We start from the raw sequence: 57,671 nt of genomic DNA, 5'->3' as shown, positions 1-57,671 counted from the left end.
CGCAGATTCCGTTCGATGAGGCCTTCGACGGAACGATCATCGGCGGGCTGTCGGCGCTGACCTATGACGCCGGCCGCCAGCTCTACTACGTCATCAGCGACGACCGCTCGAAGAAGAACCCCGCCCGGTTCTACACCGTGCAGTTGTCCCTGTCGGACAGGGGAATTGACACGGTCGCCTTCACCGGCACCCACCCCCTGCTGGACCGTTCCGGTCAGCCGTTCCGGCCGCTCACATTGGATGCCACGCCACCGGTCGTCCCGCCCGATCCCGAGGGCATCGCGTTCGACCCAGCGCGACAGCGGCTGTACTGGTCCTCCGAGGGCGAGCGGCTCACGGACGGGCCGGTGTTGCTCGACCCCTGGATCCGGACCGCCGCGCTCGACGGTGCCTACCTCGGCGAGTTCACCTTGCCGGCCAACCTGGCGATGTCCGCACAGAACAAGGGCCCGCGCCGGGACAAGGCGCTGGAGGGCCTGGCGCTGACGCCCGACGGCCGCACGCTGTTCGCCGCGATGGAGGACCCGGGTTACGACGACGGCCCGACCGGGGGCGACGGTCACCGCGTGCTCACCCGGATCACCAAGTTCGACGTCGCCACCGGCACGCCCACCGCCCAGTACGCCTACCCGATGGAGCCGCCCGTCCCGCCCGCCGAACTCAACGGCGTCTCCGATCTGGTCGCGCTGTCGGACACCACATTTCTGGTGATCGAACGCGCCGCGGCCACCCCGCCGACCGTGCGGATCTACCGGGCCGAGATCGGCGCCGCCACCGACGTTTCGGCAATCCCGTCGATGCAGGACGCCGCCGTCACCCCGATGAGTAAGACGCTCGCGCTGGACTTGTCGGCCACACCGGGACTTTCGCCGCTGGACAATGTCGAGGGCATCACGCTGGGACCGAAGCTGCCCGACGGTCGCCAGTCGGTGGTGCTGGTCAGCGACAACAATTTTTCACCGAGCCAGATCACTCAGTTTCTGTTGCTCGCGATGTGATGATCCCGGGGCCGCAGCCGGTAGAGCGCAAAGCCGGCGGCCCCGACGCCGAACAGGACGAGCATCGTCATGTCGAACACCCACCACCCGCTGTAGTGGGTCCACACCTCGGAGTTGGCGGCCAGCGGGTCGACCCTGCGCAGGTTGACCGTGGAAGCCGACGCGGCGAAGCCCCATTGGGCGGGAACGAAGCAGGAAATTTGTTGAAAGCCCCACTTACTCGCCAGCTGAACCAGGCTGCCGTTGAGCAGCGCGGAGACCAGGATCACCGGCAGCACCAGCGGCAGGACTTCGCGCAGCGACTTGCCCAGTGTCGACAGCGCGAGCCCGATCACCGCGTACACGATGGCCGTCACCGCGACGCTGACGTAGAGCTCGGCCGTTGCGTTGCGCAGCAACGCGGCGCCGCCCCCGGGGGTGCCCTTCTCGGCGACGACGAGGGCGAACAGGATGGCCGTCAGGATGGCCGCGGCCAGGCCGCCGACCAGGATCTTGGCGGCCAGGTACGCCGCGGTCGACGTGCCGAGGGCCTGCTCGCGCCGGAAGATGCGATGCTCGCGCACGACGGCGCGGATGGTCAGCGCGGTGCCGATGATCACCGCGGCGACGTTGAGAGCGGCCAAAATCTCGAGGGCTTCGTGCGGGTGGCCGCCGCCGGCTTTGGGCCGGGCCAGGCCGGCATCGCCGGGGATCAGCAGGGTCAGGCCAGCCAGCGCGAACGGCAGAATCGCCAAGAAGACGAAATACAGGCGGTCGGCGAAGAGCAGCCGGGCGTCGCGGCGGGCCAGCAGCCGGATTTGCCGGGTCGTGGGGGGCTTGGCCGGGGCGGGCGACGGCGCGGCGACCTCGGGCGGGGCCGCCGGCGCCGGCTCCGGTGGCCGGGCGCGAAAGGCGCGATGCGTCCCGTCGGGGTCGGCGCTCACCCGCGCGAGCACCGCCGACCAGTCGGCGGTGCCGAACGCGGATTCGACTTGGGCGGGCGGCCCGAGGAATGCCGTCGCACCGGCCGAGGTGAGCACCAGCACCTGGTCGCACAGGTCTAGATCCGCCAAGGACGTCGGCGGCGACACGGCTGCCACGACCACGCAACCGATGTCGGCCTGGCGCCGCAACATCGCCATCACGTGACGCTGTTGCTCCGCATCGAGGCCGGCGCCCGGCTGGTCGACCACGAGCAGCGTCGGCCGGGTGACGAGCTCGACCGCCAGCGCGGCGCACCGGCGCAGCTCGGGCGAGAGCTTGGCAATCCGGGTGGTCCGGTGCGGCGTCAGCTCGAGTTCCTCGAGGACTTGGCCGACCACGCGGTCGCGTTGCTCGGACGAGACATCCTGGGGCAGGCGCATTTCGGCGGCGTACCGCAAGGCCCGTTCGACCGTGAGCTGCCGGTGCACGCGGTCGTCGGGCGACACGATGCCGATGCGGGCGCGCATGGACTCCGGCTCGGCATGGACATCGTGGCCGTCGACGGTGACGAGCCCAGAGCTGGGCTGCCTGGTGCCGGCGAGCAGCCCGAGCAGCGCAGAATTGCGCGCGGCCGACGGCCCGACCACCGCGGTGAAAATGCCCGGGCGCGCCGCGAACGAGATGTCCGACAGCGTCTCGCGACCGTCGACGGCGAGCCCGAGCTGGTACGCGGTCACCCCGACGGTGCGGGCCTCGGCGTCCAGCGGCAGGCGGTAGGTGGCGTTCGGTTCCGCGGTGCGCGCAGACGGTCCCGGGACGCGCAGCTTGGAGGTGACCATCCGCTCGATCAAGCTCGGACCCTTCGCCGGCGCCTCCGCCTCGGCGGGCGGCGGAATGGGCGGCGCCGGGTCCGGGAGCGCCGGGCGCTCGGGCGCCGGCGGTTGCTGCGGGAGCGCGGGCATGCGCTGGGTGTCGCGCTGGGTCGGAGCCGGCGGGCCCGGATCGTGCGGCGCGACCGGACGGGGCGGCGGGGGATAAGCGGCGGCGGGACGGGGCGTCGGGCGCGGCGCTTGGCCGGGCGGGCCGGCGGGTTGACCGAGTTGGAACGTCAGCCGGGGACCGCGCTGCGGATCACCGATGCCGATCGCCTGGCCGTCGCGAATGGTCACCGTGGACGCCCGCGTTCCGTCGACGAAGATGCCGTTGTGGCTCAGGTCGATGGCCACCCAGTGGGCGCCGGCGAATCGCAGCACCACCTCCGGGCGGGGCGCGGGCGGTGGCGAGGCGACCGGGCCGAGGCGCTCGAGCGCGATGTCGCATCCCGGTCCGTAGCCGACGATCACGTCGCGGCCGGGCGCGAAATCGAACCTCATCGACCCGACCCATACGGTCAACGGGGAGGCTCTGAAAGCGGAACCCTCGGTCCGCATTGGCCGCCCCCTTTCGTCACGCCGGTCAGCTCGGCTTAGTGTCTACCCGCCGGCCGCCGTCCTTGCACCGGGGGCGTGCTTGTCAGGGCGCGTTGCGCCGGCCCGCCGGCGACGCATTCTCGAGCAGCCGCCGCAGCACCTCCACCGCGTCGGTGAGCACTTGGCGGTCCCCTGGCTCGAGCAACGCCAGTTGCGGTTCGATCGCGGCCGCGCGGTCGGCGCGAACCGCGTTGAGCATGCGCTTGCCCTGGGGGGTGATCCGGATCCGGACCGCGCGGGCGTCCCCGGGGTCGACGGTCCGGGTGACCAGCCCGGCGTCCTCGAGCCGGCGCACCTGCGTGGTCATGGTCGGCTGCGAGCAGTGATCAACGGATGCGAGGTCCCCGATTCGGGCTTCTCCGTGGGCTTCGATCGTGGCGAGCAGCCTGGCCTGCGCCGCGGGCAACGGCATCTGGATTCGCTGGGTGGCCAGCCGGTTGAGCCGCGCCACCACGCCGAGCAGATCCGCCCCCAGCTGTTGAGCCTCGACGTTTGCGGTCTCGACAACTCTGTCCATGCCACCCATCGTTCCATAGCTTTGCTATGTGAGACGAGCGGCGGCGGGCCGGGCGGGTCGGAAGTCGCGGAGCGGACGACCCGACTTTGCGCTGCCGCCTGGCACAATCGGTGAAGTGAATGCCCGCCGCCCCGTTCGGTCGCGCCATCGGGGTGGACCTCTACAGCCGGCCGAATTGGCGCAGGCCTCGGTCATGGGGGCGCTCTGCGCGGCCATCGCCATCATCGCGGGGGTGGTCCCGTTCGCGCAGGGATTGGCGCTGCTGGGCACGGTTCCGATGGGGCTGCTGACCTACCGCTACCGGCTTCGGGTGCTGCTCGCCGCGACGTTTGCTGCCGGCATGATCGCGTTCCTCATCTCCGGGCTGGGCAGTTTCATCGCCGTCGCCAACTGCGCGTACATCGGTGGGTTGACCGGATGGGTCAAGCGCAGAGGGCGGGGCACCCCGACGGTGATCGCCTTGTCCGTGATCGCCGGCCTCGCCGTCGCCGCCGCGACCGTCGGCGCGTTGATGGTGCTGAACCGGCTGCGGCACCTGATTTTTCAGGTGATGGCGGCCAACGTCGACGGTGTCGTCGCCTTCCTGAACCGGGTGGACCTGCAGTGGCTTGGTGCCGACGTGAAGCGGGGCTTCGAATTCGGGCTGCAGCACTGGCACTGGCTGATGCTCGCGTACGTCACCTACGGGGTGGTGTTCTCGTCGTTGATCGGTTGGTGGGCACTTTCCCGCTTGCTGAATCGGATGGGCAACGTTCCGGACGTGCACAAGCTCGACGCCCCGGACGAGGCCCCCGACGCCGCGATCGGTCCCGTGCCGGTGCGGTTGGACCACGTGCGCTTCCGTTACCCCCACGCCAAGCAAGACGCGCTGCGTGAGGTCAGCCTGGAACTTCAGGTCGGCGAACACGTTGCCGTCATCGGCGCCAACGGATCCGGGAAGACGACGCTGACGCTGATCCTGGCGGGCCAGGAACCGACGTCGGGTTCGGTGCAGCGCCCGGGCGCGGTGGGGTTGGGCAGGCTGGGTGGCACGGCGCTCGTTCTGCAGCACCCGCAGAGCCAGGTGTTGGGCACTAGGGTGGCCGACGACGTGGTCTGGGGGCTGCCGCCGGGCACCGAGGTCGATACCGACCGCTTGCTGCGCGAAGTGGGCCTGGAGGGTTTCGCCGAGCGCGATACCGGCGGCCTGTCCGGCGGCGAACTGCAGCGCCTCGCACTGGCCGCGGCGCTGGCCCGGGAACCCGCGCTGCTGATCGCTGACGAGTTCACCAGCATGATCGACCAAGAGGGCCGCGACGTTCTGTTGAAAGTTTTGTCGGGCCTTCCCGATCGGCATCGCACTGCTCTGGTGCACATCACGCACTTCGACAACGAGGCCGCGTCGGCCGACCGGACGATCAACCTCAGCGATTCCCCCGACAACACCGGCCTGGTCGAATCGGCTCCGCCCCCATTGCCGGGTATCAAGGCCGGGCGTCGCCCCACCAAGCCGGTGCTCGAAATCGTCGGCGTGGCACACGAATACAACACCGGGACACCGTGGGCCAAGACCGCGCTGCGCGATATCAGCTTCGTCGTCGAACAGGGCGACGGGATTTTGATTCACGGAGGCAACGGCTCCGGCAAGTCGACGCTGGCGTGGGTGATGGCCGGGCTGACGGTCCCGACCGTCGGTGCCTGCCTGATCGACGGCGAGCCCATCCGCGATCACGTCGGCGCGGTGGCGTTGTCGTTTCAGACGGCCAGACTGCAGCTGATGCGCAGCCACGTGGGGCTGGAAGTTGCCTCGGTGGCCGGCTTTTCGCATCACGACCAACGCCGTGTGGCCGCCGCCCTGGCTGCGGTCGGCTTGGAACCCGCGATGGCCAAGCGGCGCATCGACCAGCTCAGCGGCGGCCAGATGCGACGGGTGGTGCTGGCCGGGCTGCTGGCGTGTTCGCCACGCGTGTTGATCCTCGACGAGCCGCTGGCGGGGCTGGATGTCGACAGCCAGCGGGGTCTGCTGCGCCTGCTGGCCGATCTGCGCCGCTACCGGGATCTGACCGTGGTCGTGATCTCGCACGATTTCGTGGGCTTGGAAGCCGTGTGCACCCGGACCTTGCACCTGCAGAACGGGGCGCTGCAAGCGGTGTCGGCCCCCGCCGCGGCCGGGGGTGTGGCGTGACCGCGACCTCCGCCTCCGCGCCGGCGCAGAAGCGGCGCACTTCTCGCCCGGTGGTGCTGTTGGTTCCCGTGCCCGGCGGGTCGCCCATTCATGACCTGTGGGCCGGCACCAAACTGCTGGTGGTATTTGGGGTTTCGGTGCTGCTGACCCTGTATCCGGGTTGGGTGACGATCGGGTCGGTGGCGGCGCTGGTGGCGGCGGCGGTCTGGATCGGTCACATCCCCCGCGGTGCGCTGCCGTCGATTCCGCGGTGGCTGTGGATCCTCATGGCGCTGGGTTTTGTGACGGCCGCGCTCGCCGGTGGCAGCCCAATGGTGTCGATCGGCGGGGTTCATGTGTGGCTGGGTGGGGCGCTGAACTTCTTGCGGATCACCGCGCTGTCCATCGTGTTGCTCGGGCTGGGCGCGATGGTCTCCTGGACCACCAATGTCGCCGAAATCGCCCCGGCCTTGGCGGTTTTGGGCCGCCCCTTCAAGTGGTTGCGGATTCCCGTTGACGAGTGGGCGGTGGCCCTGGCTCTGGCGCTGCGCGCCTTCCCGCTGCTGATCGACGAGTTCCAGGTGCTCTACGCCGCTCGGCGGTTGCGGCCCAATCACATGCCGCCGACGCGCAAGGCGCGGGTGCGGCAGACGGCGGGCAACTCGATCGATTTGGTGGCCGCCGCCATCGTGGTGACGCTGCGCCGCGCCGATGAGATGGGCGACGCGATCACCGCTCGCGGCGGCATCGGTCAACTCTCGGCCGCTCCGGCCCGGCCGAAACTGGGGGACTGGGCCACGCTCGCGGTGACCATTGCGGTCAGCGCCGCGGCCGTGGCGATCGAGACCATATTCCACCTGACTCGCTAGCCCGTCGCGTAGCGTGAGCGGGTGGCCGACATTCACCGGACCCGCACCATCGCGGCGCGCATCGGCGACATCTGGGAAACGCTCGCGGACTTCGGGTCCATCAGTTCCTGGGCCGGCAACGTCGACCACTCGTGCATCCTGTATTCCGGACCGGACGGGAACCCGGTCGGCACCACCCGGCGGGTGCAGGTCAAGCGCGACGCCCTCGTCGAGCGCATCACCGAGTTCGACCCGCCCCGTGCCCTCGGCTATGACATCGAGGGCTTGCCCAGCCGCCTGTGCCGGGTAGCCAACCGCTGGACGCTGGAACCGGCCGCCGCGGACACCCTGGTGACGCTGACCAGCACCGTCGAAATCGGGCCGCGCCCAACGCAAAGGGTGGCCGAGCGGCTCCTGTGCCGCTTCCTGGCACGGCAGTCCGCGGTGATGCTCGCCGGGCTCGCGAATCGATTGGAGCATGCCCGTGTCTGATCGCCCCGACGTCATCGTCGTCATGACCGACGAGGAACGCGCGGTGCCGCCGTACGAGGCGCCCGACGTGCTCGCCTGGCGCGACCGGACGCTGACCGGCCGCAAGTGGTTCGACGACCACGGCGTCAGTTTCGCCCGGCACTACACCGGCTCGCTGGCCTGCGTGCCAAGCCGCCCAACGATTTTCACGGGGCACTACCCCGACCTGCACGGCGTCACCCAAACCGACGGCATCGGCAAGACGGCTGACGATTCGCGCATGCGCTGGCTTCGCCAGGGCGAGGTCCCCACGCTCGGCAACTGGTTCCGCGCGGCCGGATACGACACCCACTACGACGGCAAGTGGCACATCTCGCACGCCGACCTCATCGACCCGAAGACTTCTCGGCCGCTGGCCACCAATGACGAGAACGGTGTCGTCGACGCCGCCGCGGTGCGGAGCTACCTGGGCGCAGACCCGCTGGGGCCATACGGGTTCTCCGGCTGGGTCGGCCCGGAGCCGCACGGGGCGGCGCTCGCCGACGCCGGCATCCGCCGCGACCCGCTGATCGCCGACCGGGTGGTCGCGTGGCTCGGCGACCGCTACGCCCGCCGCCGCGCCGGCGACCCCGCCGCGTCGCGCCCGTTCCTGCTGGTCGCCAGCTTCGTCAACCCTCACGACATCGTGTTGTTCCCGACGTGGTCGCGGCGGGGTCCGGTGAAACCGTCGCCGCTTGATCCACCCGCGGTGCCCGCCGCGCCCACCGCGGACGAGGACCTGTCGGGGAAACCGGCGGCGCAGATCGCCTTCCGCGAGGCCTACTACTCCGGCTATGGCCCCGCGGCGGCGATCGAGCGAACCTACCGGCGCGATGCGCAGCGTTACCGCGACCTGTACTACCGGCTGCATGCCGAGGTGGACGGACCGATCGATCGGGTCAGGCGGGCCGTCACCGAGAGTGGTTCGGGCGACGCGGTATTGGTGCGCACGGCCGACCACGGCGATCTGCTGGGCGCGCATGGGGGGCTGCACCAGAAATGGTTCAACCTGTACGACGAGGCCACCCGCGTGCCCTTCGTCATCGCGCGCGTCGGCGCGCGCTCGACCCGGCCACGGCTCGTCACGGCGCCGACCTCACACGTCGACGTGGTCCCCACCCTGTTGGCCGCCGCGGGCGTCGACGTCGCGGCGGCGGCCGCCGCGCTGGCCGAGTCGTTCTCGGAAGTGCATCGACTCCCCGGGCGTAACCTCATGCCGGTCGTCGACGGTGCCCCGGCCGACGAGGCCCGCGCCGTCTACCTGATGACCCGGGACAACATGCTCGAAGGGGACAGCGGCGCTTCGGGATTGGCCCGCCGGCTGAAGCGGACGGTCAATCCGCCCGCGCCGCTGCGCATCCGGGTCCCGGCCCACACCGCCACCAACTTCGAGGGCCTGGTGATCCGCGTCGACGAGCCGACGGCTTCCGGCGGCGCCGGCCATCTGTGGAAGCTGGTCCGCACCTTCGACGATCCGAGTACCTGGACGGAACCGGGCGTGCGGCAACTGGCGGCCAACGGGCTTGGCGGAGAGGCGTATCGGACGTCCCCCCTTGACGACCAGTGGGAGCTGTACGACCTGACGGACGATCCGATCGAAGCGATCAACCGGTGGACCGATCCGGACCTGCATGCCCTGCGTCAGCACCTGCGGACGCGGCTCAAGCATGCCCGGGCCGAGTCGGTCCCCGAGCGGAACCGGCCCTGGCCGTACGCATCTCGCCGGCCGTCCACATCACGGGCGTCGAGGCTGAAACGCCTCGTCACGGCCGTGCTCGGTCGCTGAAATCCTGCCGGCAGGTCTGCTCCGGCCTGGCCGGCAGGATGCGGCCGTCGAACGGTATCGGTATGCCTGCTGGCAGGTAGCGAGTTCTCCCGCTAGTGGGCCCGGTCGATGGGGGTTAGCCGCGGCGACATCGCTGTCGCAGAGGGCGAGTCTGAAAGGCATCGAGCAGGATGCGCAAGGCTCTTGCACCTGACAAAAGGGGACGTCATGACAGCGATGTACGGCCTGTTCGCGATCGTTCCGATTGTTTGGGGCTGCGCCGGTTACGTGCTGGTGTCTCATCCGGGCACCATGGAGATCGGTGAGTCTAAGAGCCTGCGAAAGTAAGTGAGGTCGCCTTCGGCCGTGCTAAACGCTGCGCTCGCGCCGACCTACACATGCCGCGGTGAGGGACCGGCAGCATCATGCGCGTTGCGGCGTGCTGCCGGTCGACTCACCTATCGGCGAGCATCTCGCGTCAGCTCGTTCGTCAGAACCGCGGGTCCGGGCGCGAATTGACCCGCGCCACTTTCGATCCCCACGAGATCAGCTCGGGACTGGCGTCGTCGTTGGGGATCTCGCACTCGATCAGCACCGGACCGCCCTTGTGGGCGCGTGCTTTCTCGATCGCCTCGGCCAATTCCGCTGCGGTGGTTGCCTTCAGCCCCAGGCCGCCGCCGTCCTCGGCGTTGAACACGTCGACCAGCCCGGCGTAATCCCAATTCTTGTAGTAGTTGTAGGGACCGTCGTGGATTGCCGACTCGATCACGTACCCGCGGTTGTTGACCAGAAAGATCACGATCTCCTGCCGGTGGCGGATCATGTTCGAGACCTCTTGGGCCGTCAGTTGAAATGATCCGTCGCCGATGACCGAGACCAGCCGACGGTCGTCCTCGAGCCCCATCGCGTAGCCGAAGCTGGCGGGCACGGACCAGCCGATCGAGCCCCACTGCATCTCGATCTCGAACCGGGCGCCACCGGGCAGTCGCGTGTACATGCCGTTGAGCCAGGAGTCACCGGTCTCCACCAACAGGGTGGTGTTGGAGTCCAGCTCTTCCTCGATCTGGCGCCACATCTCGACCCGGCTCAGCGGCGCCGACGGGTCGTCGGCCGCCGGCCGGGGCGCCACCGCTGCCGTCCCCCTGAGGCGCTTGTACTGCGTCAGGGTCGCGTCGTTGGCTTGCACCTTCTTTGCGAGGTCGGACAGGAAGTCGGCCAGCGCCACTCCGGTGAACTCCGCGTCGGGGAACCGCACGACCCGGGGTTCGGCGTTGATCATGCGCTTCCGCGGCGGCAACGCGCTGTAGCCAACCGTGGTGTAGTCGTTGAACACCGGACCGGCGGCCACGATCAGGTCGGACCAGTCGACGATGGCCTGGCACTGCGGGCTGCTCACCTCACCCCAGTAGATCCCGGCGTATTGCGGGTGATCCTCGGGGAAGAATCCTTTCGCGTTCGGCATCACCGCCACCGCGCAGCCCAGCGCCTCGGCCAGCTCGCGGAAGGCGTCGATGGCGCCGTAGGAGCGCAGGTGCACCCCGGCCAGCAGGATCGGCTTCTTCGCCTGGGCGATTAGGTCGGTGGCCCGCGCGACGGCGTCGGCGAGCGTGCGCGCGTTGCTTGGCTGCCAGTCGGGCAACTCCGCGAACGGAGCCGGAGCGGCACATGGCGCGGCCGACAGGTTGCACGGAATCTCGATGTAGGCGGGCTTGCGCTCGCGCAGCGCGGTGCTGATCGCGTAGTCGATCATGGCGGGCGCGTTGTCGGGGTGCTGGATGCGCACCGCCGCGCACGTGACCTGACGGAACACCTCATATTGCGCGGTGAAGTCGTGCGTGCCAACCGTGTGGTGCAGGATGTGATTTTCACCCGCGTCGTTGGTGTTGGGGCTCGACGACACCATGATCACCGGCAGGCGTTCGGCGTGGGCGCCGGCCACCCCGTTCAGCGCGGAGTACGCCCCGACGTTGAACGTGGTGAGCACGGCGCCGACCCCGTTCACCCGGGCGTAGCCCTCGGCGGCGTAGGCGGCGTTGAGTTCGTTGCAACAACCGATCTGCTCGACGTTCTCGTTCTCCAGCAGCTCGTCGAGCAGGACGAGGTTGTAGTCGCCGGGGACCATGAAGTAGTGCTTCAGCCCGATCTGCTCGAACCGTTTCGCGAGGTACTTCCCCACGGTGAAGTCAGCCATGATTGCCTTCCTTTTGCGTTGAGCCACTCGGGAATTGGTCTACTCGGGCGCGTCGATCGGCACGACGTTGATCAACTTCTTGTTGACGAACTCCGCGATGCCGATGCCGGAGAGTTCGTGCCCATAGCCGGACAGCTTGACTCCGCCGAAAGGCAGATCCGGCTTGGTCCAGGTGGGGTGGTTGACGAACACCATGCCGGTCTCGATCCGCTTGGCCACCTCAACCCCACGCTCGGGGTCCTGGGTGAACACCGAACCGCCGAGCCCGAAGCGCGAGTCGTTTGCCAGCCGCACGGCGTCGTCCTCGCTGGTGGCGCGGAAGAACAGTGCGACCGGCCCGAAGAACTCCTGGTAGTACGCGGGGTTGTCGGGCGTCAGGCCAGTCAGGATGGTCGGCTGCACGAACGCACCCGTGGTCGGCACCGGCTCACCGAGCGGGATGGCCGTCGCGCCGGCCTCGACCGCCGCCTTGATCTTGTCGTTGAGCTCGTCGGCCGCGCCCTGGCTTGACATCGGCGGCAGGGTCGTCGTCTCGTCGAAGGGGTCACCGGCCTTGAGCTCGGCGAGTGCGGCCTTGAACCTCTCCATGAACTCATCGGCGATCTCGTCGGCCACGATGATCCGCTTGGCGGCGACGCAGCACTGACCGCCGTTGTTCATCCGACCCCACACCGCCCACGGGACGGTCTTGTCCAGGTCGGCGTCGTCCAGCACGATCAGCGCGTCCGAGCCGCCCAGCTCCATGGTGGACTTCTTGAGGTTCTTTCCGGCCCGGGCCGCGACCACGCTGCCGGCGCCCTCGCTGCCGGTTAGCGACACACCGCGCACACGCGGGTCGTCGATCAGCAGGTTGATCTGCTCCTTGGTTGCGAACAGGTTCGTGTAGGCGCCCTCGGGGAAACCCGCCTCGAGCAGCAACCGCTCGAAGGCGGCGGCGGCCTGGGGGACATTGGAGGCGTGCTTGACCATGACCACGTTGCCGGCCATCAGGTTCGGGGCCGCCACGCGCGCCAGCTGGTAGAAGGGGAAGTTCCACGGCTGCACGCCCAGGATCACCCCGAGCGGCTGGCTGACGAGCATCGCGTTGTCGTTGACGCTGAGCGTGTCGATGCGCTCGGGCGCGAGGAACTTCTCCGCGTTGTCCGCGTAGTAGGCGAAGATGTGTGCGCTCAACGCCACCTCGCCGAGGGCCTCCTTGTACAGCTTGCCCATCTCCAGCGTCAGCAGGCGGGCGAACTCGTCGGGCCGCTCGGTGAGGACGGCGGCGGCACGCTGGCACAACTCGGCGCGCTCGGCGTACGACGTCTGGCTCCACGACTCAAAGGTCTTCTGCGCCTGGTCGAGAAGGTTCATCGCCTCCGCGTCGGTAAGGTCGTTGAACGTCGCGACGACCTCGTTGTTGTACGGGTTGACGGTCCGGTATGCCATGGTGTCCTCCATCGTTCTACCCCAGCAGGGAATTCACTCTTGATGCTGTGTCTCATCGGTGAAAAACAGCTATTTCGAAGCGATTACGCGGCAGGCCCTGCTGTCGCGGTTCTGTTAACAGCATGCGGACACGGCGAAGGCATGTCGTTACGGCCACCACCAAACGGCCATTACCGCCAGCAAGTAATGCGGCCCCGAGCCGCCGAGCTCGACGATCGTCAGCCCGCGTTGTATTGCGACGTGTCGGCGGTCGCGCTTGGCGCACGATGGCCGGGGCCAGTGCCCGGCCTTCAGCGAAACATATTGGGGTGCAAAGGTATTAGCAACAAGGGAGCCGCCGTGCGATGATGCCGACCGGATGTGTCGCGGCGGGCACGGTGCCAGGCGTGTGGAAGGGGTTTACTCCGCGCCCAGAAGATAGATACTGACAAGGTGTCGCTCCGGCATCATCCGGGCGCGGGAGACTTCCCGAGGCGATTATTCGCGGGCGCCAACCCCATGGGTGGCCCGCGACGGACCGCTGCGCGGCTGCGGCGGCTGTTGACGCCCGCCCGGGCTGAGATGCAGGCGAGCCGCAACAGTCTGCGTGAACTCGCTCGGCAGCAGACGGCCCTGCGCCGGGTGGCCGAACTTGTCGCCCGCGAGGCGGACCCCGCGGTCGTGTTCAACGCGGTGGCCGAAGAGATGGCCGATTGCCTGGGAGCACACAACGCTACCGTGGCTCGCTACGACGGCGACGACATCGTCATCGCCGCGATTGGCCGACCGGAACCGCAGTTGCCAAATCCGCCGGTGGTCGGTGATCGGTTCCCGCTGGACGGTGATCATGTCGCGGCGATCATTCGGCGCACCGGCCGGCCCGCCAGGGTGGACAGCCACGACCAGGTGGCCGGTGCGGCGGCAGCCCGCATTCGCGGCATCGGCATCAAGGCCATGGTGGGCGTGCCCATCGTGGTGGGCGGGCGGCTGTGGGGCGTTGCCGCGGTGGCGTCGCCAACCGCGCCACTGCCGGCCGATACCGAAGCTCGCATGGCCGATTTCGCCGAACTGGTGGCGACCGCGCTGTCCAACATGGCGGCGCGAGAACAGCTCGATGCCAGCCGCGACAGCTTGCGGAAGCTGGCCCGGCAGCAGACGGCATTGCGCCGGGTGGCCGAACTTGTCGCCCGCGAGGCAGACCCCGCGGTGGTTTTCAACGCCGTGGCCGAAGAGATGGCCGACTGCCTGGACGCCTACAACGCAACGGTGGCTCGATTCGACGGCGAAGAGATCGTCGTCGAGGCCCTCGGGCGCGCCGAGCGTGAATTGCCCAACCCGCCGGCCGTCGGTGAGCGGTTCACGATGGACGGGGATCACGTCGCCCCCATGGTGCGGCGCACCGGCCGCCCCGCCCGGCTGGACAGCCACGACCAAGCGGCCGGTGCGACAGGGGCGTTCATCCGCGAACTCGGCATTCAATCGATGGTCGCCGTTCCGATCGTGGTGGCGGGAACTTTGTGGGGCGTGGCGGGGGTGGCGTCGCGCTCCGGACCGCTGCCGCGCGACACGGAGGCCCGACTAGCCGATTTCGCGGAATTGGTGGCGACCGCGATTGCCAACGCCGCCACCAGGGCCCAACTGCGGGCCAGCCGCGACAGCCTGCGCGAGCTCGCCGACAACCTCAGCGTGTTGGCCAGACAGCAGGCCGCCCTGCGCCGCGTGGCGACGCTGGTCGCGCGGGGAGTGAGTCAGTCCGAGGTGTTCTCGGCGGTCGCCGAGGAGATGGCCGGTTGCCTGAATGTGGCGAACGCCGAGGTGCTCCGGTTCGAGGACAACGGGGCGGCGATCGTCGTCGTCGCTTCATTCGGCGCCCCGGGAGTGCCACACCTGCCAGTCGGTGAGCGGCTCACCACCGAGGGCGACAACGTTTCGTCGAGGGTGTTGAGTACGCGACGCGCGGCGCGCATCGACAGCTGGGACGGCGCCCAGGGACCCATCGCCGACCGCATTCGGCAGTTGGGTATCCGATCGCGTACGGGGGCCCCGATCGTCGTCGACGAGCGGGTGTGGGGGATAGCCATGGTGGCGACGAACGATCCCGACCCGCTGCCGCCGGATACCGAGGAGCGCATCGCCGAGTTCGCCGAATTGGTGGCGACGGCGGCCGCCGTCGCCACCACGCGCGAGGAGCTGATCGCCTCCCGGGCGAGGATCGTGGCCGCCGCCGATCACGCCCGCCGCCGGCTGGAGCGCGACATTCACGATGGTGCCCAGCAGCGGCTGATCTCACTCGGGCTCAAGCTGCGGTTGGCGGAGGAATCCATGCCGCCCGAGCAAGATGATGTGAAAAGCGTTCTAGCGGAAGCGGTATCCGGGCTGAACGGTGTATTCCAGGAGCTGCAGGAGATATCACGGGGCATCCATCCGGCGATTCTGTCGACAGGCGGGTTGGCCGCGGCGCTGAAGACGCTGGCCCGCCGCTCAACGGTGCCAGTCGATCTCGAGGTCGGGATCGAGCAACGACTGCCCGACTCCGTCGAGGTCGCCGCCTACTACGTGGTTGCGGAGGCGCTGGCCAACGCGGCCAAGCACGCGCAGGCCACCCACGTGGCGGTGCGCGCGCATGCCACCGGTGATGGCCTCGCGCTGTTCATCTCCGACGACGGGGTCGGTGGCGCCGACTCCCGGAAGGGCTCGGGGTTGACCGGGCTCAAAGACCGCATCGAGGCGCTGAGCGGCCAGATGCGCGTGGTCAGCCCGGTGGGTGCCGGCACGGCGATCGAGATGACGATTCCCGTCCGGGCGAGCGGCCTGTAACCGCCGATACCTGCTAGCAGGGGATGACGATTGCCGCCAGCGGCAACGACAGACCTCGACGCGGGCGGCAAGCTTGCTGACGAATGCGGTACACGACACCGTGTCCGTCGAAATCCAAGGCAGCAAAACCTCATTGGGGAAGGAGCATCATGCACACGTTCTCGGGAGACGCGCAATGACCGAGCAATTGAGCGGCTCGCACAACGGCCTGCACAGCGAGCAGGGTGCCCTGCCCGGGGAACACCCGGGACGTTCGGCCAACCCGGTGATCAAGGTTCACGACGTCGTCTGGCTCGAGTTCGAGAAGCCGGACCTGCAGAACGCTGAAGCCTTCGCGCTCGCATTCGGTTTCAGCGTCGTGCTGCGCACCGATAACGAGTTGCATTTGCGGGGCAGCGATCCCGGTGCGCCGTGCGTGTTGATCCGCCGTGGCTCCCGCTCCCGCTTCGTCGGGCCGGCCTTCGCCGCCGCCGAGCAATCCGACCTGTTGCGGTTGGCCGACGCGACCGGGGCGACGGTGCGGGCCCTGCCCGAGACGCTGGGCGGGGTGACCGTCAACTTGGTCGACCCCAGTGGCATCCCGCTGCGAGTGGTCGCGGGCGTGTATGAGCTTCCGGAGCTGCCGTCCCAACAGCCGCACATATTCAATTTCGGCGCCAGCCATGACACGGTGCGGGCGAACGCGACCCAGCGTCCGCCACGGGTGCCCGCGCGCGTGCAGCGGCTCGGACACATCGTGCTGCAGACACCGAAGTACATCGAGGCCCTGAACTGGTACCTGGACCACCTGGGACTCATCGTCAGCGACTTCTGCTACTACCCTGGCCAGCGCGCGCGCGGACCGGTGATGAGCTTCATCCGCTGCGACCGCGGTTCGGTCCCCGCCGACCACCACACGCTCGCAATGGCATTGGGCCCGACCCACCGCTACGTGCACTCCGCATATCAGGTCGCCGACCTCGATGCGCTCGCCGCGGGCGGCGAATACCTGCGCGAGCGAGGGTATTTCCGGTCTTGGGGCATCGGCCGGCACATCCAGGGCAGCCAGATCTTCGATTACTGGCGTGACCCTGAAGGCGGCTTCCTGGTTGAGCATTTCGCCGACGGCGACATGTTCGACAACACGCTGGAGCCGGGCTGGGCGCCCTTGTCGGCGTCGGGCCTGTATCAGTGGGGTCCCCCGCCGAGCAAGGACTTTCTCGGTGTCGGTTCACCCGGTGAAGCGGCCCGTGAACTCGGCCTCATGCTCGGGGCGCTGCGCCACGACAACGAGTTTGACCGCTCCGCCCTACGCGGGTTGTTCAACGTAGCCAAGTCCTGAAAATCCCTCACCCAACCCAAACGGAAGGATCCGCAAATGTCCATCTCCATCCTGCACACCGCCGACGCATGGTGGGTGCAGACTCCGGGCGGCGCTGCCCGCATCCGCACCGACGCGATCACCACCGCGCAGCTGCTCGCCGACCGCCGTGCCATCGACGGCGCCTTGGCCTCCACCGACACCGTGCCGGTGGCGAACCTCGCGCTGCTCTCGCCGGTCACCACGCCATGCCGGGTGGTGGCACAGGCCACCAACTACGCCTCACACGTCCGGGACGTCGGTCGTGACCCGGCCAAGACCCCACTGACCTTCTTCCGCAAGGCCTCCGGTTCGGTCACCGGCCCGTTCGGCGACATCGTCAAGCCCTCCCACGTGCGGCTGCTGGACTACGAGCTGGAGATCGCTCTGCTCATCGGCGCCGATGTTCCGGTGGGCACCGAAGTGACGGAGGGCAACCTGGCCGAGTTCGTCCACGGGCTGGTGGTGACGAACGACGTGTCGGCGCGCGACGTGCAGCTCACCAAAGCCCAGTTCTACGAGTCGAAGTCGTACCCGACCTTCACCCCCGTCGGACCGGCGTTGGTGCTGATAGACGCCGACGAGCTGAAGCGCTTCGGCGACCTGCGGCTGCAGCTGCGGGTCAACGGTGAGATCCGCCAGGACATGGTGGTCGATGGCGACATGCTCTACTCGCCCGTCCAAGCGCTGCAGGCGCTGGCGAGGTTCCAGAAGCTGGAGGTCGGCGACATTGTCCTCACCGGCACCCCCGTGGGCACCGCGCTCACCGCGCGCGGGATCGAGAACCCGCACCAGATGGACCTGACGACATTCCTTGCCGGACAAGCGAAGAACCCCAACTACCTACATCACGGCGACGTCGTGGAGGCCACGGTGGCCACTGACGACGGCGTCCTCGACCTCGGCACCCAACGCAACAAGGTGGTCTACGCATGAACGCACAACATCACGGCGCCCCGGCGGCACTGCCGGACTTCGTGCCGGTAATCATCATCGGTGCCGGGCCCACCGGAATCACCGCCGCGACGCTGCTTGGTCAATACGGCATTCCGGCCCTGGTGCTCGACCGCCATGAGTCGGTCTACCCGTTGCCCCGGGCGGTGCACGCCGACGATGAGATCTATCGCATTCTGGCCCGGCTGGGCATCGGCGACGAATTCGCCGCACACCGGCGTCCCGCTCTGGGACTTCGCTTGCTGGACAAGGATTTGCGAGTGCTGGCGGAGTTGAAGCGCAGTCCGCAGCCCAGCGCCAACGGCTATCCGCAGATGAACATGTTCGACCAACCGGAGTTGGAAGCGATGATGCGCGCCAACCTCAAGCAGTACCCGCACGTGGTGTTGAAGGGTGACGTTGAGGTCACCGCAGTCACCCAGAACAGATCCGGCCGTGTCCGGGTCAGCTTCCTCGACCGCGTGCGCGGCGGTGAGCAGTCCGTCGAGGCCGGCTACGTGTTCGGCTGCGACGGTGCCAACAGCATGGTGCGTGCGTCCATCGGTTCACACATGTACGGGCCGTCGTTTCAGCAGGACTGGTTGGTCATCGACGTCGATACGGAGGCAGAACTAGGTCAGTGGGAGGGCTGCCACCAGCTGTGCAGCCTCGAGCGTGCCGGCACCTACATGCGTGTCGGGCAGACCCGTCACCGTTGGGAATTCCGGCTGCTCGACGGGGAGACCGCCGCCGACTATCAAACCATCGAGCGCATCGAGCCGTTGATCAGGCCGTGGCTGCGCGACTTGGAAGCCGAGGAGTTGAAACTCGTCCGGGTGACGGAGTACACGTTCCGAGCGAAGGTTGCCAGTCGCTGGCGGGACCGAAACGTGTTCATTCTCGGTGACGCCGCGCACCTCACTCCGCCGTTCGTGGGCCAGGGCATGGCTGCAGGCCTTCGTGACGCGTTGAACCTGAGCTGGAAAGTGGCTGGGGTGCTCGCCAATTCGCTGCCGGAAAGCGCGCTCGACACATACGAGCGGGAGCGCAAAGCGCACGCCGCGGCGATGATCATGATGGCGGTATCCGTAGGGGCGGCGATGACTGGGGGCGGCGCGGTCGGTGATCTCGTCCGGCATGTCGCGTTTCCGCGCCTGCAAAGCACGCGCCTGCCTGGCACCCGGACCAGCGCCGCCGACGGCGTCGCCCCGGGTCTGCGCAGTTCGTCGCTCGTGGTCAAGTCCCGGATGCCAGGACAGTTGGGCGGAACACTATGCCCGAACCCAACTCTGGACGACGGCCGGCACCTCGACCAGGTTATCGGCAACCGGTTCGCGGTCGTGAGCTCGTCGCCGCTGACCACCCCGCTGCAAGAGGCGCTCCGCCGCCGCGGAGCAGTCGGCATCGCGGTGACGGGTGACAGCCAACTGGGTCGCTGGTTGCGGGGCGGGAGGGTGACCGCGGCAATCGTCCGGCCCGATGGCGCGGTGATGCGGGCAGGCAGGGATCTTCAGGAGCTCTGCGACGCCGTGCCCACCTTTTCGGTGGACCACGTCGATGTAGCCGAGAGCGAACGCCGATGACCGAGCTACTGGTGCTCAATGACGGCAAACAGGAATTGCAGGCGGTGTCCTTGGATGGCGCCCGCGTGCGAACCCTGATCACCGGCCTCGACGAGCGGCCCGACGGCATCGTCGTCGACGAGTCACGCGGCCACGTGTATTGGACGAACATGGGCGCCCCCGATCCAGGGGGTGACCCACGTTCGGAAGTCGCCTACGCCCGCAACGGATCACTGGAACGTGCCGACCTTGACGGCGGCAATCGGGTCACCATCGTGCCCCGCGGCGCGTTTACCACCGGTAAGCAGCTCACCGCCGACTTCGAGGCCGGCGTGCTGTTCTGGTGCGACCGGGAAGGCATGCAGGTGTTGTCCTGCAACCTCGACGGCAGCGACCTGCACCCCCTGGTGGTGGCCGCGGTCGGGGACGAGGCGGCACGCACGATTGCCCACCATTGTGTTGGTATCGCCGTCGACCTGGATCGTCGCCTGCTGTACTGGACGCAAAAGGGTGCACCAAAAGCCGGCGAGGGCAGGATATTTCGCGCCCCCCTGGACCTGCCGCCCGGCGTCAGTCCCCAGCATCGTGACGACGTCGAGCTGCTCTACCAGGACCTGCCCGAGCCTATCGATCTGCACCTTCTCGGAGGAACGACATTGGTGTGGACCGACCGCGGCGCCGAGCCAGACGGAAACACGCTCAACCGGTCGACAGTGCAGCCGGTGCTTGGTCCGGCCCAGATTCTGTCTCGCGGATATCACGAGGCGATCGGGGTAGTGGCCCTTTCTGACTCGGAGTTCTATGTCGGAGATCTTGGCGGGGGCATCCGCTATGTCAACGTCGACACCGGCGTCGACACCGAGCTGGTGCACCTGGGATTCGGCCTCACCGGCCTAGCCCTTGCCCACCGGTGACAGATTGTGCCACAGGCGAATAGGCGGTGAAGATGACCGGGATGGTGGATCTTTGGCACAACGTGACTCCCGGCCAGGGCACACTGCTAGGCGGCGCTTTCGTCGTGTTGGCGGGTGTCATCGCTTTCGCCACGGGCTCCCTCGACCGGAGGTCACGGCAGAAGCGATTCCACTATGAGGAGATGAAAGCGCTGTATGCCGACGCGTTGCGGATCGGGCGAGACCTCGAGATCCTCAAGGCGTTGCCACCGCAGGAGCGCAGAGAGCTGCTGACCGAGAAGGCGGAGGCCATCGACCGGGTGATCAGCGAGCTCGCGCTCACCGGCAACTACCAAACCGCGGATCTGGCCATCGCCTACGCCTATCAGCAGTCGGTTCAGCTCGGTGTGTGGCTGAGGGAAGTGGAGGCCGACGACGGGTTGATGGACCGACTGGACAGGTGGTTGCACAACATGCCCGAAGGCCAACGAGCGGCGTTGAAGACCTACGAGAACGTCAGCGTCAACCGTCGAGATGTGGTGCAGGCAGCGCGTAAAGAACTCGGCTTGTACGTACCGATGTGGTCACGGCACCGGCGCGTGCTCCGGGAGAGAATCGCGACTGCGCAGTTTCCGCTCAACTGATTCGCTGGTTTCACGAAACGCATGGTTCGACAGTATGTGTCGACGACTGGTCAACTGCCACCTCGGTGTGGCCGCGCCCCGTTAAGCGATTCAGCGCGATCACCTCGACCGGTGGAGTCACCCATTACACGTCGGTAGCTACCCGACGTACTGCTGGCGCGGCAGCACCTCGGGGCGCATCAACGACCGCAAGGTCGTGCCTTCGCCCGCATTGGGCTGACCCGGCGCCGCTCCTTTGGTGGACGAGCGAATTGGCGTGCTTGCCAAGCCGATCGGGGGCGCCGACTGGCCGAGATCGGTCTCACTGACAAGATTTGCTGGTAATGCTCTGGTGGCCAGGGTGTTCGGCGAGGAGGCGCCCCAGGCGGGTGGCACCGACAGGGCACCCACGGTGGCCGCGCGGGCGAGTCCCACGGACACCGCACCGCCGGCCTGAGGCCAGCCGGCCGAGCCAAGCGTGGTCGCCACCTGGCTGAGTCCGGCGCTCACCTTGGTGAGTGCGGCTGCCGTGGAGTCGGCCGCCGCCGCGCCCGACCCGGACAGAGTCGAGCATGCCGACAAGACGATGGAGGGGACTGTTGCGAAAGCGCTGATCCCGGAATTCACGGTGTCAGGCGCCAACGCATTGTTCAGGTCGCTGAGAATCTGTTGAACGATGGTGTCGACGGGAGGCCCGGCCGCCCCGGCGGTAGCGGCCCCTTGGGATTGCAGCCCGGTGGCATTGGTGTTCCGTTGCGGCGCAGGGAAGGGCGTCAACTTCGCCACGGCGGCCGAAGAGCCGGCGTAGCCGTACATGGCGGCCGCGTCTTGGGCCCACATCTCGGCGTATTGAGCCTCCGTTGCCATGATCGCAGGCAAGTTGATGCCCAAGATGTCAGTCGCGATGAGCATTGCCAGCTGCGCTCGGTTCGCCGCGATCACCGGCGGGGGGACCGTGGCCGCGAACGCCGCCTCAAACGCCGACGCTGCGGACCGGGCCCGGTTGGCCGATTGTTCGGCCTGCGATGCGGCGGCGCGCATCCACGTCACGTATGCCGCCGCGGAGGCGGCCATCGACAGCGACGATGGTCCGCGCCAACCCTTTCCGGTGAGCCCGGATATGACCGCGGAGTAGGAGACCGCCGCGGAAGACAGCTCCGCGGCCGCCATCTCCCACGCGGCCGCGGCGCCCAGCAGCGGAACCGACCCCGGTCCCGCGTACATGCGGCCGCTGTTGATTTCGGGCGGAAGCGCTTGAAAGTCCATCCGGAATGCCGTGTTCAGCGAGTCGTGGCCGCATTAGCGACCTCGGTGAGGGCGTACGAACCGGCGGACGCCTGCAAGGTAGCGACGAACATCTGGTGGATCACGTCTGACTGTGCCCCGATCTCCTGGAAGAGCGCCCCGTGGGCCGCGAACGCGGCAGCGACCAGCGCGGAAACCTCGTCAGCCGCCGCGGGTGCCAGCCACGTCGTGGGATGTGCCACAACCGAATTCATGGCGGCCATCGCCGTGCCGATTGCGGTCAGATGTCCCGCCGCCGCGGTCAGATCTTCGGGTTGTGTGGTGACAAACGACATCTGAACTCCCACTGCATGATTCGGCCGGCTCGTGAAATCACCGATTGGCGACCTCAACACCTAGCATCGCCGTGGTACGGGCTGATGTCGTCGGTGCTGGCGGCCCCATGGGATTCCGGCTAGCGGTAATTCTCGAGGTGGTTCAACAACCGCCGCATCGGACAGTCGCGCCGGTCGAGTCCGCCGTTACTCGCCCAGCCCGAGGGCGCCTCGGATCGCGTCGCCTGAAAGGGCCGCCTTGGGAATGAAGGCCAGAGCCGGGCTAATAGAGACGAGCTCCGCGAAATCCTCTTCGGCATGCGTGGAAATCAAGATCGTTGGCACCTGCGCGCCCGACCCATCGCGGTGCAGCAGTTCGACGATCTCGAAACCGCTTGCCCCGCCGAGATCGATGTCGACGAGAGTGACGTCGGGCCTCAACTCCTGTACGCGCCGCAAACCCTCTGCGAAAGATGTCGCCACCGCCACCACGCTTATCCCCTGGCGCTCAAGCAATTGCGCCGCCGCGTCGAGAAAGTCCTGATTGTCATCGACAATCACGCAACTCGTCCGCCGATCAGTTTGCACAAGTTCAGTCTGGGTCAGCCACGGACCCGTCGCATGGAAGCTAGCAGGAAATCCGCTGTGCGCCGACTCGCGCTTTCCGGCCACCTGGCACGCGTGTCTGGGTGATAACCGGAAGCCGCGACGGCTGCCAGCGGTGCAGACGGGAGCCGGTCCAGCGGCAAACGTAGACATGGCGCCGGACAGGCGCGGGCCGCAGCAGGAAGGTGCATGATGACTTTGCCAGAACAGTTGACCGCCGGCGCCCTATCGGCCGCCGAATTCGAACAACGGGTGACGCCGCACACGGCCGAGCTGTACCGCCGGGCCATGCGGCTGACCAGTCAGCATGCCGATGCTGAAGACCTCGTCCAGGACACCTTGGTCAAGGCCTTCGCCGCGTTCGGTTCGTTTCGGTCGGGAACAGACATCGGGGCTTGGCTGTATCGGATCCTGATCAACGCCCACATCAGCAACTATCGACGACTTCAGCGGCGTCCGACATTGCAGTCGACGGATCACCTCACGGATGCGCAATTGATCACGAGCGCCGACCATTCGCCCACGGGCCTGCCGTCAGCGGAGGACCAAGTGCTGAGGCGCCTTGGCCACCCGGGCGTGGTCACCGCAATGCGCGCCCTTCCCGAGCAATCTCGGACGGCGGTCTATTACGCGGATGTCGCGGGACTGAGCTGCCGGGAAATCGCTGCGTTGATGGGGACTCCGCTCGGAACAGTGGTGTCGCGTCTCCATCGCGGACGGCGCCGACTGCGGTGGCTACTCACCCAGGCTGACGAGAGCGCCGGTTACGTCGGCGCGAGGCGCCAGCCGGAGATCGCGTGAGACTTTGAGCGCCTGCTCATTCGGGTCGAGTCCGCTTCAGCGGGAGTCCAGGAACGTGATGACCGCCCGCACCCGCCGGTGATCGTCATCGGTCTCCGGTAGGCCCAGTTTGGTGAGGATACTGCGCACGTGTTTCTCAACCGTGCCCTCGGTGACCCACAACCGTCGTGCGATTCCGGCGTTCGAACGGCCCTCCGCCATAAGCTCGAGCACCTCCAGCTCACGCGGCGACAGCGCCGCCAACGGATCATTCCGGCGCCGCCCGGACACCAGTTCCTGGACGACCGCGGGATCAACCACCGACGCGCCCTTGGCGATCCGCTGCAGGGTGTCGACGAAATCGGCGACGTCCGTAACGCGGCTCTTGAGCAGATATCCGATGCCACGCCCGCTGGCCAATAGCTCCATCGCATGCTCGACGTCCACATAGGCGGACAACACCAGAATCCCCGTGGCGGGCAACTCCTCACGGATCGCGCGGGCGGCCTCCAGGCCCTCGGTGGTGTGGGTGGGCGGCATCCGGATGTCTACGACGACCACGTCGGGATTGGCTTTTCGTACCAACGCGAGCAGCTCGACAGCATTGCCGACCTGCCCCACCACGCTGAACCCGGATCGGTCCAGGAGGCTGGCCAGGCCCTCACGAAGCAAGGTTTCGTCGTCGGCTATCACCGCGCGCAACTGCGCCGGCGCCGTCCCAGCCTCGGCGGTGCTTGATTCCGTTGTCATCGCCTGACCTCCCGGGTTACCACCTGAGAAATCATCTTGCACCGGGCGCTAGGCGTTTTCTAGCTATCCCTCACATCCATTGATCGGCCGACGGACGAATCACCTGCCTGCAAAACCGGCCCCGGTGCGGCACGTCACCGCACCAATCGCGCAGGGCGATATTGCGTTTGCAGATCGCGTCATTGGTGCGGAGCGCCCTGCTTCAGGTTCGCGTCCGGTCGATCAGGTTCGACAGCACCACGATGCTTTCGCTGCGCTCGATGTCGGCGCTGGACCGGATGCGCTCGAGCGCCGTTTCCAGGTGACTCATGTCGCGGGCCAGCACGTGCAGGATCGCATCCGACGTTCCAGTCACCGTCGCGGCGCTGACCACCTCAGGCATGTCCACCCAGGCCGCCCGCAGCCGATCCGGCGCGATCGTCCCGTGGCAGAACACCTGCACGTAAGCCTCTGTGTTCCAGCCGAGCGCGTTGCGGTCGACGACCGTGGTGAAACCCTTGATGACGCCGGCGTCCAGCATCCGGTCGACGCGGCGCTTGACCGCCGGCGCGGACAGATTCACCCGCTCGCCGATTTCGGCGAAGGTGGCGCGCGCGTGCTCGGTCAGTTCGGCGAGGATGCGGGCGTCGGTCTCGTCCAGCCGCTCCATGAGACCTCTCCGGTATGGGCGCAACAAATCGATGCTTAGCGCAGCATAGCGCAACAAATCGCGCATGGACACGCAATGACTAGCGTTTGATTGTGTCAACCTTGGCAAATACCGTTGATTTATGACGGACCAGCACATCGCGCCACCCGCGCCGACACAGGCCCGCACCGCCTGCGCCCGCCGGTATGCGATGACACCGCCGGCGTTCTTCGCGGTCGAATACGCGATCAACCCGTGGATGGACATCGCCACGCCCGTCGACGTAGGGCTCGCGCAGGCTCAATGGGAATCGTTGCGCGCGACCTACCTTCGGCTGGGTCACCAGGTGGAGGTCGTCGAACCCGTCGCCGGGCTGCCGGACATGGTGTACGCCGCCAACGGCGGCTTCATCGCCGGAGACGTCGCGATCGTGGCGAGGTTCCGGTTCGCCGAGCGGGCGGGCGAAGCGCAAGCCTACGCCGAGTTCATGGCGTCGTTGGGCTACCGTCCGGTGTCCACTCGTCATGTCAACGAGGGGCAGGGCGACCTGCTGATGGTCGGCGAAATGGTGTTAGCGGGATACGGCTTTCGCACCGACCGGCGGGCGCACGCGGAAATCTCCGCGGCGCTGCGGATGCCGGTGGTCTCACTCGAGTTGGTGGATCCGCGCTTCTACCACCTGGACACCGCGCTGGCCGTCCTCGACGACCATACGATCGCGTTCTACCCGCCGGCGTTCAGCGCTGCCGCGCAGGATCAACTGCTGGCGCTGTTCCCCGGGGCGATCGTGGTGGGCAGCGCCGACGCGTTCGTGCTCGGCCTCAACGTCGTCTCCGACGGCCGCCACGTCGTCCTGCCCTCCGCCGCAACGGGTTTCGCCTCCCAGCTGCGCGCGGCCGGCTTCGAACCCATCGGCGTCGACCTCTCCGAACTCCTCAAGGGTGGCGGTTCGGTCAAGTGCTGCACATTGGAGGTGTTTAAGTGACGATTCTCGACGCCCGGGCCGCGACCCGGACCGAGGCCGCCATCGGGTTGGTCGAACGCTATGCGGCGCACAACTATTCGCCGTTGCCTGTGGTGGCGGCCAGCGCCGAGGGCGCCTGGGTGACCGACGTGGAGGGCCGGCGGTACCTGGACTTCCTGGCGGCCTACTCGGCGGTGAACTTCGGCCACCGCAACCCCGAGATCACCGCGGCGGCGCATGCCCAGCTCGACACCGTCACGCTGGTGAGCCGCGCGTTCCATTCGGACACGCTCGGCCCGTTCTGCGCCGCCCTGGCCCAGCTGTGCGGCAAGGACCTGGTGCTGCCGATGAACTCGGGCGCCGAGGCTGTGGAGAGCGGCCTGAAGGTCGCCCGCAAGTGGGGCGCCGAGGTCAAGGGCGTCCCCGACGGCCGGGCGAACATCATCGTGGCCGACAACAACTTCCATGGCCGCACGATCAGCATCGTCAGCTTCTCCTCCGACCCCGCGGCGCGGGGCGGATTCGGACCCTTCACGCCCGGGTTCCGCTCGGTACCGTTCGGTCACGCCGCCGCGCTGGCCCGCGCGATCGACGACGACACCGTCGCGGTGCTGCTCGAGCCGATCCAGGGCGAGGCGGGCATCGTCGTCCCGCCCGAGGGCTACTTGTCCACCGTTCGCGCGCTGTGTAGCGAGCACAACGTGCTGATGATTGCCGACGAGATCCAGTCCGGTCTGGCGCGCACGGGACACACGTTCGCCTGCGACCACTGGGGCGTGGTGCCGGACGTCTACCTGCTCGGCAAGGCGCTCGGCGGCGGCGTGGTTCCGCTGTCGGCGGTGGTCGCCGACCACGAGGTCCTGGGCGTGCTGCATCCCGGCGAGCACGGCTCCACTTTCGGGGGCAACCCGCTGGCCGCCGCCATCGGCACCACCGTGGTTGCCATGCTGGCCCGCGGGGAGTTCCAGGCCCGCTCGGCGACATTGGGCGCGCACCTGCACGGGCGTCTGCGTGAACTCGTGGGCCACGGCGTCGTCGAGGTGCGTGGCCTGGGACTGTGGGCCGGCGTCGACATCGACCCGGCGCTCGGGACGGGTAAGCAGATGAGCCTCCGCCTCGCCGATCGCGGGGTGTTGGTGAAGGACACGCACTCCTGCACGCTACGGTTCGCGCCGCCGCTGGTGATCAGCGAGCGGGAGATCGACTGGGCGATCGCGCAGTTCGCTTCTGCGTTGCGGGAGGCTGCCCCATAATCAGCTGATCGAGCAAGGAGGGTTCATTGCCACCCACGTCGATCAGCCTCAAAGAGCAGATGCTGCGGCGCCGCCCGGTTGTCGGCACGCCCGTCGCCTACGGTGCCGCCGACCACCTCAAGCGCAGCATCGGCACTTTCCAGCTGACCATGTTCGGGGTCGGCTCGACGGTCGGGACGGGCATCTTCTTCGTGATGTCGCAGGCCGTGCCGGAAGCCGGCCCCGGGGTGATCCTGTCGTTCCTCATCGCCGGGCTCGCGGCCGGGCTCGCGGCCATCTGCTACGCCGAATTGGCTTCGGCGGTACCGGTTTCCGGGTCCTCCTACTCCTACGCGTACACGACTTTGGGTGAGGTCGTCGCGATGGGCGTGGCGGCCTGCCTGCTGCTCGAATACGGGGTGTCCACCGCGGCGGTCGCGGTCAACTGGAGCGGCTACCTCAACAAGCTGCTCAGCAACGTCTTCGGTTTCGAGTTCCCCCATGCCGTGTCGGCCGCGCCGTGGGACGCGCGGCCCGGCTATGTGAATCTGCCGGCGATCGTGTTGATCGGAATGTGCGCGCTGCTGCTCATTCGCGGTGCCAGCGAGTCGGCCAGGGTCAACACGATCATGGTGCTGATCAAGTTGGGTGTGCTGATCATCTTCGGCGTGCTCGCGTTCACCGCCTTCGACGCCGCTCACCTGCGCGACTTCGCGCCGTTCGGCGCCGCGGGCATCGGCTCGGCCGCCGGCACCATCTTCTTCTCCTATATCGGCCTGGACGCCGTGTCGACCGCGGGCGACGAGGTGAAGAATCCGCAGAAGACCATGCCGCGCGCGCTGATCGCGGCCCTGCTGACCGTGACCGGCGTGTACGTGTTCGTCGCGCTGGCCGCGCTGGGCACCCAGCCCTGGCAGGACTTCGCCGGGCAGCAGGAAGCGGGGCTGGCCACGATCCTGGACCACGTCACCCGCGGCGCCTGGGCCGGCACGATCCTGGCCGCGGGCGCCGTCATCTCGATCTTCTCCGTCACCCTGGTCACCATGTACGGGATGACCCGCATCCTGTTCGCGATGGGCCGCGACGGGCTGCTGCCGGCGCGATTCGCGCGGGTGAACACGAGCACCATGACGCCGGTGGGCAACACGGTGATCGTGGCCATCGCGGCCTCGGCGCTGGCCGCCTTCATACCGCTGGAAAAGCTGGCCGACATGGTGTCCATCGGCACGCTCACCGCGTTCGTCGTCGTATCCATCGGCGTGATCATCCTGCGCGTGCGCGAGCCCGATCTGCCGCGGGGCTTCAAGGTGCCCGGTTACCCTGTCACGCCGGTGCTTTCGGTGGTGGCGTGCGGGTACATCCTGGCCAGCCTGCATTGGTACACCTGGATCGCGTTCAGCGGCTGGGTCGCGCTCGCGTTGGTGTTCTACTTCGTGTGGGGCCGCCACCACAGCGCGCTCAACGACGAAACCCTCGAGCGGGACGCGCTGTGACCGTCGTCGTCGGCTATCGGGCCGGCAAGGTCGGGGTCTCGGGGTTGCACCTGGGCGTGCGCATCGCGCGGACCCGCGACACCTCGCTCACCGTCGCAACCGTCGTGCCCAAGCCGTGGTTGACACCGTCGTTCGCCCGCGTCGATGCCGAGTACGAGCAGTGGGCCGACACCATGGCGGCGGAGTCGGCGAGCGAGGCCGCCCGCTTTCTCGACGGTGTGGCCGACGGCCTCGAGGTCACCTACCTGCACCGCGCGCACGGATCGGTGTCCGGGGGACTGCTGGAGATTGTCCACGAGGTCGAGGCCGACGTCCTCGTGCTGGGCTCGCTGCCCAGCGGTGGGCGGGGGCAAGTGCTCATCGGCTCCACCGCCGACTGGCTGCTGCACGCGTCGCCCGTGCCGGTGGCGATCAGCCCCCGCAAATACCGCGCGCACCAAGGCAAATTGAGCCGGCTCACTTGTGCCTACTCGGCCACCCCGGACGCCGTCGACGTGGTGAGACGCTGCTTCGAATTCGGTCAAAGATTCGGTGTCCCGATGCGGGTGATCACCTTCGCGGTCCGCGGCAAGACGATGTATCCGCCGGAGGTTGGGCTCGAGGTCGAGGATCAGGTGCTGCAGGCCTGGGCGTCCCAGGCGCAAGGCATCCTCGAGGAACTGCAGACGGACGGCGTCGTGAGCGAAGACGTTGCGCTGCAAGTGGTTACCGGACGCAGCTGGAAAGAGGCGCTGGCGAAGGCCGAGTGGCAGGAGGGCGAGATCCTGGCCCTGGGCACCCGGCCGCGCGGCGACATCCGCCGGGTATTCCTCGGTTCCCGCAGCGCCAAGATCATCCGGGAGAGCCCGGTGCCGGTGCTGGTGCTGCCCGGCTAACGCTGTGCCGCGGCGTTGGCGGCCGCCTGTGCCTTCTTGAGGGTCACCGCGACATCGCCACGGCCCAAGAACATCTCATCGAAATACGGCCGCATGGCGTCGCTGCCGGCCGCGAAACCGGCGCCACCGGGCGCCGCGATGCGCGGGCCGTTGAGCACGGCGAAGAACGGTCCGACGTCCACGCCCCTGGCCGACCAGAAGTCGAAGTACACCGGCTGCGCCGACAGCACGGCCGGGATGGCCGCGCCGGCACGGCCCAGGAACTCGTTGCCCTCCTTGCTTCCCATCCAGGCCAGGACCTGGCGCACCGCATCGGGATGCTTCGTCGCGGCATTGCCCACCGCGGCAATGCCATTGGTGACGCTCACCCGGCCGGCCGGGCCCGCCGGCATCAGCGCGACGCCCCAGTGGAAGCGGGCATCGCGGGCCACCGGCGCCAGGTTGTACGTACCGGACTGGAACAGTGCCATCCTGCCGGCCAAGAATTGGTTGCGGGAAAAGTCGCCGTTGTCGTTGGTGTCCGATGCCGGCGGCGCGACGTGGTCGCCGTTGATCAGGCCGACGAGGTACCGGAAAGCCTGCACCGCACCGGGATTGTCGAACGCGAACTTGTCACCCTGCTGGAAGACGCCACCGGCCGAGCCGATGTAGTTCAGGTAGATCCCCTGCGGGTCGTTGGCGGCGTTGTAGCCCCACTGCCGCACCTGTCCGGCGTCGAAACCCGCCGTGTTTGCGGGATGGCCGTCGGCGTCCACGGTGAGCCGGGCGAGCATCGGGCGCAGCGTGTCGTCGCCGGCGGCGCTCCACCGCAATCCGTTCAGCTCGGCGGCGTCGACACCGGCCGCGGCGAGCAGGTCGGCGTTGTAGAACACCGCGATTCCGGCATCGGTCAGTTGGGGAACGCCCCACAACGAGCCCCCGCGGGTGAACTGGCCCACGACCGCCGAGTCCCACGCCGCGGCGGAGCCGGGCTTGAGGGCCGTGCCGATGTCCATCAGCCGGCCGCTGTCGGCGTACGGGGCCAGGTAGGCGTTGGACAGCCAGAAGATGTCGTCGGCGCTACCGCCGGCCACATCGGTGCGCAGCGTGTCGAAGTACGTCGCGTACGCGACGACGCTGGTGTGCACCGCGATTCCGGGATGCGTGCGATTGAACGCCTCGAACGACTGCCGGTACGCCGTGGCGATCTGCTCGGCCCACACTCGCACCGTCACCACGACCTTGCCGCCCGGGGGCTGGCCGGAGTAGTCCAGCAGCACCGCGGTCGCACCCAAGAGCATCGCGACCAACGCGAGCGCGCCGGCCATCAGCGTCGAAAAGCGGGGCCGGTTCACGGTCTGCACCCAGATTGCCGCGGTGGTCGTGAAGCGTCGAAAATTACAGCCGTGACGGCAATCTCGACGCGTGAACGGTTCACTTGAGCCCCGAGACGACGATCGACGCGACGATGTGCCGCTGGAAGAACACGAACAGCGCGATCAGCGGGACAATTGCGATGGTCGTCGCGGCCATCACCAGCGTCCACTGGGAGTTGAACCGCGACTGCAAATCGGCCGTCGCGACCGTGAGCACCCGCCACTTGTGGCCGCTGGTGATCACCAGCGGCCACATGAAGTTATTCCACTGCGAGACAACGGTGATCAGCGTCAAGGCCGCGAGCACCGGCCGGCTCGACGGGATCACCACGTGCACGATCACGTCCAAAGTGTTGGCCCCGTCCAGGTGGGCGGCGTTGACCAAGTCGTTCGGGATGAGGCGAAAGTGCTCGCGCAGAAGGAAGATCGCGTACGGCGAACCGAACACGAACGGCAGCACCAACGCCCAGAACGTGTTGCGCAGGCCGAGCTGGGCCATCATCAGATACAACGGCACCACCGTGACCGTGCCCGGGACCATCAACGTCGCGACGTACACCCAGAACAGCGCGTCGCGCCCGGGGAAATCGAGGCGCGCGAACGCGTATCCGGCGAGTACTGAAAAGGTCAACTGGCCCACCAGAATTACCGCCGTCATCAAGGCGGTCACCGCCGCGGCCCGGCCGAACCCGGCCCCGCCCAGATCGGTGTAGTTGGCCAACGTGAAGGGCCGCGGCAGCTGCAGGGGCGTACCCGTGGCGAACTGGTGCGCCGAGGTGAACGAGGTCAACAGGCCAAGGGCGAACGGCACCAATGTGATCAGCGCGCCCAGGACAAGCCCGGCGTAGATGAGGAGCCGGCTAGGTGAGGTCATAGCTGATCCGCCGCCGAAAATACGCCTGCTGCACCACGGTGACGCCGATCAGGATGACGAACAGCACCACCGCCATCACCGACGCACGCCCGATCGCCGCCGAGCCGAAGGCCTCGGCGTAGATGCGGTGCGCCACCAGGTCGGTGCTGCCGCCGGGGCCGCCGCCGGTCAGCGCGTAGACCATGTCGAAAACCTGTGCCGTGCTGACGATTCCGGTCACCAGGACAAAGAAGGTGGTCGGGCGCAGCATGGGCAGCGTGATGCGCCAGAACCGTTGCCACCCATTGGCGCCGTCGGTGCGCGCGGCGGCGTGAATGTCGTCCGGGATCGCCAGCAAGCCCGCCAGGAACGACAGCGAGACGTAGCCGACGTTGGTCCACACGACGACGGCGGAAACCAGCGGCAACGCGAAGCTGGGATCCGACAGCCATTCGATGCTGTGCCCCAACACGGCGCTCACGGCCCCGTCGGTGGGCGCCAGAATCCAGCGCCACAGCACGGCGATCGCCAGCGGCGCGCAGATCCACGGCAGCACGTAGACGGTGCGAAACAGGCCGGTGCCGGGCAGCCGGCGCGCGAGCATGGACGCGGCCAGCAGGCCCAGCACCGTCTGCGCCGGAACCACGATCGCCACGAAGAGGGCCGTGACGATCAGCGAGTTGGCGAAGGTGTGATCGGTCAACACGGAGCGCCAGTTGGCCAGGCCCACATAGCGCAACGGCCCCAGCAGGTCCCAGCGGTACAGGCTCAGCCAGATCACCACCAGGATGGGCAGCAGCAAGAAGGCGACAACACCGAACAAACTGGGCGCCAACAGGGCGTAGCCCAGCGCGGTGGAGCGAGGCTGTCTCCTCAGGACGCCGCTGGCCATGCTGGTAATTAAAGCGGGCGCCGCCGGGGTTTGGGGTGAACGGCCGTTACGGTGGACTCGTGACACCGAACCGGGGGATCGATGCCGACTTCCTCAGCCTGCCGCGCCAAGCGCTGGCCGACGCCGCCCTTTCGGCGGCCACCGCTGCCGGCGCCAGCTACGCCGACCTGCGGATTCACCGCATCGTGACGGAGATCGTCCAGCTGCGCGACGGTGAGCTGGAGACGTCAGTCGTCACCCGCGAGATCGGTTTGGCGGTGCGGGTGATCGTCGACGGCACGTGGGGATTCGCCTCGCACGCCGAGCTGGCGCCCGCCGTGGCCGCCGAGACCGCCCGTCGGGCCGTGCAGGTGGCCACCACCCTGGCCACGCTCAACAGCGAGCGCGTCGAGTTGGCGCCCGAACCCGTGTACGCCGACGCCACCTGGGTGTCGGAGTACCGCATCGACCCCTTCACCATCCCGGCCACCGACAAGATCGCCGTGCTCGAGGAGTACTCCGGCCGGCTGCTCAGTTCCGACGGCGTCGACCACGTGTCGGCCGTGCTCACGGCCGTCAAGGAGCAGACCTTCTACGCGGACACCTTCGGGTCGTCAATCACCCAGCAGCGGGTGCGGGTGCAGCCGTCGCTGGAGGCGGTGACCGTCGACGCCGAGGCGGGCAGCTTCGATTCGATGCGGACGCTGGCGCCGCCGATGGGGCGCGGCTGGGAGGTGTTGTCCGGCGACGAGGTCTGGAACTGGACCGACGAGCTGGCGCAGCTGCCGTCGCTGCTGGCCGAAAAGGTCAAGGCCCCTAGCGTTTCCGCCGGGCGCAAGGACCTGGTGATCGATCCCACCAACCTGTGGCTGACGATCCACGAATCCATCGGCCACGCAACCGAATACGACCGCGCCATCGGTTACGAGGCCGCCTACGCCGGAACGTCGTTCGCCACGCCGGACAAACTCGGCACCATGCGGTACGGCTCCCCGGTGATGAACGTGACCGCGGACCGCACGGTTGCGCACGGTTTGGCCACCATCGGTTACGACGACGAGGGAGTCGCCGCGCAAAGCTGGGATCTGGTGCGCGACGGGATATTCGTCGGTTATCAGCTCGACCGGGTGTTCGCCCCGCGCCTGGGCCAGCCGCGCTCGAACGGGTGCTCGTATGCCGACTCGCCGCATCACGTCCCGATCCAGCGGATGGCCAACGTGTCGCTGCAGCCCGCGGAAGAGGACGTCAGCACCGCCGACCTGATCGGCCGCGTCGAGGACGGCATCTACATCATCGGCGACAAGTCGTGGTCGATCGACATGCAGCGCTACAACTTTCAGTTCACCGGTCAGCGGTTCTTCCGCATCCGCGACGGCGAATTGGAAGGCCAATTGCGGGATGTGGCGTATCAGGCCACCACGACCGATTTCTGGAACTCGATGGAGGCCGTGGGCGGGCCCTCGACCTGGCGGCTGGGCGGCGCGTTCAACTGCGGCAAGGCCCAGCCCGGCCAGATCGCCCCGGTCAGCCACGGCTGCCCCTCGGCGCTGTTCCGCGGCGTCAACGTGCTCAACACCCGCGCCGAGGGCGGCCGATGATCACCCCACAGCACGTGGTCAACCTGGTCCTGGACGAGGCCGCCAAGCTCGGCGGCGCCAGCGAGACCATGGTGCTCGTCGCCGACAAGGTGGAGGCGACGCTGCGGTGGGCGGGCAATTCGATGACCACCAACGGGGTTGCGGTCAACCGCAGCATCACGGTGATCTCCGTCGTCCGGCGGGGCTCGACCGCGCGCATCGGCACCATGGTCTCGGCGGAGGTGGATCCGCGGGTGATCCCCGAGCTGGTGGCGGCGTCCCAGGAGGCGGCCCGCTCGGCGCCCGAGGCCGGTGACGCCGCGCCGCTGCTGGCCGACACGGGCGTGCCCGCGGACTGGAACGCGCCGGTGCCCGGCACCGGGCCGCTGGTGTTCGCCGAGGTCGCCGACTCCCTGAGCCGGGGCTTTCGCGGCACCGACCGGCTGTACGGCTTTGCGCACCATAGCGTTTCGACCACATTCTTGGCGTCGTCGACCGGGGTGCGGCGACGCTACACCCAGCCCGCCGGGGCGGTGGAGATCAACGGTAAGCGCGGCGACGCGAGCGCCTGGGCGGGCATCGGCACGCCCGACTTCGCCGATGTGCCAATGGATTCGCTCCTCGAGGAGCTCTCGATGCGGCTCGGCTGGGCCGAACGCAGCGTGGAGCTGCCCGCCGGACGCTACGAGACGATCATGCCGCCATCGACGGTGGCCGACATGATGCTCTACCTGGCGTGGTCGATGGCCGGCCGCGGCGCGAGGGAGGGCCGCACCGCGTTCTCGGCGCCCGGTGGCGGAACGCGGGTGGGGGAGAAGCTCACCGAGTTGCCGTTGACGCTGTTCTCCGATCCGATGGCGCCCGGCCTGGCGTGCACACCCTTCGTGGCCGTGAGCAGCTCGTCGGAAACGGTGTCGGTCTTCGACAACGGCATGGAGATCGGCCAGGTGGACTGGATCCGCAACGGCGTGATCAACGCGCTGGCCTATCCGCGGGCGACGGCCGCCAAATTCGACGCCCAGGTCGCGGTCGCCGCCGACAACCTGGTGATGACCGGCGGCTCCGTCGACCTGGCCGACATGATCGCGGCCACCGAACGCGGCCTGCTGCTGACCACGCTGTGGTACATCCGCGAGGTCGACCCCACCACGCTGCTGCTCACCGGGCTGACCCGCGACGGCGTCTACCTCATCGAGGACGGCGAAGTGACCGCGGCGGTCAACAACTTCCGGTTCAACGAGAGCCCGCTGGACCTGCTGCGGCGGGCCACCGAGGCCGGGGTGAGCGAGAAGACGCTGCCGCGGGAGTGGGCGGACTGGGCGACCCGGTCGGCAATGCCGTCGCTGCGGATACCGGACTTCTATATGTCGTCGGTGAGTCAGGCGCAGTAGGCGATTGCCGCGGGGCGGGCCGCGTTCTAGCGTGTCACGAATGGCGGCTGAAGTTTCGGTTCGGAAAGATCAGCTCACGCGGTTGGTGGCCCTGTTTCCGGATGACCCGGCGGCGGCCCGCATCGCGGGCCTGATCCGGCGGGTGTGCGCCGCGACGTTGTCGCTGCCGCCGCTGCCCAGCCCGATCGAGGTCGGCGCGCCCGAATCGGAGGCGGAAGCCGTCGTCGCCGAGTTCGCCGAACAATTCAGCGCCGACGTTTCGGCGATCACCGGCGACCTGCGATCCCGCCTGGTTAAGCAGCTGGGCGATGCCGCCTTCGGCGTGGTGGTCGGAATGTATATCGCCGACTTCGTTCCGCGGGTGCGGGCCGGGCTGGAAGCGCTCGGCGTCGGCTCGGACTACCTGGGCTGGGTCGACGGCGTCGTCGCGTGGGACGGCGCCACCGAGCCGTCGGGTCCGGTGTTCAACGACTTCTTGCCCGCGGTGGCACGCATGCGGGCGCTCGACCCGATCACCGCCGAGCTGGTCCGGCTGCGCGGGGCCGCCCAGCACAACTGCCGGCTGTGCAAGTCGCTGCGGGAGAGCACCGCGCTGGATGCCGGCGGTTCGGAGACGCTGTACGACGAGATCGAACGCTTCGAGTCGTCGAGTGTGCTCGACGACCGCGTTAAAGCAGCGCTGCGCTACGCCGATGGGCTAATTTGGACCCCTGCGCACCTCGCCGTCGACGATGCCGCCGAGGTGCGCTCCCGGTTCTCCGATGCCGAGGCCGTCGAGCTCACCTTTGACATCATGCGGAATGCAAGCAACAAAGTCGCCGTCGCGCTGGGCGCCGACGCCGCCCGGGTCGAGGAGGGCACCGAGCGATACCTGCTCGACGCCGACGGGCAGACCGTCTTCAGCTGACCGTCTTGTTGGTGCCGACCTGGTGGTCGGCCGTTCCGCGTCCATCCGCCGGTTTTTTGGGGCCGGTACGAAGTAGCGAATGTTAACCATTCGTACACGATCACGCAAACAAAAGTTCCCCGCTCAGGCCGCTGGCACTGGCTAAATTTATGCCCGACGCCGAAACTCATATGTGAACTCATATGTGCCGGTGATCTCAGCTGGCAGCGGCGCCTGAAGTGACGGCTAGCCGCCGCCACACCACAGCTTGAATTGCGTCGGAGAGCCCACCGCTCACACGCAGAGGGAGGACCGGAGATGACGACCACCCGCTCACGTTTGCGCACGCGAGTGTCCTCGGTCTGTGCCGCCGGCGTCGCGCTGGGGGCCTCGATGCTCGGCGGGGCCGTGATGTCCGCGCCCCAGGCGTCGGCGTCCTGCAACCTCAGCCCGAAGGACGACCAGTACATTCAGCTGCTCGCGCAGAACAAGATGGTGCACAACGCCGATTTCAGCGATTGCACCGAGGCCGCCGAGGGGCGTTGGTTCGCCGACCAGGTGCGCAACCACCCCAACCCGTTCGGTGAGGCCCAAGAGCTGGTCAACATGATCACGAACACGACCTCGATGACCCAAGCGCAGGCCGAGTGGGAGGTCGAGTCGGCGATCTACGTGTATGCGCCGGACATGATCCCCAAGATCAAGAACCAGGCTGCGACCGCGGACTGGCCCAAAGAGTAGCTAGCTAACTCGGAAGCAGGGCATCCGAATCCTCGGGTGCCCCCGTTCAATCCGCGCCGCGAACAACCATTGGCGGCGAGTCTCGGCTATCCGAATGCCGAACGGGCACTGGCGTTTTGGTTGACCTCTGTTCATCGATTGTTTGACTAAGGCCTCGTTTGCCGCGCTCGTTGCCGGTGGTACTCGTCTGCTAGCGCGAAAGGAAATCAGCAATCGAGGGGGACCAGAAAAGTGAAGAGCACACGATCGCGCGCGCAAGCACTGGCGGTGGGGGCCGCCGGCGTTGCGCTGGGGGCGGCGATGTTGGGGGGTGCGGTGCTGTCGGCGCCGCACGCATCGGCATCGTGCAACATGAGCCCGGCCGACGATCAGTACATCAAGCTGCTGGCGCAGAACAAGATGGTGCACAACGCCGATTTCAACGATTGCAGCGAGGCCGCCGAGGGACGTTGGTTCGCCAGCCAGGTGCGTTCCAACCCGAATCAGTTCGGCGAGGCCCAGGAGCTGGTCAACATGATCACCCGGACGACGCCGATGAGCCAAGCCCAGGCTGAGTGGGAGGTCGAGTCGGCGATCTACGTCTACGCGCCGGACTTGATTCCCAGGCTCAAGGACCAAGCCGCGCGGCAAGCCCCCGGGCAGCCGGCGCCGGTCTGATGCCCTGACAGCCCGCCGCCGCTCCTTCGAGTGCGGCGGGCTCCAAGCATGCCCGACGGACGATGACCGCGCTTTGGGCTACGGTTTCCTACGAAACATCGCTAGGGGCGGTAGCTCAGTTGGTTAGAGCCGCGGACTCATAATCCGTTGGTCGCGGGTTCGAGCCCCGCCCGCCCTACCAGGCGTTCGTGTGTGACTTCGGCTGATGCTTGACGGATCTATGTTGGGTGATGCCTGACAGTGTTTCGGCTGATGCTGACAGCCTCAAGGGGTTAGCGGACAGGTCCCACCGGCCGGTGAGCTATCACCATCGCCTGGGCCAAAGAAGACAGAATTCTCCCGTCCTGTTAAGCCGGGACTTGCGCAGGGGAGTCCGCGCGGGCCGGCGATGCCGCGGCCCGCGGTTTCAGGATCAGGCTCGCGGCGACAGCGACGATGCCAATGCCGACGCAGGCATACAACGCGGTTTGGTAACTCGCTTGGGTCCCGGCCCCGACAACCGTTCCGGCCCAGGCGAATCCGAGTGAGCCGCCGATACCGTAGGAGGCGTTGCTGATCCCCGGGAGCGAACCCGGCTCATCCTCGGGTGCCTGAAGGACCCCCAGCGCGCTCATCGGCGTAAGGGTGACTGCCAGCGCGAATCCGAACACGGCCATGAGAACGATGACGGTCCCTTTGTCGAACGTGAACACCGCGAGCAGCGCGGTGACGGCCACGGCGAAAACCAATCCCGCCCGCAACACCGTCACGAAGCCGATTTTGGCGGCGAGCCGTCCGACTAGTGGTGCCGTGCACAGCGAAGCCAGCGCGCCGGGAGTAATGAAGAGCAACGCCGTCAGCGTCCCGTTGGCGCCGAAGCCGACGCGGTCGTTCTGGGCGATGGACGGAATGATGTAGCTGAGCACCACCATGAACGACGCAAAAACAAGGATGGTCACGGCAATGAGCGGCCAGGCATAGCGCGAGGCCATCCGATCGATGTGGATCAGTGGTGTCGCCACTCGCTTTTCGACCACGAAGAGTCCGACGAACGCGACGATGGCCGTGGCGATACACACGAGCATGAGCGGCGAGGTCCAGCCGGCGTGGCCGCCGTTGGAGACGTACAGGCTGAGGCCGGCGACCGCTACCGCAATGAGGAGGGCTCCCGCCCAGTCCATCCGGCCGGGGATCTTGCGGCCGCGCTCGTCGGCGGGCACCGCCACCCCCACGAGTGCGAACGCGCCGACTCCGACCACTAAGGTCAAGACGAAAATCGAGCGATATCCGAAGCGGTCGACCATCACACCTGCGAGGAACGCGTCCACGCCGGCCACCCCGGCATTGATCGCCGATATAACACCGCAGCAGACGCCAAACGCCGGGCCGCTGAGGTGCTCGCGCATAATCAGGAATGCCAGGCCGTAGGTGATGTTGGCGCAGCCCTGCAAAACCCGGCCGACGATCACAACCGGTAGTGACGTGCCGAGGATGCACAACAGCGTCCCGATGCAGACCAAAAACAGAATGCCGGCCAGGACACGCTTGCGGCCCATGAAGTCGCTCCACCGGATCAGCACCACGTTGGCGATCGCACCGGCGAGATAGAAGTAGGCGGACATCGACGCGTACGCGTGGGGTCCGAGATGGGTGTTGATGTCGCGGAACGCCGGGCCGAGCATGGTGGCGTTGAGCATGAACGACATCACGGACAAGGCCAATGCCGCAACCATCAGTACGGTCCGACTTTGCGACAATGGCGGCGCACCAACATCTTTGGAAGTCGCGACCACATTTTCACTCATGACGTTCACATCCCCTCAGTATGGATTCGAAAGCTGTTCTTGGACAGGCACGTTCGCGCTGGCCGAGCGGGTCTTGCCGCGTGCGATGCCGAGCACGGCCAACCCCGCGGGTAGCAGTAGGGCGGCGCTTACCGCCAGGATCACCTTGATGCCATGACCGGTGCTGATGTCGTGGTGCTGCAGTACCTCCAGGCTGCTGCTCGCCACCGCCACCCCGACGCCGGCGAGCGTGACCAGGGACGTCAATGTGACACCGGCGGCTTCGCCGGCGCGCTCGGGCGCGACGACCGCCTGGGTCGCGACGGTGGTGAACGCGTAGACCAGGCCCATGGTGAAACCACAGGCCGTCAGGGCCACGAGATACACTACGAAGTTGTCGGAGATTGCCAGCACACCCAGCGACACCGCGGCCGCCGCGCAGCCGATGCCCATAACGGCGAAGGGCGCATTGCGCGAGGCCAGACGTCCGGAGATCGGCCCGCCGAGCGCTGCACCCGCGGACGGGCCAAGAAAAGCCAAGCCGGCCATCATCGGGCCCAGGCCGCGCACCTGTTGCAGGTTCATCGTGGCCAGGAACACCGTCACCACATAGGCGATGTTGGCGACCGTTCCTGCGACCACCAGAAGGCTGAACCGTGGATTGCGCAGCAGCGACAAGTCGATCAGTGGATAGCGCACCCGGGCCTCGACGGCGACGAACGTCCCCAAGAGCGCCACGGAGGCAAGAAATATCGCAATCACGGGTGCTGACAGCCATCCCCAGGCCGGCGCTCGGTCGAAGGCGAACGTGAACAACCCGATGCCCATCGTGATCAACGCCAGGCCGCTGAGATCGACTCGGCGGGGCGCGGTTTCGTCCCACGTCTCCGGGATCGTTTTGATGCCGATGACGATCGAGATGCCTGATAATGGCACCAGCATCCAGAACACCGAGCGCCATCCGAGCGTCTCGGTGAGCAAGCCGCCCACCAGCGGACCCGCCGCATTACCCAGACCAGCGATGCCATACGCCAATCCGATTGCGCGGCTGGATTTCTCGGCCGCCAGCGTATTGGTGAGCACGCTGACGGAGACCGGAAAGATCAGCGCGGCGCCCAGGCCCTGTACCGCACGGAAGGCAATGACCACCGGTGCCGAAGGCGCGACGGCGCAAAACACCGAGGCGATTCCGAACAGCGCGATCCCGACGATCAGCGTGCGGCGGCGCCCGAAGATGTCCCCGATGCGGCCCGCAGGCGCCATGAACGCGCCCAAGGCCAGCATGTAGATGCTGATTACCCACTGCAGGTCGGTGGTGGTGCTGCCGAGATCCGACGCCATGCGCGGCAATGCGAGGTTCATGGCGAAGTAATCGATCTGCACGCAAAACAGCGCCGTCGAGACCGCCGCAATTATCCAGCGTGGGTGCATTCGACGTACCTCCGACTTCACGAACTGACGATAGGAATGGAAACCGTTGGACGGTGGCAAATGCCCGACCTCGTTGAGGCGTTATCCGTACCAGCACTGAAAGGGGCCGCGCCAGCCGGGGAACCCGCACTGAAGGTGCCCGGGCCAGTAGTTGCCTGCCCAGCGCTGGAACGTCGGAACCCAGGGGGCGACGGGCGCGGGCACCGGTGCTTGGATCGCCGGGGCCTCGATGGTCGGGCCCGGCGCGCTGTCGTCGGCGTGGGCCGTCGCAGCAAAACCGACGGCAGTCGCGCCGAACGCCATGATGACTAGCGCTCCGGCCATGGTGCGGCGCCGGAATCCGCCTGGTGCGGTACGCGCGGTGATTTTCGCGGTGTCGTGGATCTGGTTGGTGTTTTCCGAAGTGTTCATGGCATTGATCGTTCATTCGGCGCGCCCGGCGCAGTAGTGGTTCAGTTGTTGTTGCGGTACAAGTCGGCCTTGTATCCCGCGGAGACGGAAACGCTGCCGTTCCGGGCTGCCTGGGGTTTTGACCCGTAAATCCTGCGTCGATGCCTATGATCAGGCGTGGCGTTAAGCGCGCGGATGCCCGAACTTTCCGCACTGGAGGTGTTGTCGGCGATCGCCAAGACGGGCAGTTTGAGTGCGGCCGGCCGCGAGGTGGGAACCAGTCAGCAGGCCGTTTCGGCGCGACTATCTTCTATCGAGTCGCAGATCGGCGTTCGCCTCGTGACTCGCACGACGCGGGGCGCGCAACTGACGGCTGTGGGCGAGGTCGTCGCCGAATGGGCGGATCAGGTACTAGACGTCGCGCTGCGGGTCGACACCGGCCTGGCGTCATTGCGCGCCGAGCATCGCAGCCAGCTCAAGATAGTGGCCAGCCAAACGGTGGCCGAGCAACTGCTGCCACGTTGGCTGGTGTCGTTCCAGGCGGCGGCAGTGCGGCACCGCGCCATCGTTCCGGAGGTCAGCTTCAACGCGACCGATAGTGAGGAAGCGATCGCCGCCGTGCGTGACGGGCAGGCGGAACTCGGTTTCATCGAAACCCGCGGGGCGCTTCACGGGTTGCGCAGCAGGGTTGTCGGGCGCGATGAACTGATCGTCATCGTGCCGCCCGATCACAAGTGGGTTCGTCGATCAGCCCCGATTACCGTGGCAGAGCTTCGCCGAACGCCGTTGGTATCGCGTAAGTCGGGGTGGCGCCTTTTGTTGGGCGCTGACGAATTCGTGGACGGGGACCAGCCGGCGCCCGTGGCTCATCCGCTCGAATTCGCTTCTCCGGCAGCGGTTCGCGCTGCTGTTCTGGCCGGCGCCGGTCCGGCGGTGATGAGCCGGCTGGCCGTCTCTGATGACCTCACTCATGGTCGCTTGCGGGCGATCCCGGTCGCCGATCTGGACTTGAGACGCGATCTGCGCGCGATCTGGCAGGGCGCCCCCACGGGCCCCGCGGGAGCGGCGCGCGACCTGCTCAACCACATCGCCATCACTCGGTGATAGGCCGCCACACCTTCGCCGCCGTGCTCACATGGCGGCATAAACCTCTTACATGGTTGGAATTGGCGCTCGCACCAGTGGAACCGTTGGGAGCGTGGAGCGCGATTGAGTTGTGGCCGGGTTCGAGCCCCGCCCGCCCTACCAGGCGTTCGTGCAGGCGTCCCGCTGGCTCAACTTCTCACCCGAAGTCACTGCGTGGAATCGACCTTGGTCAACACCATCGCCGCTTCGTTGTACGGAAGCAGGCGGTAGAACATCCCTGAAGGCCCCGAAACGATCGCTGCGCCCTCGGCCTTACTCACAAGGCGAGGATTGACCAGCGCGATACCACTGCCGCGCCTGTGCAATACCGCCTGTCCGCCGGCCAAAACGTTCTTCACCCAGTCCGAATGCGGCCCGTACCCGATGAGGACGACGAAGCCGTCGGGGGTGGGAAAGACCAACAGCGGCGTTCGATAACGCTTGCCTGATTTCCGTCCGACATGTTCGAGCGTCCCAAGGTACGGAAGCCACGGCGTGATCGACCGCGCGGCTGGATTGGTGACTCGACGATTGAATTTGGCGACGGCCCTTGGCACCCGCATGGCTCCACATCCTCGGCTAGGGCGAATCATCGATGTGCCAACTCATGCGGTCGCGGGCACCAGGGCGCTGATGTCCTCTCCTTGCAGGAGCTTCATGATCAGGTTCAGGTCGAAATAGTCGGTCCAACGAGTGATTTTCCCATCGTCGTCGACGACGAAGGTTCCCATCACCGGGATGGCCGGCTTGCTTCCGTCCGGAGCCTGGATGTAGTCCAGGCGTTCGGTGAGCACCACGGAACCCTCGCTGGCCAGGTTGACGATCTCGAATGCGTAGGCGTCCGGGAACATGGCGAACTGGGCCGCCATGTTCTCGACGATGGCGTCCGGTCCGACGAAGGCGGGCATTCCCACGTTCTGATAGACGGCCCCCTCGGCGAGCAGTGGACGCAACGCGTCGGCGTCCCGCTGCTCCATCAAGGCGCAGAACTGGCGGACCGTATCGGCTGGTGATGACATGAGTGGAATCCCTTCACGACGATTGGTGAATCGACTGCGCGGGCCTGAAACGACGTGGACCGCCTTCCCAAAGGCTCAGTGCTCGTGGATGATCACCCCGCGAATGTTGCGGCCGGCGAGCATGTCGTCGTAGGCCTCATTGATGTCGTCGAGCTTGTACTCGGTGGTGACGGTTTCGTCGAGCAACAGCTTGCCGCTTCGATAGAGGCTGATGAGTCGAGGGATGTCTGCGCGGGGGTTGGCTTCGCCGTACAGGCTGCCCAGGAGACGCTTTTGGAACAGCGTGAACAACGTCAGCGGCAGCGTCGGCGTCACGTCTGACATCGATGCCAGGGCGGTGGCCACCACGGCACCGCCCTTCCGCACCGCATTAAGAGCGTCATTGATCATCGCGCCCTCGAGCAAACCTGGTGTGAGGATGGCCGAGTCGGCCATGACCCCACGCGTGATCTCACCGACTAGCTGGGTTGCTTCCTCGATCGAGGTGGCAAAGTGCGTGGCGCCGAACTGAAAAGCTTTGTCGCGCTTGGTCGGTTCAATGTCGACCACGACAATCTGCTCCGCCCCCGCCAGGCGCGCGCCTTGGATAGCTCCGCTACCGATCCCGCCGCAGCCCACCACGACGACGACGTCGCCGGGACTGACGTTCGCGGTGTTGACGGCCGAACCCCAACCGGTGGTCACGCCGCAACCGAGAAGACATGCGCGCGACAACGGCACATCGTCGTCGATCTTGACGACGGAGGCTTCCGACAGCACACCCCATTGCGCGAAACTGCCGACGCCCGAAAGGGCTCCGATACCCCGTCCTCTGGCTCGGCGCCGGAAGGTGCCGTCGGCCTGGACCCCCGCCAGGATGATCGCCCCGTAATCACAGAGGTTCTGACGGCCCGTGGCGCACCAGCGGCAGCGGCCGCACGCCGGCAGGAACGACGTGACCACGTGATCTCCCGCCGCCATATCGCGGACTCCCGGACCGACCTCGCGAACGATGCCGGCGCCTTCGTGTCCCCCGATCAACGGGAAGCTCACCCCGAACATATCGCCGGTGCGGATGTGGTGGTCGGAGTGGCACAGACCGGTGGCTTCGAACTCGACGAGTAGCTCGCCTTTCTGTGGCGGATCGAGTTCGATCTCTTCCACCGACCACCGCTCGTTCAGCCCCCACAGAACTGCTCCTTTGGTCTTCATGGCGACTCCTTGACGATATGTATGGCCCGCTCCGGGCAGTTCGCGATTGCGTTGTGCGCCCGGTCTTCCCATCCGGACGGAATGTCTTCCATGGTCACGAAGGCGGTCCCTTCGTCGTCGATGTCGAACAACTCGGGATACGCCGCGTAACAACGGCTGTGGCCTTGGCACGTTTCTGAGTCGACATGAAGTTTCACGTTGTCTAGTCCAATCCGCCTGGGCTGGTCCCGATGACTCCTTTTTCTGTGAGCGCTGCAATCGATGCGGCGTCGAGGCCCAGTAGGTCGCCGAGGATGCTCGCGTTGTGCTGCCCTAAGGTCGGCGCTGCCGACCGATACCACGTCTCAACGCTGCGGTACCTGAAGGGAATCGCCGGCACGTGATGTCGTCCGACGATGGGATGGTCGAGGCTTTCGAAGAAGCCCCGTGCTGCCAGCTGAGGGTGCGTCGAACCGACCCTGGCGTCTGCCAAATCCGCTGCGGGGACGCCGTATTCGATAAGAAATTCTGCGGCAGCCGAGGACTCTCGTTGGCCAGCCCACTGCTCGAGATGCTTGTCGATCACATCATGTGCCTCGGCACGCCCTTCGTGGGTATCCAACGCGGGGTCGTCGGCCCAATCCGGGTTGCCCAGAGCCGACTTGAGTTGGCGCCACTGCTCGTCGGTCGCGACCGAAATGGCCAGCCATCGTTCGGCCCCCCCGCATTGATAGAGCCCTTGTGGGGCGGCGTCACGGCTGCGGTTTCCCAATCGCGATATCAGGTTCCCGTAGGCGGTGAATTCGACAACCTGCTCGGCGGCGGCGTTGAGCGCGGCCTCAACCATTGAGACTTCGATGAGCGACCCGCGCCCCGTTTCATCCCGTTGTCGGAGGCCGGCGAGCATGGCGAACGCGGAGTGCATTCCCGCCAGTGGGTCGCAGGGGCCGCGGGGGATTCGCGGCTGGTCGTACTCGTGACCGGTCACCCACGCCATCCCGGTCATCTGCTCCATCGTTTGCGCGAAACCCACGTTGTTGCGCCACGGTCCGTCGAGCCCGAAGGCAGGCATCCGGACCATCACAATTCTGGGGTTCTGCTCACTCACGGCCTCCCACGTGATGGCGAAATTGTCGAAGACGCGGGGCGAGAAGTTCTCGACCAGAATGTCCGAGCATCTGACGAGTCCAAACAACAGTTCTCGCCCGTCGGGAGAGGACAGGTCGAGGGTGAGCCCCCGCTTATTGGCGTTGGTCGCCAGGTACATCCCCGACCGCTCCCACCATTGAGATTGGGCGGCGAACGCTGCGGCCGCCATCCGTGCGCCGTCAGGGCGCTGCGTCGACTCGAGGTGAATGACCTCGGCGCCCAGCGCAGCGAGAATGTGAGTGGAGGAGGGGCCCGCCCACCACGCTGTCGCGTCGAGAATTCGTAGGCCCTCCAAAGGAAGTCGCGGTGCACGGTCGCTGGCGGCCGCAATCCTGCTGTGGGCGGGCACTTCTCTCATTTCGCCGAGCGGGGGAGCGCCGGCGGTGGGGGCGGGTCGTCGGCCATTGATCCGGTAGGGCGACAACGGGTGGGTGAAGCTGCCGTCGGCATACGTGCCCCACACGGCGCGCGCCGCGAACTGAGGGTGGTCCAACACGGTCTGCCCATTGTTGACCGGTGAGACGGGGATCCGCAGATCGGAGGCCAACGCGACGATCTCGTCTGTGGAACGTTGCGTCGTCCATTCCCGCACAATTCGATTCCACTCCTCCCGCCGTTCCCACCGCGTCGTGGCGAGGGCCCACGCCGGATCATCGTCGAGCAGATCGAGTCGGTCGATCATCGCCAGGAACGACTCGAATTGTTGGCGGGTATTGGTGTTGAAGCCCACCCATCCGTCCGCGGTCGGTTCGATGGAAGGGATTTCAACTTGTCGGGCCGGCACGGTCAAAGGGGGACGACCGGCCAACTCGTGGTAGACGTCAGCGAATCCGCTGGCACTGAGGTGGCAAGCCTCCAGCAACGAGCAGTCAACGATTTCACCCGGGCCGCCGAGTTGAACCCGCCGCAATGCGCCCAGCGCCCCGACGGCCGCGTAGCTGGCCATGACCCATTCGAAGACCCGACCACCGGCTTGAATGGGCGGCTGGTCCGGACGGCCTCGCAGCGCCAGGGTTCCGCTCTCGGCTTGGATCGTGAACTCCGTCGAGGGTCTGTCCCGGTACGGTCCGGTCAATCCATACGGAGTCAATGCCACGATCACCAGGTGTGGCGCGCGCCGCAGAAGGGGCTCGCGGTCGAGTGCTCCGGGGCCGAGAGAATCGACGAGCACATCGGCGGAAACGATCAGAGGCTCCAGGTCGGCCAGCGACGTGCCAACGACTGAACGCTTGCCCGCGTTAAGGAAGTTGAACAGCGCGCCGGCATCGTGCCGATCGCCAAATATCCTGCGGCGAAATGGATCCCCATCCGGATCCTCTATCTTGATGACCTCCGCTCCCAGGTCCGCGAACAACTTGGTGCAGTACGGACCGGTGATTTCCGTCGCCCACTCGACGACACGAACCCCCCGCAGAGTGTTCATTGCGGCCCGACTTTCCGCTTCACGACCTTCGGCAGAGCAAGGTGCTCTGTATCGGCATGGCTGCGGCCGATTGGAACGACGCTAGCGACGGGAAAGCTGACGTGTCAAGTGTGACTCGATAACTGTGGCCGTAGTTGAGTCGTCGGGGCTTTCAGTCGGCCGCACGCACCTTGGGGGACCGTTGGACCCGCCCGCTGCGCTTGGCGGGAGGCTTCGTAGTCGACGTGCTTACCCCTTTGGCGAGGATTTGCGAACCCAGTTCGATCTGCGCGCGAATGTCTGACTCGGCGGTGCCGAACCAGCGTGGTCCCAGGCTCGTTGTAAAGATGATGAAATTGGCCAGCAGCTCAGCGAATAGGTCGGCGTCGACGTCGGCCCGGATCTGCCCCCCGGCCTGGTAGTGGCGAACGCCTTCGGCAATCACGGCCGTACGGCGTGCGTGATTGGGTTGCAGCACCCGCAGCGAGAAGTCGGGATCCGACAACGCCCGACCGGAGATGTCCCAGCCGGGAACGCCGCTGTCCCGGTCATCGATCCTTAATCTCGCAAGGAAAAGCTGCTCGATATAGTCCTCGAAGCGCGCAGGCAGGTCCGCCACGACTTGCTCTTCGGCCTCACTGACCAGGTCCGCGATCTGTCGAGAAACGACTTGCTCGAAGATGCCTCGCTTGTCCCCGAAGTAGTGGAACAGCATCGCCTCCGAGCAGTCCGCGCGACGGGCGATCTCCTTTGTCGCCGCGGCCGAGTATCCGGCTTCGGCAAACACCTCAGCGGCCGCTTCAAGGAGGGCTCGCTGTTTGCCGTCCTTGTCGCGAACTCTCCGCCGCGCGCCTGTGGTCATCACAGACACTTTAGCGAGCACCCGTCGGCTGAGGGGAAGCCTGCACGCGTGCCGTCCGTTCGCGCGCACTGCGCGGGCGCGTCGATCCAAGTGCTTTCAAGTAGTTATCGAGTGTCACTTGACTCTGCGCAGTCGACGATTTACTGTTCTGCCAAAGCAAATTTCGGCGTGTGCGAGAAATCCGAGGGCCGGCGTCGATGGATATCGACTCGCCCGACGGCTGCGCCGCGCCGAAGTCACCATGCCCGCGCCCGGGGGCGGAAAGGACTACGCATGGTGAGCAAGACGCCGGAGGAACACGCCCGGAACCTCGACCTTCGTCACGAGGACTTCAACGACCAAGACTTCCTCTACGAGGTCTACTCGGTGATGCGGGAGAACGGACCGTTCAGTCACCAGGACGTGCCATTTCTGGGCCCCACGCCGGGGGGCGCGTGGATCGCCACCCGCTACGACGACTGCTACGAGATCTTGCGGGACTGGCGCAGCTTCTCCAGCAAGCCCCTGGGACTCGAGGGCAACCCGATGTCGTTCGGCGACATCGTGATCACCTTGGATCCTCCAAGGCAGCAACAGCTTCGCAAGGTTCTCAATCCGTATTTCTCTCCGGGCCGGATGAAGGAGCTGGAACCCCAGGTGCGCGCGGTCACCGATGGGTTGATCGACAATTTCATCGAATTGGGCAGTGGCGATCTCGCAGACGTTGCATGGCAGCAACCTGGGATCGTGTTCTTCCGGTACGTACTCGGCATGCCCGTTGAGGACGTGCCGCTCTACATCGAGACAGCCGACGTCGCGATCAATGGTGAGAGCGAAGAGATCCGGAACGGTTCGATGACGAATCTATACCTCCGCGTACGCGAGGAGATCGACAAGCGTCGTGGTGAACCGGCGCGTGACGACCTGATCGACGTCCTACTCGCCGCCAAGATCGACGGCGAAAAATTGAGCTTCGACGACGTCGTCGCGAATGTGATGCTGCTGGTGCAGGCCGGGCTCGAAACCACCTCTAGTGCAATGTCGTTCGCCTTCTTCTACCTGGGCACCCATGCTGCAGAGCGCGACCGGCTGGTGCGCGACGGCGGGCTGATGCCCACGGCAATAGAGGAATTCATCCGGTTCGCGGGTTCGGTTCACGGACTTCATCGTTCCGTCGCCGAGGAGGTCCAACTAAGCGGCCACACATTCTGCCCCGGTGAGACGGTCGTCGTGAACTATGCGGCCGCCAACCGCGACGCGCGCGAGTTCGACGAGCCGAACAAGTGCATTCTCGACCGGCAGACAAACCGCCACCTCGGGTTCGGAGCCGGCGTCCATCGCTGTCTGGGCTCCAATCTCGCCCGGCTCGAGTTCCGGGTGGGTGTCGAACAGACCCTGAATCGGATACCCGACTACCTCATCCCCGCTGGGGCAAAAGTTGATTTTCACGGGAACTCGGTCACCCGGGGCTACCGCGCCCTGCCCGTCGTCTTCACGCCGGGTGCCCGCATCGGCCGGTAAGAGGCGGCAGGCGGACGACGAGATCGCCTCGCAGTCAACGTAATAGCGAAATCAGGGAGGAAGCCGTGGACAAGCAAGATCTTCAGTGGATGATCTCCGTCGACGACCACATCATCGAGCCCCCGAACCTATGGGTCGACCGCGCATCGGCCGCCGACCGCGATCGGGTACCACACGTCGAGCGCATCGACGGCGTCGATACGTGGGTGTACGAGCAAGCGCGCGCGTCGGTGCTGGGCATCTTGGTCGCGGCTCACCAAAGGCCGGCCGAGTATTCCCCGCTGCCGGTGAATTACGACGATATGCCCCGTGCATACTTCGACCCGGTGGCCCGCATCCCCGACATGGACGAGGATCATGTGATTGCGGGACTGAACTTTCCGTTCTTCCCCCGGTTCTGTGGTCAGATGTTCGCCCACCTCGGTGACCGCGATCTGGGCCTCAAGTGCGTGCGGGCGTACAACGACTTCGTCATCGACGAGTGGTGCGCGGCGGCACCCGGTCGCTACATCCCCATGGTCATCGTTCCGTTGTGGGATACCCGTTTGGCCGTCGAGGAGACGTTACGGTGCGCGGGCAAGGGTGCCAAAGCCATTGCCTTTTCGGAGAACCTGCACCCGTTGGGATTTCCGTCCATCCACTCGGGGGCATGGGACGACTTCTTCGCCGCGGTGAACGAGACGAAGATGCCGCTGTGCACGCACATCGGCTCGTCGTCGGTTAGTCCCACCACGTCGCCTGACGCGCCTTTCGGCGTTCAGGCGGTCAACATCAACCTCAATCTCGCGAACTCAACGACGGATTGGTTGTTCTCGGGGAAGCTGCAGAAGTACCCCGACCTGAAGATCGTGCTGGCCGAGGGCGGCATCGGCTGGATTCCGTACCTCATCGAGCGTGCCGAACATGTCGCCGCCGATTACCAGTACCTGCGCGCCAACAACTGGGCGGTTGATCCGGCTACGATGCGCTTGACCCCGGTGCCCACCGACCCCGAGATTTTTCCGGAGTCACCGCGCCAGCTCTTCCGCGACCACATGTACGGCTGCTTCATCGAGGACGACTTCGGGGCGGCTAACCTCGACTCCATCGGCGTCGACAACGTGATGATCGAAACGGATTACCCGCACACCGACAGCCTCTGGCCCAACTCCCTTCAGGCCGCTCACAAGGCACTCGACGGCCGGTCCGACCTCGACAAGTACAAGGTGCTGCAGGGTAATGCTCGCCGGGTCTTCGACTTTGAGCCCGCCCCCTATCCGACCCTTACGTAGTCAACGGCTGACGGATCTGTTTGATGCGGGAGTACCAGAGCTTCATCGACGGTAAGTGGTTGAGCGACAACGCCGTCGGCACCATCGATGTTATCGATCCGTCCAATGAAGAGTTGATCGGCCGAGTCGTCGATGGTGGGCCAAAGCAGGCGGCCATGGCGATCGAGGCCGCCCGGCGCGCTTTCGACGAAGGGCCGTGGCCGTGGATGTCCGTCCGGGAGCGGGCGAAGATCATCAAGCGGTTCGCTGAGATCCTCGACGAGCGCAAGGCCGAACTTCGAGAGCTGATCGTCGCAGAGATCGGATCCACCGGGTTCATCACCGACCTGATCCAGGTCGGGGGTGCCATCGAGGCGGCCCACTACTACGGCGAGTTCGTCGAGCATGATGTGACGTGGGTGGAAACACCGGGCGGGCCGGTGGTCTCGCCAACCGGCCTGGGCGGCGTGACGGTGGTCCGCGAACCCGTCGGGGTGGTCGGAGTCATCACGCCGTTCAACTTCCCCTTCTCGATCAACATTCAGAAGTGCCTGTCCGCCTTGGCCGTCGGCTGCACCGTGGTGCTAAAGCCTCACCCGTGGACTCCGATGAATGCCTTGGAGCTGGCCAAGATCGGCGAGGAAGCCGGCCTTCCGCCCGGCGTATTCAACGTCGTTGTCGGCGGTGCCGACGTGGGGGAGGAGCTGTGTACGCACCGGGGCGTCGACATGATCGGGTTCACCGGGTCGACGGCGACCGGTCGACGCATCCGAGAACTATCGGCGGCAACCATGAAACGCGCACAGCTGGAACTAGGCGGCAAGAGCGCGCACATCGTCCTCGGCGATGTCACCGAAAGTGACGTTGCGGGAATAGGATTCGGACAGGTGCTGATGCATGCCGGACAGGCATGCACCGTCACGTCGCGACTTCTGTTGCCCGAGCACCTGATCGAAGCCTATGTCGAGGGCCTCAAAGCCATGGCCCCGATGATCACGGTCGGGGACCCGCGCGATCCCACCACTGTTGTTGGTCCGCTGATCAGGGATCAGCAGCGTCGGCGAGTTGAATCCTTCGTCCAGGCGGGCCTACAGGACGGCGCGCGGCTGGTGGTCGGCGGCAAACGTCCCGAACACCTTCAACGCGGCTTCTACTACGAACCGACGGCATTCGTCGACTGCCGCAGCGACATGCGCTTATGCCAGGAAGAGGTGTTCGGGCCTGTGCTGGCGGTGATGACCTACAGCTCCGAAGACGAAGCCATCCGCATCGCCAACGACTCCATCTACGGTCTGGCGGGTCTGGTAATGACCCGCAATTCCGCAAGGGGATTCAACGTCGCCAGGCAGATCAGAACCGGCACCATCATGGTGCAGACCGTCGCACCCGGTGTCGATCTAGGAACCAATCCGGGGGGCGGGCAGGGCCCCGGCTGGTCTCTGCCGGCGCGCGGGATGTTCAACGGCGGGGGACCGTTCGGCGGCTTCAAACAAAGTGGACTCGGCCGAGAGCAGGGGCGCTGGGGCTTCGAGGAATACACCGAGCTCAAATCGATCACCATGATGTAGCGGGGAAAGGTCGCGTGATGGAACTTCTCAAGGATGTACGAGTCCTCGAAGTGTCCCTCTTCTCCGCGGATGCATTGGGCGGGCATCTGGCTGACCTCGGCGCAGAGGTGATCAAGGTGGAGCCACCTGGCGGCGGTGGTTTCCGCGGTTCGGCGGTTTCCGGCGGCGAGCTGCAGGACTCGCACTGGAACCGGGGAAAGAAGAGTGTGGCAATAAACCTGAAAACGCCTGAGGGTCAAGAGGCGTTTCGCCGCCTGGCCGCGACCTCGGCGGTGGTGATCGACGGACTACGGTACGGAACCGCGCACCGGCTCGGCTTCGGCTACGACGACATCGTCGCAGTCAACCCGACGGTTGTCTATTGCGTGCTCAATGGCATGGGCAGCTATGGGCCCTACACCCGATTGGCCACCCACGGGTTGTCATTCGACTGTTTCGCCGGCTTGAGCCCGCCGATCATCGACGCGGACGGAACGCCACGCCTTTCGGGGGCGGCCACAGGGACGACAGGTGTTCTGGCGGGACCGCTGTACGCAGCGATGGGCGTACTTGCCGCGTTGCACGCCGCCGGGCGCGACGGCAAGCCGCAGTACATCGAAGTAGCGCAGGTCGATGCGGCGATCAACTGGAACTTTCAACACCTCACAGCGCTGGCGAACGGTCAACCGGCCTACGGTGAGGGAATCCGCGCTTCGCTTCGCTACCAGTACTACGAAACGAGCGACGGCAACTACGTGGTGTTCAACGCGCTGGAAGACAAGTTCTGGCTGAGATTCTGCGAGTCACTCGACCGGATGGATCTCTACGAACCGGGACGCCAGAAGCCGGGGAAGGATCCCGAGGCAGAGGCCCGGCTGCGCAAGGAGTTGACAGCGATATTCAAGGAACGCACCCGCAGGGAATGGACCGACTTCTTCATCGCGACCGACATCGCAGGGGCCCCAGCATTTTTGGGAGCAGACCTGTTCGACGACGACCACGCGAAGGCTCGCCGACTCGCCTATGAGCAGGCCCGGCCGGACGGGACATCCCAGCGAATGATTGGAACCTGCATCAAGACCAAACCCGACGATGGGTTTGCACCGCCGGCAGCGCCGCGCGTCGGGCAGCACACGGAAGAGTTACTCGGCGCCCTGGCGGGCTACGACGCGGCCGGAATGGAGCGCCTTCGTTCGTCGGGCGCAATCTGAAACGCTCGCTCACGCCCGCAATCTCCTGGTGAGCCGACCACACGCGCAATGCGCGCTATGGTCTGCTGGTGGCGATATCCACTTCGACGAAGGCAGCGGTCGGGGCAGCGCTTGCGATAACGGCTTGCGCAACGGCGCCGCTCGGCGCCGCCGACCCGACACCCCAGCAGTCCCCGTTCCCGACGGGCAAAGCCGGCAGCACCATCCACGTCACGGAATACAGCACCGCAACCGCCGACGTCACGCTCAACAACGCGAACTGGGTGTCGTCGGGTTGCACCGCAAGCGGCGGGGGCTGCACCGTCATCGAGCTCACCGTCGTCGGCAAGTCCGACACACCATTCACCTACAGCGAGACCTACGTAACCGCCGCGTCTTCGCCGTGGCGGCAAGACCCGTACCGGGACGTCGAAGCCGGCTCGTCCACGGTCGACTACCAGAAGATCAACAAGACGCCGCCCCTGCGCGCAGGGAGCGTCAGCAACGGCCAGACCGCCCACGGTTACATCGCCTACGGCGGCAACGTCAACCAGGGCGACGTCTACATCGAGTTCAATGACCCCAACGCCCCGGCGGCGCCCAGCCCGCTAGCGGGCTGGAAAATTCACACCTAAAGCGCTGTTTCAGGTAGCTGGTCGGCGACTGTTGCTGAGACGTCTCGCTGAGTTTCCCATTTTCGGTACCCCATGGAATGGTGCCGTAGCGGAAGGGGACGAAAGTACCGCAAAACAATCTTGACAAGACGATCACGCGCGTACGCTGAGGAGCGCCTCGGGCACAGTCTCGACAGAGCGGAGTACGTCATGTCTGGTCTCGGCAAAATTTTCATCGCCCTCGTCATCGCGCTCACCCCCCTGGCCGCTTCGGGATGCGCCACCAGCTGCACGCCCGGCGCGCCCAGCTGCTTCATAATCTAGCCGGCCCGGCTGCCCAATCCGCCTCCCCGTGCAGGGGTGGTCAGCCAACATCGCGCCCGGCTCAAGGAAATTTCTCAAAGTGGAACCCCTTCCGCCGGAACGGATTACGCCAGTAGCGACGCCAGATCGCTGCGGGGCACCATGACTTGGTGCGGCCCGGCGTTGTCGTGCACCACCTGGTCTTGGCCGAAGAAGAAGATCACCGCGTCGTTCGTGATCGCGAAGTTCTGATAGGTCTCCTGGTCGAGTTCGGCATCCGGCGCATCCAACTCCCGCCGGACGATCGGGTCGAGCACCTCGAGCGGTTTCGCGCCGGGCTTGAACAACGTGTCGAAGGTGATCGGGGCGCGCTTGGCGAGATCGAAGTTGAACGCCCGGAACGTGGTGTTCGGGTGGCCTTCGTGGGCCAAGCCGGTGTCGTTGTCGATCTTGAGCACCAGGCTCTGGGTGCCGGAGTCCGGCGCCCCCGAACGAAACGTCTTCGCGGTGACGGCGTACAGGTATGGCCGGCCGCGCTTCTGTCCGGGCCCCACCTCGGTGACCCAGTCGATGAAGTCGTCGCGGTTGCGTTTGAGGAATGCGGCCACCGAAGCCATCTCCGGGTAGTCGATGGGAAAGCTCATCTCGATCGTGTAGGTGGGGGTGGCACTCCGCACGTGGCAGATCCCGTCGGGACCAACCGTCCCGCCGAGATCGGTGCACGCGGTCCGCCCCTGCGGCGCAACCGATGTCGTGGACGTCGTGGTCTGTTGAACGACGCGCGGCGCGCCGCACCCGGCCGCGCCGACAATCACCACCGCGGCCGCAACCCCGGCCAGCACGCCCCTCATGGTGACCATCATCGGGCCGGCAGCTTGAGGATGCGGAAGTGGGAGCTGTCGTTGAGGTACACGTTGCCTGCGCTGTCGACCGCCACACTGCCGGGGTTCTTGAGGTTGTGAAACGGTAGCACCGTCTGGCTGCTCGCGCCTCTATTCAACTTCACCACCCGGTTAGCGCCGAAGTCGGCGACGTAGACGTTTCCGCTCCTGTCCACGGCCACATCGCCGGGCAGCTTGAGGTCGGTGAACGGCAGCACGTTCGGGTTGTCGGCGCCGGGTTCCAGCCGCACCACCCGCTTACCGTCGGAATCAACGATGTAGACGTTGCCGCCCATGTCCACCGCCACGCCGCCGGGGTGAATGCCATTGAGCGGCAAGGCGGTCGGGCTCGTCGACCCCGGCGGCAGCCTCAGTACCTGCTTGATGCCCGAGTCGCTGACGTAGACGGTGCCCGCGGCGTCCACCGCGATGCCCGCGATCGCGTCGAGACCGGTGAACGGCAGGGCGGTGGGCGTCGCGTTGCCGGGCGTCAGCTTCAGCACTCGCTTGTGGTGACCGTCGGTGACGTACAGGTTGCCCGCGGTGTCCACCGCCGCGTCCAGGGCCTGACCGAGATCCTGGAACGGCAGGGGTGCTGCGTGATTGGTGCCCGCGGGAATCTCCCAAACCTGCCCGTAGTGCAAGTCGAGCACGTACACGTTGTCCGCGGCGTCCACCGTCACGCCGGCGAGGTGGTTGATCAACTTGCCGAACGGCAGCTCCACTTGCGGCCCATACGTCACCGAATGAGCGGCGTTGCCAGCCGCGGGCACCCCGGGGATCGTTGTGGAGCATCCCCCGGATACCAGTGCGACCGTGGCGATCCCGACCGCGAGAGCGATCACCGCGCTGCATCTCTGGGCAACTTTCGTCATGCCAGTCGCCCTCACCGCTGGCCCGGGTAGGGCAGTGCGCTGATGACGCCCCCGCCGTTGACCGTCGGCCCGAGCAGCACGGTTGAGGTCCCGGCCGCGGGGTTGTAGTCGATCAGCGACTGGCCGCTACCGCATCCAGCCCTGGCCTGCAGGTTGATGTCACCATCGTGGACTCCGACCACGACGACGCTGCCGCTCTTGACGGCGGGCACCGAGACCGGTGCCGTCGTGCCGTCGCCGTTGAGCTTGGCGAGATACACCACGCCGCACGCCCCCGCCGCCTGCACGAAGGTCCCCGCCGGCAGTTGCCAGGCGTTCAGGTCGCCGTAGTCGGGGCCCTTGCCGTTGGTGGGCGCGGTGAGCGCGGTCGGGGTGCCGCCGTCGATGGGCACCAGCCATAGCCGCGACGCGGTGCCGTCGCAGCGGGCGAGCGCGACCGTCGAGTCCGCGTCCCACCACCGCAGCGGCGTGCAGTCCTTCTGCCCGGCGATCGGCAGGGCCTTACCGGCCACCCCGTCGTTGCCCATCAGGGCTACCCCGGAGGCCGTCCCCACCACCAGCTGGGTGCCGTCCGGTGTGGACAGATACCCCTCGAAGTCCTGCCCGATCGGGTACGTCAGCTGGTGGTTACCGGCGAGGTCGACTCGTTCGAGCGAGCGGGTCTTCGACGCCCGGTAGAGCAGCAGCGCCTTGCCGTCGGGACGCGTGTAGCGAATGGAGGGCTGGGTGCCGTCGACGATGAACGACGTCTTGGTGCCGCTACGCAAGTCGACCTCGGTCAGAACGGTCCCGTCTTTCCCGACGGTGGAGAACAGCGCCCGGGTCCCGTCGCCCGACCAATCGACCAGTCTGGCGCTCGGACCGTCGCCCGGTGGCGGGAAGGTGGTGATCGGGTAGCGGCCACCCGCCGGGTCGACCAGGTACAGAGTCGTGGCGGCCGTCTGCCAGGACGGGGCGCCGGGGGGCGGGGACGGGGGCGTCGCCGAAGTCAACGCCCGCCACCGCCGTCGCCGGAGTCCTCACGCGACCAACATACTGGTGGATGTGTTGACCGGAGCCGACGT

General features: G+C 66.6%; 51 protein-coding genes and 1 tRNA gene (1 of these 52 running past the window's edge). 28 read left to right on the top strand and 24 right to left on the bottom strand.

Annotated elements, in window-relative coordinates:
* Positions 1-998 carry the 3' portion of an esterase-like activity of phytase family protein gene (locus tag A5730_RS09225; protein WP_067898620.1) on the top strand. It extends 121 nt beyond the left edge of the window, so the window shows 998 of its 1,119 coding nt (coding positions 122-1,119); its start codon lies beyond the left edge, outside the window; the stop codon is at positions 996-998.
* Here A5730_RS09225 and A5730_RS09220 read toward each other — a convergent pair.
* Together A5730_RS09220 and A5730_RS09215 are read right to left on the bottom strand one after the other, a co-directional pair.
* A complete protein-coding gene (locus tag A5730_RS09220) occupies positions 974-3,331 on the bottom strand; it encodes an ATP-binding cassette domain-containing protein (protein WP_067898617.1) in 2,358 nt (785 codons plus the stop codon). The genes A5730_RS09225 and A5730_RS09220 overlap by 25 nt on opposite strands.
* Before the next feature lie 82 nt (positions 3,332-3,413).
* Complete coding sequence (locus tag A5730_RS09215; RefSeq protein ID WP_067898614.1) at positions 3,414-3,887, bottom strand: MarR family winged helix-turn-helix transcriptional regulator; 474 nt, start codon at positions 3,885-3,887, stop codon at positions 3,414-3,416.
* Between the two features lie 193 nt (positions 3,888-4,080).
* Between A5730_RS09215 and A5730_RS09210 the strand changes: the two genes are divergently transcribed.
* The 4 genes from A5730_RS09210 to A5730_RS09195 are packed head-to-tail and all read left to right on the top strand — an operon-like array spanning position 4,081 to position 9,174.
* The gene (locus A5730_RS09210; protein WP_082946774.1) at positions 4,081-6,051 is read left to right on the top strand and encodes an ABC transporter ATP-binding protein; all 1,971 of its coding nucleotides are present in this window, start codon (positions 4,081-4,083) and stop codon (positions 6,049-6,051) included.
* Complete coding sequence (locus tag A5730_RS09205; RefSeq protein ID WP_067898608.1) at positions 6,048-6,899, top strand: CbiQ family ECF transporter T component; 852 nt, start codon at positions 6,048-6,050, stop codon at positions 6,897-6,899. The genes A5730_RS09210 and A5730_RS09205 overlap by 4 nt, the downstream gene beginning before the upstream one ends.
* Positions 6,900-6,920: 21 nt before the next feature.
* Positions 6,921-7,370, top strand: coding sequence for an SRPBCC family protein (locus A5730_RS09200; RefSeq protein WP_067898605.1), 450 nt, complete (start codon positions 6,921-6,923; stop codon positions 7,368-7,370).
* A complete protein-coding gene (locus A5730_RS09195; RefSeq protein WP_156745745.1) occupies positions 7,363-9,174 on the top strand; it encodes a sulfatase-like hydrolase/transferase in 1,812 nt (603 codons plus the stop codon). Before A5730_RS09200 ends, A5730_RS09195 begins: the two co-directional genes overlap by 8 nt.
* Positions 9,175-9,643: 469 nt before the next feature.
* Here the strand turns inward: A5730_RS09195 and A5730_RS09190 are convergent, their stop codons facing one another.
* Positions 9,644-11,344, bottom strand: coding sequence for an alpha-keto acid decarboxylase family protein (locus A5730_RS09190; RefSeq protein ID WP_067899551.1), 1,701 nt, complete (start codon positions 11,342-11,344; stop codon positions 9,644-9,646).
* Between the two features lie 39 nt (positions 11,345-11,383).
* Positions 11,384-12,772, bottom strand: coding sequence for an NAD-dependent succinate-semialdehyde dehydrogenase (locus A5730_RS09185; protein ID WP_067899540.1), 1,389 nt, complete (start codon positions 12,770-12,772; stop codon positions 11,384-11,386).
* Between the two features lie 498 nt (positions 12,773-13,270).
* On the opposite strand from A5730_RS09185, the gene A5730_RS09180 reads away from it, so the two are divergent.
* From A5730_RS09180 to A5730_RS09155, 6 genes are all read left to right on the top strand, one after another.
* Positions 13,271-15,568 carry a GAF domain-containing sensor histidine kinase gene (locus A5730_RS09180; RefSeq protein ID WP_082946773.1) on the top strand — a complete coding sequence of 766 codons (2,298 nt, stop codon included), beginning with the start codon at positions 13,271-13,273 and terminating at the stop codon, positions 15,566-15,568.
* A gap of 175 nt (positions 15,569-15,743) precedes the next feature.
* Positions 15,744-16,889, top strand: coding sequence for a VOC family protein (locus A5730_RS09175; RefSeq protein ID WP_067898598.1), 1,146 nt, complete (start codon positions 15,744-15,746; stop codon positions 16,887-16,889).
* Between the two features lie 36 nt (positions 16,890-16,925).
* Complete coding sequence (locus A5730_RS09170) at positions 16,926-17,843, top strand: fumarylacetoacetate hydrolase family protein (protein ID WP_067898595.1); 918 nt, start codon at positions 16,926-16,928, stop codon at positions 17,841-17,843.
* Positions 17,840-19,423 carry a bifunctional 3-(3-hydroxy-phenyl)propionate/3-hydroxycinnamic acid hydroxylase gene (locus A5730_RS09165; protein WP_067898592.1) on the top strand — a complete coding sequence of 528 codons (1,584 nt, stop codon included), beginning with the start codon at positions 17,840-17,842 and terminating at the stop codon, positions 19,421-19,423. The genes A5730_RS09170 and A5730_RS09165 overlap by 4 nt, the downstream gene beginning before the upstream one ends.
* Before the next feature lie 11 nt (positions 19,424-19,434).
* Positions 19,435-20,316: a hypothetical protein gene (locus A5730_RS09160; protein WP_231994655.1), complete on the top strand. Its 882-nt coding sequence runs from the start codon at positions 19,435-19,437 to the stop codon at positions 20,314-20,316.
* 32 nt (positions 20,317-20,348) lie between these two features.
* Positions 20,349-20,939, top strand: a complete 591-nt coding sequence (locus A5730_RS09155; protein WP_156745744.1) for a hypothetical protein — start codon at positions 20,349-20,351, stop codon at positions 20,937-20,939.
* A gap of 138 nt (positions 20,940-21,077) precedes the next feature.
* Here the strand turns inward: A5730_RS09155 and A5730_RS09150 are convergent, their stop codons facing one another.
* From A5730_RS09150 to A5730_RS25130, 3 genes are all read right to left on the bottom strand, one after another.
* On the bottom strand, positions 21,078-22,184 hold the full coding sequence (locus A5730_RS09150) for a PPE family protein (protein ID WP_067898583.1): 1,107 nt from the start codon (positions 22,182-22,184) through the stop codon (positions 21,078-21,080).
* A 14-nt stretch (positions 22,185-22,198) separates the two neighbouring features.
* Positions 22,199-22,498 carry a PE family protein gene (locus A5730_RS09145; RefSeq protein ID WP_067899536.1) on the bottom strand — a complete coding sequence of 100 codons (300 nt, stop codon included), beginning with the start codon at positions 22,496-22,498 and terminating at the stop codon, positions 22,199-22,201.
* Between the two features lie 186 nt (positions 22,499-22,684).
* Positions 22,685-23,038 carry a response regulator gene (locus tag A5730_RS25130; RefSeq protein ID WP_231994654.1) on the bottom strand — a complete coding sequence of 118 codons (354 nt, stop codon included), beginning with the start codon at positions 23,036-23,038 and terminating at the stop codon, positions 22,685-22,687.
* A 243-nt stretch (positions 23,039-23,281) separates the two neighbouring features.
* Here A5730_RS25130 and A5730_RS09135 point away from each other — a divergent pair, with 243 nt between their 5' ends.
* Positions 23,282-23,884: a sigma-70 family RNA polymerase sigma factor gene (locus A5730_RS09135; protein WP_197506219.1), complete on the top strand. Its 603-nt coding sequence runs from the start codon at positions 23,282-23,284 to the stop codon at positions 23,882-23,884.
* Between the two features lie 36 nt (positions 23,885-23,920).
* On the opposite strand, the gene A5730_RS09130 is transcribed toward A5730_RS09135, so the two are convergent.
* Positions 23,921-24,613, bottom strand: a complete 693-nt coding sequence (locus A5730_RS09130; protein WP_055404972.1) for a response regulator transcription factor — start codon at positions 24,611-24,613, stop codon at positions 23,921-23,923.
* A 202-nt stretch (positions 24,614-24,815) separates the two neighbouring features.
* A complete protein-coding gene (locus tag A5730_RS09125; protein WP_067898577.1) occupies positions 24,816-25,262 on the bottom strand; it encodes an Lrp/AsnC family transcriptional regulator in 447 nt (148 codons plus the stop codon).
* A 121-nt stretch (positions 25,263-25,383) separates the two neighbouring features.
* On the opposite strand from A5730_RS09125, the gene ddaH reads away from it, so the two are divergent.
* The 4 genes from ddaH to A5730_RS09105 are packed head-to-tail and all read left to right on the top strand — an operon-like array spanning position 25,384 to position 29,805.
* On the top strand, positions 25,384-26,226 hold the full coding sequence (gene ddaH, locus A5730_RS09120; protein WP_067898574.1) for a dimethylargininase: 843 nt from the start codon (positions 25,384-25,386) through the stop codon (positions 26,224-26,226).
* Positions 26,223-27,458: an ornithine--oxo-acid transaminase gene (rocD, locus tag A5730_RS09115; protein ID WP_067898571.1), complete on the top strand. Its 1,236-nt coding sequence runs from the start codon at positions 26,223-26,225 to the stop codon at positions 27,456-27,458. The genes ddaH and rocD overlap by 4 nt, the downstream gene beginning before the upstream one ends.
* A gap of 26 nt (positions 27,459-27,484) precedes the next feature.
* Entirely contained in the window at positions 27,485-28,930 is a 1,446-nt protein-coding gene (locus A5730_RS09110; RefSeq protein WP_156745743.1) for an amino acid permease, read from the top strand.
* Positions 28,927-29,805 carry a universal stress protein gene (locus A5730_RS09105; RefSeq protein WP_067898568.1) on the top strand — a complete coding sequence of 293 codons (879 nt, stop codon included), beginning with the start codon at positions 28,927-28,929 and terminating at the stop codon, positions 29,803-29,805. The genes A5730_RS09110 and A5730_RS09105 overlap by 4 nt, the downstream gene beginning before the upstream one ends.
* On the opposite strand, the gene A5730_RS09100 is transcribed toward A5730_RS09105, so the two are convergent.
* From A5730_RS09100 to A5730_RS09090, 3 genes are all read right to left on the bottom strand, one after another.
* Positions 29,802-31,139, bottom strand: a complete 1,338-nt coding sequence (locus A5730_RS09100; protein WP_067899529.1) for a sugar ABC transporter substrate-binding protein — start codon at positions 31,137-31,139, stop codon at positions 29,802-29,804. The genes A5730_RS09105 and A5730_RS09100 overlap by 4 nt on opposite strands.
* 79 nt (positions 31,140-31,218) lie before the next feature.
* Positions 31,219-32,034 (bottom strand): carbohydrate ABC transporter permease, encoded by an 816-nt coding sequence (locus A5730_RS09095; RefSeq protein WP_067898565.1) that lies wholly within the window; start codon positions 32,032-32,034, stop codon positions 31,219-31,221.
* Positions 32,021-32,890 (bottom strand): carbohydrate ABC transporter permease, encoded by an 870-nt coding sequence (locus A5730_RS09090; protein WP_156745759.1) that lies wholly within the window; start codon positions 32,888-32,890, stop codon positions 32,021-32,023. Before A5730_RS09090 ends, A5730_RS09095 begins: the two co-directional genes overlap by 14 nt.
* Before the next feature lie 74 nt (positions 32,891-32,964).
* Here A5730_RS09090 and A5730_RS09085 point away from each other — a divergent pair, with 74 nt between their 5' ends.
* The 6 genes from A5730_RS09085 (at position 32,965) to A5730_RS09060 (ending at position 38,317) form a co-directional block, all read left to right on the top strand.
* Positions 32,965-34,482 (top strand): TldD/PmbA family protein, encoded by a 1,518-nt coding sequence (locus A5730_RS09085; RefSeq protein WP_067899527.1) that lies wholly within the window; start codon positions 32,965-32,967, stop codon positions 34,480-34,482.
* Complete coding sequence (locus A5730_RS09080) at positions 34,479-35,852, top strand: metallopeptidase TldD-related protein (RefSeq protein WP_067898560.1); 1,374 nt, start codon at positions 34,479-34,481, stop codon at positions 35,850-35,852. Before A5730_RS09085 ends, A5730_RS09080 begins: the two co-directional genes overlap by 4 nt.
* A gap of 40 nt (positions 35,853-35,892) precedes the next feature.
* The gene (locus A5730_RS09075) at positions 35,893-36,759 is read left to right on the top strand and encodes a carboxymuconolactone decarboxylase family protein (RefSeq protein ID WP_067898557.1); all 867 of its coding nucleotides are present in this window, start codon (positions 35,893-35,895) and stop codon (positions 36,757-36,759) included.
* A gap of 297 nt (positions 36,760-37,056) precedes the next feature.
* Positions 37,057-37,479, top strand: coding sequence for a DUF732 domain-containing protein (locus A5730_RS09070; RefSeq protein ID WP_067898555.1), 423 nt, complete (start codon positions 37,057-37,059; stop codon positions 37,477-37,479).
* A 300-nt stretch (positions 37,480-37,779) separates the two neighbouring features.
* Complete coding sequence (locus A5730_RS09065; protein WP_231994664.1) at positions 37,780-38,136, top strand: hypothetical protein; 357 nt, start codon at positions 37,780-37,782, stop codon at positions 38,134-38,136.
* 104 nt (positions 38,137-38,240) lie between these two features.
* Positions 38,241-38,317: transfer RNA gene (locus A5730_RS09060), tRNA-Ile, on the top strand.
* A 166-nt stretch (positions 38,318-38,483) separates the two neighbouring features.
* Here the strand turns inward: A5730_RS09060 and A5730_RS09055 are convergent.
* Genes A5730_RS09055 through A5730_RS09045 form a run of 3 tightly spaced genes read right to left on the bottom strand, consistent with a single transcriptional unit; the run spans position 38,484 to position 41,741 of the window.
* Positions 38,484-39,920: an MFS transporter gene (locus A5730_RS09055; protein WP_067899522.1), complete on the bottom strand. Its 1,437-nt coding sequence runs from the start codon at positions 39,918-39,920 to the stop codon at positions 38,484-38,486.
* 15 nt (positions 39,921-39,935) lie between these two features.
* Positions 39,936-41,351, bottom strand: coding sequence for an MFS transporter (locus A5730_RS09050; RefSeq protein WP_231994653.1), 1,416 nt, complete (start codon positions 41,349-41,351; stop codon positions 39,936-39,938).
* A gap of 60 nt (positions 41,352-41,411) precedes the next feature.
* A complete protein-coding gene (locus A5730_RS09045) occupies positions 41,412-41,741 on the bottom strand; it encodes a hypothetical protein (RefSeq protein WP_067898552.1) in 330 nt (109 codons plus the stop codon).
* 156 nt (positions 41,742-41,897) lie between these two features.
* On the opposite strand from A5730_RS09045, the gene A5730_RS09040 reads away from it, so the two are divergent.
* On the top strand, positions 41,898-42,824 hold the full coding sequence (locus A5730_RS09040) for a LysR family transcriptional regulator (RefSeq protein WP_067898549.1): 927 nt from the start codon (positions 41,898-41,900) through the stop codon (positions 42,822-42,824).
* Between the two features lie 188 nt (positions 42,825-43,012).
* Here the strand turns inward: A5730_RS09040 and A5730_RS09035 are convergent, their stop codons facing one another.
* From A5730_RS09035 to A5730_RS09010, 6 genes are all read right to left on the bottom strand, one after another.
* Positions 43,013-43,408 carry a nitroreductase family deazaflavin-dependent oxidoreductase gene (locus A5730_RS09035; RefSeq protein ID WP_067898548.1) on the bottom strand — a complete coding sequence of 132 codons (396 nt, stop codon included), beginning with the start codon at positions 43,406-43,408 and terminating at the stop codon, positions 43,013-43,015.
* A gap of 42 nt (positions 43,409-43,450) precedes the next feature.
* Positions 43,451-43,864: a limonene-1,2-epoxide hydrolase family protein gene (locus tag A5730_RS09030; protein WP_067898545.1), complete on the bottom strand. Its 414-nt coding sequence runs from the start codon at positions 43,862-43,864 to the stop codon at positions 43,451-43,453.
* Positions 43,865-43,939: 75 nt separating this feature from the next.
* Positions 43,940-45,055, bottom strand: a complete 1,116-nt coding sequence (locus tag A5730_RS09025) for an NDMA-dependent alcohol dehydrogenase (protein WP_067898542.1) — start codon at positions 45,053-45,055, stop codon at positions 43,940-43,942.
* Complete coding sequence (locus A5730_RS09020; RefSeq protein WP_067898539.1) at positions 45,052-45,252, bottom strand: ferredoxin; 201 nt, start codon at positions 45,250-45,252, stop codon at positions 45,052-45,054. Before A5730_RS09020 ends, A5730_RS09025 begins: the two co-directional genes overlap by 4 nt.
* A 5-nt stretch (positions 45,253-45,257) precedes the next feature.
* The gene (locus A5730_RS09015) at positions 45,258-47,606 is read right to left on the bottom strand and encodes a CaiB/BaiF CoA-transferase family protein (RefSeq protein ID WP_067898536.1); all 2,349 of its coding nucleotides are present in this window, start codon (positions 47,604-47,606) and stop codon (positions 45,258-45,260) included.
* 151 nt (positions 47,607-47,757) lie between these two features.
* Entirely contained in the window at positions 47,758-48,447 is a 690-nt protein-coding gene (locus A5730_RS09010; protein ID WP_067898533.1) for a TetR/AcrR family transcriptional regulator, read from the bottom strand.
* A 273-nt stretch (positions 48,448-48,720) separates the two neighbouring features.
* On the opposite strand from A5730_RS09010, the gene A5730_RS09005 reads away from it, so the two are divergent.
* The 5 genes from A5730_RS09005 to A5730_RS08985 all read left to right on the top strand — a co-directional run bounded on the left by A5730_RS09005 (position 48,721) and on the right by A5730_RS08985 (position 54,569).
* Positions 48,721-49,947, top strand: a complete 1,227-nt coding sequence (locus A5730_RS09005; RefSeq protein WP_197506218.1) for a cytochrome P450 — start codon at positions 48,721-48,723, stop codon at positions 49,945-49,947.
* Between the two features lie 65 nt (positions 49,948-50,012).
* Complete coding sequence (locus A5730_RS09000) at positions 50,013-51,218, top strand: amidohydrolase family protein (RefSeq protein ID WP_082946770.1); 1,206 nt, start codon at positions 50,013-50,015, stop codon at positions 51,216-51,218.
* 23 nt (positions 51,219-51,241) lie between these two features.
* Positions 51,242-52,765 (top strand): aldehyde dehydrogenase family protein, encoded by a 1,524-nt coding sequence (locus tag A5730_RS08995; protein WP_067898531.1) that lies wholly within the window; start codon positions 51,242-51,244, stop codon positions 52,763-52,765.
* 17 nt (positions 52,766-52,782) lie between these two features.
* Positions 52,783-53,955, top strand: coding sequence for a CaiB/BaiF CoA-transferase family protein (locus A5730_RS08990; protein WP_067898528.1), 1,173 nt, complete (start codon positions 52,783-52,785; stop codon positions 53,953-53,955).
* Positions 53,956-54,023: 68 nt separating this feature from the next.
* Positions 54,024-54,569, top strand: a complete 546-nt coding sequence (locus A5730_RS08985) for a hypothetical protein (RefSeq protein ID WP_231994652.1) — start codon at positions 54,024-54,026, stop codon at positions 54,567-54,569.
* A 407-nt stretch (positions 54,570-54,976) separates the two neighbouring features.
* Here A5730_RS08985 and A5730_RS08980 read toward each other — a convergent pair whose 3' ends face one another.
* Genes A5730_RS08980 through A5730_RS08970 form a run of 3 tightly spaced genes read right to left on the bottom strand, consistent with a single transcriptional unit; the run spans position 54,977 to position 57,599 of the window.
* Positions 54,977-55,714, bottom strand: coding sequence for an esterase (locus A5730_RS08980; protein ID WP_082946769.1), 738 nt, complete (start codon positions 55,712-55,714; stop codon positions 54,977-54,979).
* On the bottom strand, positions 55,711-56,607 hold the full coding sequence (locus A5730_RS08975) for an NHL repeat-containing protein (RefSeq protein ID WP_082946768.1): 897 nt from the start codon (positions 56,605-56,607) through the stop codon (positions 55,711-55,713). Before A5730_RS08975 ends, A5730_RS08980 begins: the two co-directional genes overlap by 4 nt.
* Before the next feature lie 11 nt (positions 56,608-56,618).
* Positions 56,619-57,599 (bottom strand): hypothetical protein, encoded by a 981-nt coding sequence (locus A5730_RS08970; protein WP_067898525.1) that lies wholly within the window; start codon positions 57,597-57,599, stop codon positions 56,619-56,621.
* Positions 57,600-57,671: the final 72 nt, after the last annotated feature.

Origin of the sequence: Mycobacterium sp. ACS4054 (assembly GCF_001667275.1) — a bacterium.
GTDB lineage: Bacteria > Actinomycetota > Actinomycetes > Mycobacteriales > Mycobacteriaceae > Mycobacterium.
The sequence above is the reverse complement of the archived record's forward strand: the minus strand, read 5'-3'. Positions and strand labels throughout refer to the sequence as shown.

Excerpts from the sequence above, each read along its gene's own strand:
- A5730_RS09220 (WP_067898617.1), bottom strand. The coding sequence starts at position 3,331 with ATGCGGACCGAGGGTTCCGCTTTCAGAGCCTCCCCGTTGACCGTATGG.
- A5730_RS09215 (WP_067898614.1), bottom strand. The coding sequence starts at position 3,887 with ATGGACAGAGTTGTCGAGACCGCAAACGTCGAGGCTCAACAGCTGGGG.
- A5730_RS09210 (WP_082946774.1), top strand. The coding sequence starts at position 4,081 with ATGGGGGCGCTCTGCGCGGCCATCGCCATCATCGCGGGGGTGGTCCCG.
- A5730_RS09190 (WP_067899551.1), bottom strand. The coding sequence starts at position 11,344 with ATGGCTGACTTCACCGTGGGGAAGTACCTCGCGAAACGGTTCGAGCAG.
- A5730_RS09185 (WP_067899540.1), bottom strand. The coding sequence starts at position 12,772 with ATGGCATACCGGACCGTCAACCCGTACAACAACGAGGTCGTCGCGACG.
- A5730_RS09180 (WP_082946773.1), top strand. The coding sequence starts at position 13,271 with ATGGGTGGCCCGCGACGGACCGCTGCGCGGCTGCGGCGGCTGTTGACG.
- A5730_RS09175 (WP_067898598.1), top strand. The coding sequence starts at position 15,744 with ATGACCGAGCAATTGAGCGGCTCGCACAACGGCCTGCACAGCGAGCAG.
- A5730_RS09170 (WP_067898595.1), top strand. The coding sequence starts at position 16,926 with ATGTCCATCTCCATCCTGCACACCGCCGACGCATGGTGGGTGCAGACT.
- A5730_RS09165 (WP_067898592.1), top strand. The coding sequence starts at position 17,840 with ATGAACGCACAACATCACGGCGCCCCGGCGGCACTGCCGGACTTCGTG.
- A5730_RS09155 (WP_156745744.1), top strand. The coding sequence starts at position 20,349 with ATGACCGGGATGGTGGATCTTTGGCACAACGTGACTCCCGGCCAGGGC.
- A5730_RS09150 (WP_067898583.1), bottom strand. The coding sequence starts at position 22,184 with ATGGACTTTCAAGCGCTTCCGCCCGAAATCAACAGCGGCCGCATGTAC.
- A5730_RS09145 (WP_067899536.1), bottom strand. The coding sequence starts at position 22,498 with ATGTCGTTTGTCACCACACAACCCGAAGATCTGACCGCGGCGGCGGGA.
- A5730_RS09130 (WP_055404972.1), bottom strand. The coding sequence starts at position 24,613 with ATGACAACGGAATCAAGCACCGCCGAGGCTGGGACGGCGCCGGCGCAG.
- A5730_RS09125 (WP_067898577.1), bottom strand. The coding sequence starts at position 25,262 with ATGGAGCGGCTGGACGAGACCGACGCCCGCATCCTCGCCGAACTGACC.
- ddaH (WP_067898574.1), top strand. The coding sequence starts at position 25,384 with ATGACGGACCAGCACATCGCGCCACCCGCGCCGACACAGGCCCGCACC.
- A5730_RS09095 (WP_067898565.1), bottom strand. The coding sequence starts at position 32,034 with ATGACCTCACCTAGCCGGCTCCTCATCTACGCCGGGCTTGTCCTGGGC.
- A5730_RS09080 (WP_067898560.1), top strand. The coding sequence starts at position 34,479 with ATGATCACCCCACAGCACGTGGTCAACCTGGTCCTGGACGAGGCCGCC.
- A5730_RS09075 (WP_067898557.1), top strand. The coding sequence starts at position 35,893 with ATGGCGGCTGAAGTTTCGGTTCGGAAAGATCAGCTCACGCGGTTGGTG.
- A5730_RS09070 (WP_067898555.1), top strand. The coding sequence starts at position 37,057 with ATGACGACCACCCGCTCACGTTTGCGCACGCGAGTGTCCTCGGTCTGT.
- A5730_RS09065 (WP_231994664.1), top strand. The coding sequence starts at position 37,780 with ATGTTGGGGGGTGCGGTGCTGTCGGCGCCGCACGCATCGGCATCGTGC.
- A5730_RS09055 (WP_067899522.1), bottom strand. The coding sequence starts at position 39,920 with ATGAGTGAAAATGTGGTCGCGACTTCCAAAGATGTTGGTGCGCCGCCA.
- A5730_RS09045 (WP_067898552.1), bottom strand. The coding sequence starts at position 41,741 with ATGAACACTTCGGAAAACACCAACCAGATCCACGACACCGCGAAAATC.
- A5730_RS09035 (WP_067898548.1), bottom strand. The coding sequence starts at position 43,408 with ATGCGGGTGCCAAGGGCCGTCGCCAAATTCAATCGTCGAGTCACCAAT.
- A5730_RS09030 (WP_067898545.1), bottom strand. The coding sequence starts at position 43,864 with ATGTCATCACCAGCCGATACGGTCCGCCAGTTCTGCGCCTTGATGGAG.
- A5730_RS09025 (WP_067898542.1), bottom strand. The coding sequence starts at position 45,055 with ATGAAGACCAAAGGAGCAGTTCTGTGGGGGCTGAACGAGCGGTGGTCG.
- A5730_RS09015 (WP_067898536.1), bottom strand. The coding sequence starts at position 47,606 with ATGAACACTCTGCGGGGGGTTCGTGTCGTCGAGTGGGCGACGGAAATC.
- A5730_RS09010 (WP_067898533.1), bottom strand. The coding sequence starts at position 48,447 with ATGACCACAGGCGCGCGGCGGAGAGTTCGCGACAAGGACGGCAAACAG.
- A5730_RS09005 (WP_197506218.1), top strand. The coding sequence starts at position 48,721 with ATGGTGAGCAAGACGCCGGAGGAACACGCCCGGAACCTCGACCTTCGT.
- A5730_RS08995 (WP_067898531.1), top strand. The coding sequence starts at position 51,242 with ATGCGGGAGTACCAGAGCTTCATCGACGGTAAGTGGTTGAGCGACAAC.
- A5730_RS08990 (WP_067898528.1), top strand. The coding sequence starts at position 52,783 with ATGGAACTTCTCAAGGATGTACGAGTCCTCGAAGTGTCCCTCTTCTCC.
- A5730_RS08980 (WP_082946769.1), bottom strand. The coding sequence starts at position 55,714 with ATGATGGTCACCATGAGGGGCGTGCTGGCCGGGGTTGCGGCCGCGGTG.
- A5730_RS08975 (WP_082946768.1), bottom strand. The coding sequence starts at position 56,607 with ATGACGAAAGTTGCCCAGAGATGCAGCGCGGTGATCGCTCTCGCGGTC.